Source organism: Yersinia artesiana, assembly GCF_902726545.1.
Taxonomy (GTDB): Bacteria; Pseudomonadota; Gammaproteobacteria; order Enterobacterales; family Enterobacteriaceae; genus Yersinia; species Yersinia artesiana.
The window spans coordinates 1-57,671 of the sequence record NZ_CACVAD010000030.1; the positions used below are offsets into that span (position 1 = coordinate 1).

Genomic DNA, 57,671 nt, shown 5'->3' on the forward strand with positions numbered 1-57,671 from the left:
ATCCTGTTTAGAGAATTGATTATAAACGAATTAGGATTTTTTTTATTGAAATGTAATTGGATTACTCAGTAAAAAAGCTAAAAAATAGCTAAAGTTATCTTTCCAAATGTAAATATATACGATTTTTCGACGCCTTCTGTAGGAAATGTAGAAGAGTTTCATGGTGCATTGCTTGATTTATTCCAGCATAAATATCAGAGAGATAGCCTCTGATTTGATAATATTTCGGCAGAATGGGAATAAAAAATGAATAGCAATACATTAAGAATCTTGCTATCTCGGTAAAGAGAGACATTGCGATTAGCATCAAAACAAAGCAAAAAACCCGCTTAGTTGCCTAAGCGGGTTTTTCTAATTTGGCTCCTCTGACTGGGATCGCCTTAGCCAATAACTGGCTAATAAGTAAGCTAGACCTGAATTTCCTTTCTGTCAAGACCGCTAAAATGACCACCCATCCTTGCCGTTTTACTTAAAGCAGGCTTATACGCTTCGCTTCATGTGTAGATTGTTCTTTGGTGAACTCTACTTATGAAGGATGGGAAGCTAGAGTGAGCATCAAAAAGTCCGCTCTGTGCTGTGAGTTCAACGGGTCGCTGCAACGCTATCCTTAACCAAGTGAGAACGCGATTTGTTTAATCGGGTCCTTAGTAAGCCGAAGCGCCTTACTAGCGAGCCTAACTCGCCAGTTGGAAAGATAATTAAGTGGGGTTGTTCCTGTCAATTGAGAGAACCGCCTGACAAAACCAGCACGTGACATTCCTCAGGTAAGCACCAGTTACGCGCAGGGTCACCATGGATTTCACTAAGCACTCGCATTATTCGGGGGTCGCGTAAAGCTCCCATCCACCCCTGATTTGATTCATCAGACTCATGCATCCAACTTCTTACACCCTCAATCATGATCAGATGCATCAAATGATCTGTCACGGCCGTCGAACCAGCTCTCTGGAATAGTTTTTCGTTACGGATGTAGTTCATCAGCCAGGTAAAAACCGAAGATTCATTGGAACCGGATTTTATGAAAATCACGGGCGGTAGCTCATTAAGCAATAAATCTGCAGAAGTCTTGTCGATCTCCATTTTTCCCGCGATAAGAAAAAGATAATCACCACCATAGTTGGCAATACTTTCGCGAAGGATGAACGGAGTGTCTTCAGATTCAGCAGTAACTTTCCCTGTCAACGTAGTCAGTGAAAAGCCAAGAGAGCGTGTCAGTATCACTCCATCACCTTCGCCCAGCTCATGCCATGCAGAGCTACCATCCGGCCGAAAGCGTGCTATTCCAACACTTACGTTTTTTGTTAAGCCTTGGTTTTATAATGATCACTTCGGTTTATGCTGAAAATAAGCCGGGTAAAAGAGAAGATGTTGATACCTATATTAATTTACCACTAACTTTAAGAAGCAGGGGTAGTTTCTTCATCGGTGGTGATAAAGTTGAGCAAACCAAAGCAGAACTGGGAAAGAAGCGCCCGGTAGACAGCATTACCGTTAATCAGATGTATGTAGAATACATGGTCGCTGCAGGTAAGGAGACGTCTCCGCCTATTGTTATGATCCATGGAGCAGGTCTGAGCGGGGAAAGTTGTGACACTACTCCAGATGGCAGAATGGGGTGGTGCGAGTATTTTGTGCGCAATCATTCCCCCGTATATGAGCCCTTTGCAATATCAGAAATGGCTGCGACTCAATGAAGCACGTCGCCTGATGTTCAGCGAGCGAATGAATGCCGCCAGCGCGGCTTTTCAGGTCGGCTACTAGAGCCCTTCGCAGTTCAGCCGTGAGTATACAAGTTTGTTTTGTGCTCCCCCGCGTAGTGATATCGAAGCGTTACGTCGGAAGTTGTTTGGCCAGAATATTGAGATGTAAAAGGGGTAACGCAGTCATGATACCTGCGATTTATTAAATTTGTTCATTACTGATATTTCTATTGCGTGGTTGTGTCGATGTCGTGGTTGTTGATACCGTTATTAAGTGTTAGGGAGAAAGTTTATTAATTAATTCATTGATGCTGGTTCGCCCAAAATGTTAATTATTCAGCTTTGATGTTGTTCATCCGGTGTATTACCTGGATGGTAACGCTGAATTATTCATATCCGGCTTGTGGTTTGGTGTGTTCAGGAAATAAATTCATTTTTTACGGCTGTATTTTTCTTAACTTAAGTATTTTCCATATCAGCACTTGCCATTGTATGAGGTATTTTATGAAAACGGTTGGTTATGCAGCACACTCTCGTGAAGCGAAACTGGTTCCTTATCATTTTGAACGTCGTGATTTACGTGAAAACGATGTTGTGATAGAAATTCTCTACTGCGGCGTGTGCCATTCAGACTTACACACGGTGAATGGTGACTGGGGCGCGCAACCTTACCCATTGGTTCCTGGCCACGAAATTGTCGGTATCGTGACGTCAGTCGGTCCGAGTGTCACCAAATATCATCAGGGTGACCATGTTGCCGTTGGCTGTATGGTAGATAGCTGTATGCACTGTGATCAATGCGAGCACGGTGAAGAACAGTTTTGCCGTCACGGAATGACGCCAACGTACGGCGCCCCAGACCGGATTAGCGGCGAAGTCACTCAGGGCGGCTACTCCAAACATATTATTGTGCGCGAAGAGTTTGTTCTGCGGATCCCGGAAAATATGGATTTGGCGAGAACCGCGCCGATTCTTTGCGCAGGTATCACCACATTCTCTCCGCTGCGTACCTGGAATGTCGGACCGGGAAGTCGTGTTGGTGTCATCGGTTTGGGCGGGTTAGGTCATATGGCCGTTAAGCTGGCCGTTGCGATGGGTGCCGATGTTACCGTCATCAGTCGTACCAACAGCAAAGAGAAAGAGGCCAAAGCGCTCGGTGCGAAAGGTATCCTGCCTTCTTCTGACCCGCAGGCACTACAAGCATCAGCGTGCGCATTCGATTTAATCATCGATACAGCACCCGTTAAGCATGATCTGAATATCTATACTCCGCTGTTAGATATTGATGGTTCACTAGTCATTGTCGGCCAAATTGGTCTGATGGATGAGCCGCTGACGATCCCGCTGGTTATGGGGCGCCGTCGGGTTGCTGGTTCGCTGATTGGGGGGATTGCCGAAACTCAGGAGGTACTGGATTTTTGCGCAGAGCATAATGTCTATCCTGAATGCGAAATGATCAATATTGATCAAATCAACGATGCTTTCGCGCGTCTTGCGCAGGGCGATATGGCGCATCGTTTTGTTATTGATATGGCATCATTGAACGCCGGGTAATCTGCCGTTCAGTGGCGATAGCACGATCCTATCGCCGCTGATATATAAACCGGCTACCAGCAATAGCGCTGCACGATTTATGAAATTTACTCATTATTCTATTCTGATAACAGCTATTAATAAGCTGTATTATTCGGTTAAGAATAGGTGCTGGTGCCTAGGGGCGAGTGGTTTCTCATGTTTAATGATGCTAAAGCGCAACGTGTTTTATCCGGGATTTCACGATGGTTAGTGCTGATATTGATATCGGTATTTGCGCCTGTGGTAATCGCGAGCCATACACAGGTAAACCCGATGAAGTTAAAAATAATACTCCAGAACAAGACGCTTACGGCGACGTTGAATGATAGTCAAACCAGCCGTGAATTTGCCGCATTGCTGCCGCTGACATTACATCTGAAAGATTATGCCGCGGAGGAGAAAATAAGCGACTTGCCCGCTAGGCTGACGACCGCAGGCTCACCTGCAGGTACTGCAGCAAAAAAAGGCGATTTAACGATATATGCCCCATGGGGAAATCTGGCTATTTTCTATAAACCTCATGGCTATGTGACCGGTTTAATTAAGCTAGGGGAGTTAGATCAGCCGGATGCTTTGCCTGTACAACCTGATTCATACACTGCCAGATTTGAATTGCTGACTGATGAATAGTCACCAGAGCATGCTGTAACCGGCATCGCCATCATTCTAATTTACCAGAATCTTTTCACCATAATGCGTTAAATCCTTTTCTATTCCCGGTACTGGGTTAGCCGTTTCATGCACAACAGGAGAGTATGATGATCCGTTTCACATCTGTAGCAGCATCACTACTGTTATTCGCAGGTATGTCCGCGCACGGCGAAACCGCCACCTCAGCTCAAATGACGCTGTCGGAAACCGGCAGTCGCGCAACGATTGCCGAACCCGCTGACCACTTCACCGGCCATGCTTATATTGACCCTCTCTTTTCGCCGGTCGCACCACAAAGAACTGGGGCCGCCTATGTGACCTTTGTACCCGGTGCACGCTCTGACTGGCATACCCATCCATTGGGACAAACGCTGGTTATCACCTCCGGTACGGGCTGGGTTCAGGAGTGGGGCGGGGAACGAAAAACGGTGCACGCAGGAGATGTTATTCAATGTCCGCCAGGCGTTAAACACTGGCATGGCGCAACGGATAAAACCACGATGGTTCATCTCGCGATTCAGGAATCGAATGACCAGGGTGAAAACGTAAACTGGCTTGAAAAAGTCAGCGATGAACAATACCTGCGGTCGGGCGAAATGTAATGATCAACCAGAAATTGCTGGTCATTGTTTCTATCTTAATGATGAGTGGATGTGTTTCCCAGACCACGCAAAACAGGAATTCAAAAATGATACCAGAAGATGCGAAATACGCAGTAGCCGAAGCCGCACCAGCGATGGCGGCGTATTCTGAGCGATTTATCGATAAAGACCTTTGGAATCGCCCGGAATTATCGCGTCGCGACCGTAGTCTGGTGACGGTTACCGCGTTGATCAGTCGCAATGATACGGCTGAACTTCCTCATTATCTCAATGTGGCTCTGGATAGTGGCGTAAAGCCTGCCGAAATATCCGAGATGATTACCCATTTAGCTTTTTATGCCGGCTGGCCAAATGCTACCTCGGCAGCGTTGGTCACGCGTGATGTATTTGCTCAACGCCATATTGATACAGCGTCATTGCCGGGTGGGAAAGTGGATTTTCTGCCGTTGGATAAAGAGACGGAAAACAAACGTGCCACGCTGGTTGAGTCAAACTTTGGCAAGGTATCACCAGGTGTCGTGAAGTACACGACAGATGCACTGTTTCAGGATCTGTGGCTGAGACCTGGCCTGGCGCCACGGGACAGAAGTTTGGTGACGGTTAGTGCGCTGGTTACCGCCGGGCAAGTGGCTCAGGTTCCATATCATCTAAATCGGGCGATGGATAATGGTTTGACGCAGGTCCAGGCTTCTGAGGTGTTGACGCAACTTGCTTTTGTTGCGGGCTGGCCGAATATATTCTCTGCATTACCGGTATTTAAAGAAGTGTTTGCCGGTAGAAACGCTGTCTGACAATCAACAGATAACACAAAAAAGCCAGAACCCTGATGCAGGGGCTGGCTTTTTTGCTCTGTAAATCAAAATGATATGGTGTTATTTTCCTTCTCAGAGCATCTCGTCAGGGATGTTGGTAATGGCGTAGTGCATCAATAACGATCTGGAATGCCTTCGAGAGATTTCGATTTTCCGGGTAGTAGATATAATAGCCGTCCCAGTAAGGGCACCAGTCGTCCAGTACGCTAATCAGTTCACCGCGGGCAATGTACTTTTCAGCGATATCGCGGGGAACATGCGCCAGCCCGTATCCCTCCACGGCGGCCTGAAGATTCTGATAGATGCGGCCAAACACCAATTGACCGCTCACTTTGACATTCAGGCTTTTTCCCTCTTTTTCGAACTCCCAGACGTACAGATTGCCGTGGGTGGGAAATCGCAAATTAATACAGTTATGATCGATAAGATCGTTAGGGTGCTGCGGGCAGGGATATCGGGAAAAATAATCGGGAGAACCGACGACCGCAAAGCGAACGTCCGGACCGATACGCACTGAAATCATGCCATTGGATATTTGCTCTCCGAGGCGGGTTCCTGCATCAAACCGACCGGATACAATATCCGTCAAGGCATAGTCATCGATCAGCTCAATATTAATTTCAGGATATTCTTTCAGCAGCGGTTCAAGTTTTGGCCAAATGACAGAGCCGAGAGCGTAATCCGATGTGGAGATACGCACGGTTCCGGCTGCCTGGTTGTTGAGATCTTTTAGCGACTGCAATCGCCCCTGGATGCCATCGATATAGGGGCCGAGGTCATCCAGCATGGATTGCCCAATATCCGTCAGCGAAATACTTCGTGTGGTTCGGGTCAGAAGCTTCATCCCCAGTCGGGATTCAAGGGTGCGCATGCTGTGGCTCAAAGCCGACTGAGATACACCTAAATGAGCCGCCGCTTTGGTGAAACTCTTTTCACGCGCGACGACAATAAACGCCATCAAATCATTAAGGTTTTCTCTTGCCAATCTGCGTCCCTCATTGCTGAAAGAGAATAATGCCTTAGTGTATCGTAACTAACGCATAAATGGTGTGTATCAAGCGATGCATTTCACGGCGTTAACATTCTTTCAAAAGCCGCTTTTATTCTGTTCAGACCTTCGAGTAAACGCGATCTCGGACAAGCAAAATTTAGCCGGATAAAGTGCTCGCCTTCTTCCCCATAAATTGTGCCTTCGTTCACCCACAACTTTTCTTCTGCTTTAAGCAACGCAGTGATTTCTGCAGATGAACAAGAAAGGGCGCGGCAATCTATCCAGGCCAGATAGGTAGCCTCAAGTGGAATAACTGGGAAGGCGGGTAGGTGCTGATGAAAGAATGCTTTCAGACACTTGAAGTTATCATGGAGATACAGGTTCAGGGCATCCAGCCACGTTTCACCATGATTCCATGCGGCAATCAGCGCCTCGACTGCGAAAGGATTAATCTCGCAGACCTCATGGATGTTCAGGATCTTATCGATTTTCTGGCGTATGTCGTCATTTGCCGTATGAATAGCGGCAACCTGTAATCCGGCCAGGTTGAATGCCTTACTGGGGGACATACAGGTTATGGCATTTTGCATGAAACGTTCACTGACGGAGGCAAATGGCGTATAGCGAAATCCGGGTTGCACCAGATCGCTGTGTATTTCATCGGCGATCACAATGACGTTGTGTTGTAGGCAGGTCTCTCCGATGCGCAGTAACTCTTCTGGTTTCCATACCCGGCCGACAGGATTATGAGGATTACACAATAACAATAATCTTGTCTGCGGATCGGCCGCTTTCTGCTCCAGATCGTCGAAATTAATCGTGTAGGTATCACCCTGACGCCGCAGAGGGTTGGTGATTATCTCGCACCCCTGATTACGTACAGAGGAAAAAAAACAATTATAAACTGGCGTTTGGACGATAACTTTTTCACCGGGCTGCGTCAGTGCGCGTACCACAGCAGATAGCGCCGGTACCACACCGGTGGTGTAGAGCAGATGCTGTGGATTCAGGGTAAAGCCATGCCGGCGAGAAAACCAGTTAACGATAGCGGCATAAAAATCTGGCGGGACCTGGGTATAACCGAAAATCCCGTGCCTGGCGCGAGCTTCTAGGGCATTAATGACCGCAGGGGAGGTGCGGAAATCCATATCGGCAACCCACATTGGCAGCATATTATCTTCCGTGGCTGCATCCCATTTGATGGCATTTGTCCCGCGGCGGGTGATTAACGGGTCAAAATCATCGTTCATGATTGCGCCCCGGTATTCGTGGATACCACGATTTCGCAGAGCCCGGGGTCAATACAGTTCTCATCAATAATGATCTCTTCGATGCGCTCAGCGTTGATAAATCCTCCCCGTGGGTTTTTTACGCTCAGTATCGTTCCGCGAATATCCGCCTGCAGCGTACTGTACTCAAAGCAGAGATTGGTATCGACCATCGTGCAATTTTCCATTACCAGGTCGGTGGCATAGCAAAGGGGCTGTTCACCGGAAATGGTGCAGTTAACCAGACGCAGATTTTTGGAATGCCAGCCCAGATACTCGCCGTTGATCACCGAATCATAGACTGTGACATTTTCAGTATTCCAGAAGGCATCTTTTGAATCGAGATGGGCATTGCGAATAACAACGTTACGAGCATCCTGAAATGCATAGTTTCCTTGCAGTCGAAAACCATCAATGTCTATTTCTGTCCCATTCATAAACAGATAGTCGCCACCGTGGATCTCAACATGACGAAATTTAGCATGGTGACAATTCCAGCAGCATTCGGCGGCATTATCTATGCGCGTGTTTTCAAGATAAAAGTGGTTTACTTCGCGGAACATTTTCGGCGCATCAACCGTACAGTTAATCATCCGAAGATGACTGGAGTACCAAATCGCTGCACGTGAGTAGATGGTAAACTGGCAATCTTCAATCTCGGTATTTATATTATGCCAGAAAGGATATTTCCCCATAAATTCACAGTGTAATGCCTTAATATTTTCACTTTGCTTCAGTGCTGATTCTCCTGGGTAAAATTTGACATTTTCCAGGCTAATATTCCGGGAGGCAAACAGGGCGCGCTCACCTTCATAAAAAGTATTTCGGATAGTATTCATTGGTTCACTCTTTTCATGTGGATGGTGTCCTTCGCTGGAATAGAAGTGCAGATGAGTCCTCAGTGCGGTCTGATACGAGGACGGCTGGCGAGGTCTGGTATTTATCGAAGGCCTGCGGTTAACCTGCTGACGATCATAAAATGAGAGGCTTTAGAAAATAAATAGGCTAAAACGGTATTCAAATATGAGAAATTTTCATAAATATAACGGCATGAGAAGGAGAGGGACTGGCGGGTGACGTCCAAACTGGCTGTGTGGGAGAGCGCGACGAAGACAGAATAAATTATGAATTTTACTCATTACTTCATTTCGATTTATGAAGTTTTAACTCTCACCAGATTCAAGCACAATGGATGTACTCAATGTTAGATGATGTCATTAACATGGCGGAGGTATTCAACAGTGGAATATTCAGTATTAAGCAACAACCTTAAAATGCCGATGGCTGGTTTTGGTGTATTTCAGGTAACCGATAAAGAAGAATGCAAACAGTCAGTGTTGAGTGCTATTCGTGCTGGCTATCGTCTTATTGATACCGCCGCAGTGTACGGTAATGAAGATGCCGTGGGCGACGCCGTTCGTGAAGCCATTGCGTTAGGTCTGTGTCGCCGTGACGAGCTCTTTATTACCTCTAAACTGTGGGTGCAGGACATGGCCAGTTACGATATGGCCACAGCAGGAATTGAGACATCGTTAAAAAAATCAGGGTTGGGGTACTTTGACCTGTATTTACTGCATCAGGCTATGGGAGATTATTTCAGCGCCTGGCGTGCGTTGGAAGATGCTTACGACGCAGGAAAACTGAAAGCGATTGGGGTGTCCAATTTCTACGCTCATGTGCTAGTCAACTTCTGCGAAACGGTCAGAATCAAGCCGATGGTGAACCAGGTCGAATTGCATCCTTACTTTGCGCAACCTGCGGCACTTGAAACCATGAAGCAATATAACATTCAGCCCGAAGCCTGGGCGCCATTAGGCGGCGGCAGACATAAGCCATATGAAAGTGAAATGCTTCAGCGGATTGCCGATGCCCACAATAAAACGATTGCTCAGGTTGTGCTCCGCTGGAACGTGCAGCGTGGTGTCACCGTTATTCCTAAATCCACTCGCCAGCAACGTATTGAAGAGAACATTGCTATCTGGGATTTCACACTGACGGATACTGAAATGGCTGAAATCGATACCCTTGATTTAGGCTATGTTGGCGATGCGGTAAAACACTTTAACCCTGAATTTGTTCGCGGTTGCCTTGGCTTAAAAATCCATGATTGATCGTGGTATTCATTGATGTGTTTTCTGTCTACTGGCGCCAAGAAGGGTAGGCATAAATTTTAGGATTGCTTGCATACCTCACCCTTGCCTGGGGTGAGGTAGTTTAAAATATAACGAATGACTATGTCGGTTTATTTCTGTGAGTCGAACAGGGCGTGATCGGAGAGTAAACGATGTAGGTGAACTGAACGCCTGCGTTAAGCACTACTCACCAAATGCCAATCCGCCTTTGTTGCGCAGAAATACAGGGCTAACAGGGATCGATTCCTTACTGACGGTCATCTGTGCCGTCTGTTCGATATAGTCCCGAAAGTGTGGGGTCTGTCGGTGTAGCTGATAGTCAGGTTCACTGGCATATACCTCATAGAAATACCAGCGATAGATATTCTTCACGTCGGTGGCAGCATACATGGCAAGCACTCCCTGTTCAGCGTTGAGGGATGTCGCCATTTCTGGGAGAACGATATCTTTGAATGTCTCCTGAAACTCAGGCTTTACCTCGACAATCACCAGATTATTGATGGTGCGCTCATCTGGTATGACGTGCTTATCACCCAGAAATTGCGGCGTCAGGGTGATTTGCTGTTTCTGCGCAATGATATCAGGTGCGCTGGCAATAAATGCCTTGTAGGGCGCACCATCCAAATGGTGACGGTAAGCCTCTCTATTTTCATAGAGTTCGACCATATATGCCTGGTGTGCATTGTCCTTACGTTTCAGGGAATACATCGCCAGAGTACCTGCTTCCAGGTCAACGGAGGTCGAAATCGTGTGTCTGGCGATTCGATCATAGTTCAAACGCTGATCGGCTTTAACCTGGATCGCAAAAATATTCATCACGGGTTTGTCCCGTTCATCCATATCTTTGGCAGCAACAGAGCTGCTCATTAGTACACAGAATAAAAGCACAAAACTCTTTTTCACGGCGAACCTTTTTCATTGGTATCAAAAGATACGTTACGGCGAACTACTGTTTAAGACGCTCAATCAACTGACGCTGGTACTCCGGCAACTGGCTGCTGCTGGCCCCCTCAAAGACCAGCGGCGGCAGCCAGGTCATGCCGGCGTGCAGGGCGCTGGTTTTCATCGGTAAAAACACATCCGCAAGCGTCACACCGATCCTACCACCAGGGCCGTAAGTCGATGCACCACCCGCCGCCGTACTGACAACCATCATCTCTTTTCCTTGCCATAAACCGGGACCGACGCTTCCCCAGGTTTCGTTGAGCCAGGCTTTCATCATTGGCGTAATATTGAACCAGTGGGTCGGAAACATAAATACGATACGCGTGTGTTCGCGCATCATTTTTCGTTCTGTTTCACCATTAATATTTCGGGTGTCAAACCCATACAGTGTTTCAAGATTACGCACCGTCACGCCCTCGAGGCTTTCCGCTGCTTCCTGTAATCCTTTCGTTAAAACCGAACGCTCGGGATAGGGATGAGAGACAATAACGAGCGTTTTAATATCGGTTTTTTCGCGACTCTGGGCGTGGCTGACAGGGAGCAGACCAATAAACACAATGAGACAAAATTCGGCTGCCCTGCGTAAGTGTATCCAGTTCATATAACCTCCATCCTCTGGTGTGCAAATGTGCAAATGTGCAAGGTATGCGGGTTCTTTAGCGTGTCCACACCTGTTTTGTGTCTTTGGTTCGCAGAGTGTTTTGCGCCATGATCCCGGTCAGAGCATGCGGCTGGTAGCACGCTTCCAGATACTGGATATCCTCCGGACTCAGCTGCAGATCTACCGCATCTATCGCGCCGTCAATGTGCTGTTTTCGGGTCGCACCGACGACCGGCGAAGTCACTTTTGTCAGCAGCCATGCGAGAGAAACGGCTGTCATCGAAACCTGATATCGTTCGGCAAGTTCAGCAACACGATCAATGATCTTGCGATCCAGTTCTGCCGTTGCGTCGTACTTCCCTTTGGCATAATCATCCTCAGCGGCTCGTAGGGTTTGAGTCTCAGCCTGACGAGCAAGACGACCACTGGCCAGCGCGCTGTAGGGCGTCATCGCAATACCGTCTTCAGCACATAAGCCGAAAAGCTCCCGTTCATCTTCACGCATAATCAGGTTGTAGTGACTCTGTACGGAAACAAACGGAGTTAGTCCATGGAGTGCGGCAAGGGCGTTTGCTTTAGCCAACTGCCATGCATAGCAGTTTGATATACCAATGGCACGAATCTTACCGGCGCTAATGGCCTCATGCAGCGCTTCAAGCACCTCAATAACCGGCGTGTTGTAATCCCAGATGTGATAGATATAGAGATCGATATAGTCCATGCCGAGATTGCGCAGGCTCTGATTAAGCGACTGTGCAATGGCCTGTTTACCGCTGACGCCGTTAGCAATCTGTTCGGGCGTACGGGGTAGAAACTTAGTGGCGACTACCACGTCTTCACGTTTTGCCATGTCACGCAGCGCCTTGCCCACGTATCGTTCGCTGGAACCATTCTGATAGGCAATGGCGGTATCATAGAAATTGATGCCCCGCTCAAGACCATAGCGAATAATGTCGCGGCTTTCTGCTTCGCCCAACGTCCAGCGATGCTGGCCCGTCGACGGGTCACCAAACCCCATGCACCCCATACAAATACGGGATACCGTTAAGTCACTTTTACCAAGCCGGGTATATTGCATTGTCTTTTACTCCGTCTTATCAGGTTTAGGAATGTGCTTATGATTGCTCAAGCTGATGCAGGTTTTCCGCAACCATTGCGGGCACAAACTCCCGGATGTCATACGTCGCCAGGTCGGGGTAATAAGGATCCTCTACCAGGATCGCCATCAGGGCATCGCGACTTTCTGTGTTGGCCATAATGACCCCGGATCTTTCGCGGTCGATATAAGGCCCGACGACCACAAATGCACCGGTCGAGAAATGATGTTGGAACCACTGCATATGCCCGGGGAACAACGAATGATGCTGTTCTGGCGAGAGTGCATCACTGACCGTAATGGTGATGATAAACATTGTCTTTTACTCCTTAATCGGCCACATCCGGGTCAACAGATAAGGTACTCAGCATTGCGACCAGACGAGAGGCGTGGTGTTGAGCAAGGGCTTTCTGTTGGGCGATTTTAGCTGTATCCCTGTCGGCATAGCTGATACCGCAGGTATAAACCGGTTTTTGCCATTGCAGATTGCAAAGCCTGGCCGTGGTTTCGAAAGGGACGAGGTAATCTTCGACGTTGTGTTCAAAGAAGCCATCTGCTGAATACAGTGTCTGTGGCGCGCCTGTCGTGAATGACAGGATCAGTTTTTTACCGCCCAGCTTTGCCGTTGAACCATGGGCGAACCCATGAACAAAAACCTCGTCCAGCCAGCATTTCATGAGCCCAGGGAGCCCATACCAGGAAAAAGGGAACTGCCAGACAATCACATCTGCCTTCAACAGGCTTTCCTGCTCCGCGCTGATGTTGATTCTGCCGTCAGGATATAACCGGTCCAGCCGGCGTATTTCAGCGCCTGGCAGGGCAGTCGCCACCTCGTCCAGAATGGTGACATTCGCCACTGAGTGGTTCAGATCTGGATGCCCGGAAACGATCAAGATATTTTTCATTTTCAATGTGTTAATTAGCCGTTGTTAATCTTGAATTCAGTATAGGGCGACGATATTGTATTGTTTAGAGCAGTAATGCCTTAATCACTTTTAGCCTGTAGCTAATAATTGATTTTGCCTCATTCCAGGATATGTCCCTGAATCCTCACCTCCGAGGATAGCGTGATGATCTGACCACGCTTCCATGTGCGAAGGTATGGCAAGTGCCATTGACTTGATATATTTAGCCTGTAGTTAAAAATTGGCTGGCCATTGCTTAAGGATGAACCTATGAATAACGCCATTTATAATCAGATACGTATCTTTCAAAGCATTGCGCGTGAAGGCAGTATCTCGGCGGCGGCCAGGAGACTTGAAATTACTCCGCCATCGGTCAGCAATGCCCTCAAGCTTTTAGAACAGCACATCGGGCATCCTCTTTTCCTGCGCACTACCCGGCGCATTGAGCTGACAGAAACCGGACAACAGTTGCTGGAGCAAACCGCAGCGGCGGTGGATTCGCTGGAAAAATCGCTGGAAAGTATCCGCGATCAGAATCAGGAACCGTCGGGCCTGGTGCGGATTACGCTCTCACGCTTCGCCTATCTGTTGATTTTTAAGCCCGCGATGGCTGCATTTTGCCGTGAATACCCGGGTATTCAGCTTGAGGTTTCGGTCTACGATGGCACCGTGAACATCATCGACGACCGTTTTGATCTGGGGATCCGCTTTGGCGATATTCTGGAGGGCGGGGTGGTGGCGCGTCCTTTAATGAAACCGTTTCGTGAAGGACTGTATGCTTCAGCAGCCTATCTTGCCGAATATGGTATGCCTGCAGTGCCAGCCGATCTCCGTCAGCACCGGCTTATCGGCTATCGTTTCATCACCAATAACCGCATCCTCCCTCTGGTTCTGAATGACAATGGAGAACAACTGACCGTTGAAATGCCCGGCCAGCTTATCAGCAACGATATTGACGTCATGGCCGACGGTATCCGCAACGGGCTGGGGATTGGCCGCTTATTTGAACCCATTTACCGATTACAACCAGACAGGGAGACGTTCCTTCCCGTTATGGAGCGTTACTGGAAAACGTATCCGCCGGTTTATCTCTATTACCCGAAAAGCGCAGGCAAAACGAAAAGGGTGAAGGCTCTCATTGAATTTCTAATTGCTCATACAGAAGGTTCGAAAGAATAAGTGGCTTTCTCGTTTATATGCCAGGATCCACAGCGGGTATACTTATGCCATTATTCAGAGTCAAAAAAGAGTTTTTGCCTGACATGATCAATATTCCTTGCCTGCTTTGGGATTAATGAATTTTTTCTTTCAGCGATCGATCGCGGCATCCAGTCCCTGGGACAAAGGTGCCCCCTGAGTATCAATGGTTGAAAACTGAGTATCGATTTCCTTTAAATCGGTTTCACTCAACTCTAGGCTGGCTGCTGGTAAGTCGACATCCAGGTGTTCGATGGTGGTCCCTCTCGGGATGGAAACAATCCAGGACTTTTTAGCCAGCAGTTACCCTCACAGTAACTGCTAGAAGCTGATTTTGCTAACATCGCAATATCTAAATTTATGGAAAGCAGTTCATGGAAGCAAAATGATGAAGCATGAGCTATGGACAAACGAAGGTGGTTTAGATTTGTTTTGTCTTGCCGGTCCACGGGGAGACTCTGCTCGTAAAATGCTGGATCCAGACTACAGATTAGTGTGGACATGTGACGCAGATTCCCATCTTGAAGCAATGAACAAATATTACGCGTTCCATAACTGGGGAGAATATCAAACTGATTTTCCTGAACAGGACAGTAAGACTTACAAAGAAATGGGATGGGAGTAAAAGCACAACACCCATAACATAGTCGCTCAGTATTCTAATGTTTCCGTAATGTCCGTTCCTCGCTCATAGCGGTGACCTGCTCCCCGTTGATTCATACAGAATACTGTTGGCCATATCCGCTGCGTGCCAGAAACGGATGTTTGCAACATCTACAAAGTCAGGGGCTAATCAGACCAAGGAGGAAGCCTCATAGGATTTCGATCTCGCTATCTTGGAGCCAGCCAGCAGCAACCACGTTTCGCTTGACCAGTGCCGGCTGAGGTGTGTATACGACAATCGCTAAGCTATTTTCAGCACGACTACACGTTACGTAGAGAAGCCTGCGAGTACGAGCCAGTGCGTGATCCTTGCCATCACGCTCATTGTCTCGATCAGTTTTTGTTGGTTCTTTCACACCCAGCAATTTGTCGTAGCTGAACAAAAAACCGTCTGCCTCATCATCGTTGATGACAACCATAACTCGCGGGTACTCGAGTCCCTTTACACCTTGGTGCGTACCATAGGGTGAAAGGCCATCTGTATAAGTCGCAAAAGCTGCCAGCTCCGAAAATGGGCGCTCAAGAAATAGCTGATAGGCGTAATTGGTTATCGCGTTCGTATCTTCAAGATCGGGCGCCTCACCAGGAGATCCCAACACCATTGCCTCAACCAGATTTTCTGGGACATCAAGCAGTTGAGTTTGCAACAGAAGCGTTGCGACTTCGCTCAGTGTTGGATCGTTTCTTTCGAAAAGAGAGAACAGGGCGTGCGTCGCGTCTTCTACACGCTGCATGTGGGCCGATTGATCCACTGTTGATTGCATAGAATCCTTGCTGAGCAAGGAGGAGCGAGAGCGTACTGCTTCAAGCAGAAGGAAATGATCGTCCTTTGCGGTAAGGATGGGAAGAACGCCTTCGCTGAAAACGCGAAGTGCGGGCAGGGTTCCATCCAACAAGCCTGTTTGAAGGTGCTCAACCGCGTAGAGGGGCGTGAAAAGCTTCTCGAACCCCATCCGCCGTCCAGCCATCTTGTGTTCGAGAATCAAGGTCTTTCGGCCTTCAGGGCCGGTAGCCCATTCTCCGTCGTCGGTGATTGCAGCCATCGAATGAGCGATGCCTTCCTCAAGATTTGGTGCCTGATCTTGGTTTTGACTAATGCAGTACATGCGCACTACACCTTGAATGGCATCAGGCTTTGGGGTCTGCTGATGATTGTCTACGGTGCTTCGAATCACGTTGATAAGGTCTACCACTCTACGAGGACAGCGGCAATTAACGACCTTTTCAGGTTTCCGCCAGTCACCTGGTATTGCTTTATCAAGGTGCGTTACCCCATGGCCGTAAATTTGTTGCATGGTGTCGCCGAGTAGCCCCAGGCAGAAGCGTGTCTGCGCCAATTGCTGGACTTTCAGAAAAGCCTCCATTACTGGCGCGTGGGTGTCTTGGCTTTCGTCGATCAATACAACTGGGTAGCGGTCTACTAGAACATCTAACAAAGGGCGCTTGGGAGCGAATGCTGCGGTCAACTTGATGACCTCATCGTGATTGAGTGCTTGTCGTTCTCTGTTGTTACTTGTAGGGCTATAGATGAACTTGGTAATCTCGTCGAGAGTCTCAAGTCTGCGTATTTTGCTTTGTAGCTTCCGTCGGTTTGCTCGAGATGTTTTATTGTCGCCTCTCGAGCGTGCTAGCTCGCCCTCTATCTTCTCAATGTCCAGGGCAAGTTTGATCCTTAGCCACTCTCTGATCTCGTTGTCGAATCCTTGGATTAGGCGCCAGGCGAACGCGTGAATGGTTGAGACTTCCACGAGTGGATCAAACTCTAGCCTTCGAAGAATCTCCTCGCAGGCTGCGTTTGTATAGGTAATCACCGCAATGCGCCGCCCTTCGAACGTCAGGCGTTCTCGCTCGCGACTTTTGAGTTCGCGGATAGCCTCGACGAGTGAGTGGGTTTTTCCTGATCCCGCACCTGCGTAAAGAAAAAAACTTTTTGGATCTGCCAGATTCAGGCAAGCCTGCATAATGGTGTCGGCATCGGCGACAACTGCTTCGTTCATGACGTCACCTCTGCGCCCTCGGGCGGAATTACCAGAAGCTCTTTTTGCTTGCTTCGCAATTTGGACTCAAGCCAGTTGAGGCCTTCAAGGATGTACTCAGGAATTTCGAGGCTGGGAAAGTTTTTGTCGCCCAAAACGAGCAACACAAACTCTGCTTTCTTTCCTTCGCGTAATTCGTTGAAAAACCCTTCCCCTATGGCTTCTGATGTTTGCGCCTCATTCAAAACTTTTATGAAAGCCTTCATCAGACCAGTACCGTTTGTCTTTTCCGCAAAGTAACCAGCGTTGCTAAGCACAAAGCTGTCTTCAAAGGTATTTGGAAGAGCTTGTATTGCTTCACCAGTAGCGGGCAGGTGGGTGGAAATAGGAGTTTGATAGGCGATGCGTACCGAGTACAGGTCGTCGATTTTGTGCTCTTTTTGGTTCGCTGGTAACGCAAGCAGTTCATCCACTGTGCTGCCCAGATGCATCAGTTTCATCCAGCTCCGCAATGTCGGATTGTTCGTAATCTGATCTGAATTTCTTTGCACCGGTTTTGCAGCTTTATTAAGCCCTGCATCGAGGTCTGTAATAACTAGGGTGAGGATGCCAAGGGCGTCAATTAAAGGCCTTAATCGGTGTGCGTGACTGCCACCGATATCGAGGGTTGTGATGTAGCAGCGGTCAAGGAATGGAAACTTATTTCGCAAAAAATGCGGCAGCATCATTCGCTCTGCTGAACCCTCTACCAAGATGACGGCATCGGCGAAGAATATGTCTGCATGCTGTGCCCGCAGATACCTAGTTACGAATTCCTTCGTCTTTGTTCCCTCGCCGAACACGTTAGAGAGATTAGAGACCGTCGACACCGGTACACCGATACCATACATTCCGGCTGGAAGTCGCCTGAAATACCTAAGGTTCTGGTACTCCACTTCATGTGTTACATGGCTGGAGTGAGTGCTTACCAAAAGCTGAGTCTTCAGATTTGGGTAGCGTTCAAGCAAAGCGTCTCGGCATAGAACTTGATAGGCGTGCCGCACGAACACTTGCTGCACTTGAACATGAAGGTGGGCTTCAGGTTCTTCAATGAGCACGAGGTGGATGGGCTCGACACGGTCTATTACTTCCGTGCTGGCGGCTCTGGTTTTTCTCAGCCACTCGTCCCTGAAGCCCATCAGCCGGAAAATCATAGATATCAGGTTTTGATATCCCAACCCATTAGCGGTCTCTGGTAAATGAAGAGGAGGGGCTCCTGGAGTACCCTGGATTGAATCCAACTCAAAAAGGACGGCCGCTTCATGGTTCATGCCGTCAGTTGTTGCTAGGCGACTTGCGACTTTGATGCGTGGATCATTACGGCCGGGGTAGCCCAATCCCTCGACCTCTCTAATAGCAGGTTCGAAGCTGCTACCTAGCTTCGTATCGAATGCCGACTGGGCTGCTTCTATCGCCCGCAACGCTTCGAGGTCTGAAACATCTGGGCTGTCACCTGGGTCAAGGTGTCGGGAGTAATAAGATCTGAGTTGTTCCGAGAGTTTTTGAGCGCCGCTGGGTCTAGTGTGATCTCCTTGTTTGTCGTCCGAATGGTCGCCGAATCCCCGCTGTGCATTGATTTCATGTACTCGAATTAATCCACTGAGAGGATTGCTTTCCAAGGGCTGGGCAGTAGGGCTCAATTGCTGCATTTGCGCCATTCTAGTCGACTTGTCAGGCTTTTTAAGTTGTTGCGGATCTAGGCGGTACCAACGTATTTTGAATTTATCTCCCAGCCGACGGCTCAGGTAATCATGTAGGCTCTGCGGCCATAGCTTCAGCGGCCTACCGGGTGGATCTTCCTTCTCTAGAGCACCCTCAAGCTCTACAACCCTCATGCGCTCCTTACGATAGTCCGTGTACAGCGTATTCATATCATCAGGTTCAAGCAGAAAACGCATTCCCACTAGCCCCCCGCGCCACGCAAAGTTGGGTATGAGATCCCGGATGTAGTGGAACTCCCCTTGATCTGCCGACACCCAGATATCCAGACCAGGGAGCCAGTCAGCCCAGTCCTTGGCTGTAGGTATTTCAAAGTTTTCCGGCGCGTTCTCCCACACTTTACCAATCTCATCCAGCTTGGCGAGATGGCAAAGAGTCAGATCCTGGAGCCGAAAAGCTGAAGCCTTAGAAACCAAAAATCTCCGAAGTGCCAGCATGGCAGAGGATTTGCCGCTGTTGTTTGCACCTACAAGCAGCGTGGTCTCATTAGCGAAGTCAATTCGCACAGAAAGTAGTTTTCGGAAATTAGATATCTCTATGTGCTGGATGTACATGGGCCGTCCTTGAAAGCCTGAGTAATATCAATTTGCCATCAATAATATATGTTGTCGTCTATAGCAATCAAAAGAGATTAAAATGGAGACACTGCTCTAAACGTCAGCACCTCGCTCGCAGCGGCGCTTTAGTGCTATGCCCCGTCCAGGATATGCCAAATTGGACGTATAACGGTTCAAGAAAGGTGCCCATGTCTTTGTTGGTTGGGAGCCAATAGAAAATAACCCTGCAACTACGCCTTCCATCTCTGCATGTGATCCTGGACATAATATTGGGGGGCGGTGATGCGGAATCTCACTCTCTGAATGTTAACGTAGATGACATCATTCGATTTAAATCAGAGCATTAATGATGATGGTATACTCAGGACCTGAAGGAGTTCTTTAGATTTTTTTAGTAAACATGACACTCATTACTTCTGGTGAAAATCGGAATCCGATTGCGTGGGGTAATTACATCCTGGGATTGGGCTAGCACTACAGCCCCCTAACCGGGTTGTTTGCAACGGCTCATGTTTGTCAGAGTAACTATATTCCTGAACGTCTTGCTCCGAATTTATGGATTGCCTTGTAGAAAAGGACTGTTCTGGCGGAGTGCTTTGGAAGGCGTACACCTTAGTAGCACTGAGCCACAGTAAGGGCAGTAGGGTGCAGCGGGTGAGTATATTCATATATTCTCCAGACAAAAGTTACGTTCATTCTATGATATGCCTGATTGACTCAATAAAGCTTTAACGAAGAACGGTATATATAAGGCTAGGTATAGATCTCAACATACCGATAATCACCGGGAAATATTGTGCTCAGATTTTTCGTTAATGCTCATGGTCAGGTAACAAGGGGCGCTGCAGTAATGGCTTATGAACCTAATGAAAAATTTCGGCACGACACTTTTATCTTTTTTTTCATAATAAAACTTCCTTTTTTTGTTTTAATTGTCCTCCGGATGTTTCGAACATTGGATGCCCGTAACATCCGGAGGCTGCGGGTGCGGGCGGCAAAGAGCCCGTTAAGATGCACTGAATGAATGGCAAATCCCTTCAGGAATGAAGAAAATACGCAATCAATGCTGGGTATGCTTTGTGGACCACTTTACTGAAGTACTTTTCTATCTCAGAAGTAGGTTGTCCAGAAAGAGGAAACTGGCATCGCCAGTACCAATGCAGGAAGCATACTGGCTACCAAGAGAGTGTGCGGCGTAGCGTGACAGAGCGGTATCGAGGGTACCTTTAATTTCCAGCATTTCCTGCAACGCACCGTCAAGCTCTTTCAGTTTCTGGCCGTCTTTCATACGCCGGTGTCCGGCTTTTTCCAGACTGGCAAAAGGGCGGTAGCAGGCAGTCAGGAACAAGCGGTTACGGCGAAATGGGTTAGCCTCCAGCGAGGCATAATACAGACGGCTGACTTCATCAGCGTAAGGGTTGCCGGATAGGGCAAGGAAAGCGACGGAGGTCCAGACAGCAATGATGATGGTGATACCCGTGACAGCCAGTAGAGGCACCATCGGCACCCCCCATAGTGCCGCCGGACGTTTCATTGCCTTAAGCAGCTTTGCCATAGATAACCTCTCAGCTCATCAGCAGTGCGCCGATTTCACTGCCTCCACCAATCAGGATGCCGCCAATGATGATGTAGGCGCACTGGGACAGGCTTTCGCCTTTCCAGAGTGTCTTGTAACCTACCCAGATCACGGCCACGGTAATGGTGATGGCTGCCAGACCATTAAGGCCGGTGGCGACTTTTTCCATCACGGTATTTGCGCGTTGAAAGCCGTCGGCAAAAACCGGGGGTACAGAACAGACGATGAGTGCAAATGCGGAAACAGGACTGAAAGCGGCCTTAAGTATGCGGCAAAGTGTCATTATTCTTTCTCCTCACGGGGTGACAGGGAGAGGCTCCGGCGCAATGACGGCGTAGAGATCTTTTCGAGGGCAATTTTCTTCTGGCGGAATTTTGGGGGGATGCCACGAACCACGCCCTTCGGCCAGATCACGCAGGGACGTAACTGGTCACCTGCAGGCGTAGGCTTCAGGAACGGCGGGGATGTCAATTTATCCTCGTGGGTTCCGGGTACGGCATAGTGGGGAGCTGCAGCGTAACCAATCCGTTGCACATAGCTGGTTCCGGAAAAAACCGCTTCCGGCTGTTCTCCGGTACGGAAATTGCCGGAGTAGTAGCAGCTCAGTGCTCTTTTCAGCGAGCCGCCGCGTCGGTAACAGTCGTTGAGGATGTATTCGAAAACAGACAAATTGGTACAGGGATCAAGCAGGTCAGAGGCTGTCACACCGTAATGATGGAAATTGGTGCTGGTAATTTGCATCAGCCCCACAGAGTAACGGCGGCTCTGCGCCACAAGGCGACGTATGATTCGCTCTGCTCTTTCCCGGCTGGTGGGCTGATGAGAAATGATTTTAATGTGACCGAAGGTGCCTGAGCCCTTTGGGATAATTTCGGCGATCGCATAAGGGTTAAAATTGGACTCCACCCTTACGACGTCGAGTGCTGTGGACGGATGAATGCTGGTGGCACACTGCATGGCCACCGCCAGAAAGGCAGATGTGGAAAGCATAGTAGCCTCGGGAATGCGGGCAGCGTACATAGCTAAAGAACCATGCATGCTGAGGGAAACTTGAAGGGTTAAATGTGTGGTTTCGAGATTGTGAGCGCTTTGCGCCGGATTGCCGAAATCATAATAAAGTGTGTCATGAGATATTATCTACAGGGCTTTTGATTCGGATAAATGCTGCACTATTGTTTTGCGGTAGATGTTTGATTTCAGCGTATCTGTTGAAAATTCCAGATCGACAAAAATATGTCACTTGGTTTTATTTGGATAGTTCTCTAATCAAAATAATAATAAACGGGTCACGTCCCAATTCTGCATTCCGATTTCAACGGGTCAGCGAGAACATTCAGCGGCACACTGAATTAAGGTTGTGTGATAGCCTGATGTAAATTATTAAAGAACGGTGCTCGACCAGGCTGAATAAATGCCTAACTGTCAGGTCGATGAGCAGAAACACTATCAGGATGGATTTAATTAATATAAATTGGAATGATAAAGTGAAAATGAAATGCTAAGAGTTTTTCGGGGATGAATTTTAGTAGTGTAAGGGGGAGGGGGATATAATCGGTGATTGTGTTTTTACTAATAGTGAAATATAAAGACGTGCGGGGTTTTAATTCCCTGCACGCCTTACTGTTAACATTAGCGTTTACGTCGTTCAAGCATTTCCTGGCATTCTCTACACGTTGTTACTCCTGGCAGAGTGTGCCTCCGCTTTTCAGGAATTGGTCTACCGCAGAACTGACAGTGATACAGGGAAGGTGTTGCTGCTGGTTTGAAACGGCTTTGTTCAATCATTTCCTCCAGACGTTGCTCATTGAATTCCTGGTCGCGATCAACTTCGTCAGGCATATCATGTCCTCCTGTCTGTCCTTCCCTGCTCACAAAATGTGATTCGGTTACACACAACAGTGAGTGAGGGGGGATTGGGCTCTGAGGCTAACTCTTCGGTGATCTGCATCATGATGTTAATTGCTTCATTAGCATCAGGACTTTTCCCCTTTAACGCCTTCCATCGGCACCATATTGTGGCATCCATGGTTTCATCAGGAAGAGGTGAGCGTCCATACGGTACAGATATGCCCTGTAATCTGCGGTTGAAACAGACATCGTTGGAAGTAAGACCAAAATAATGCTTTAGTAATGCTATAGATCCACCTAACCGGATCGCCCGATTAATTTGCTGATGATTCTGGGTTTCAGTACGTGCTCTTTCCAGCTGTTTGCGTAAAATGTCATGGTGAATTTTTACTGTAATAAATGATGCGGGAGAGTAGCAGATGGTTAATAATGAATTAAAAGGTAACTGACTTATTTCGTTAATTTCTTCAAGAGTAAATCCAAGTGTTTCACCGTAAGATAAGTCACCATCCTTCAATGCATAAATTACATCCGTGAGTACGTAATAATTCAGCGAGGGAAACATAAGTTATCTCTCTTGTCTTAGCGGTTAGCTAATTTACGATTAATCCATTCGTCAATCTCCGACTCGAGCCAGGCTACGCTGGCTGGGCCGATTTTTATTGAGAGTGGGAAACGCTTGTCTTTCATATACAGATAGATTTGTGAACGTTTAAGACCTGTTTTTTGCTCGACCTGTCTGAGGCGTAATAATTGATGAGATGGCATTTGTTCCTCCAGGGGTTTATGGCATTGCTATCATAAAGGAACACAGAATGATGTTTAGATAAAGACAGTGAACCCGTATCACGAAATTATTCATCCGTAATACGGATCTCAGAGCTATATACACGAAGGATGTACTACTTTACCGTAGTTTTAAACGATAAAGGGGAGCCACGTTCTAGCGCCGTTTTTAGCGTATCACCGCTGAGATGATCGGTGATACCATCAGAGATTGCCCATTCCTCAAATATAGACAAGAGTTTGTAGGGTTGTTTCACCAGAGGGCGTATATCATCATTATGATAACAGGCTAGCCAGAACAGCCGGGATAAGGGCGTAGATATTCTCGTCGGAGATAACTTGGGGTTTTTGTCACTGGTTAGCTTTTCTATCAATCTCTCAATTTCAACACATTTGATAACGAAACAAGCATCTTGTGGCAAGTCATGCATTGGGAAGTAGCATGGATCCGCATAGTCCCGCTCTTCATTCCGCAAGGAAGACTCTTTTATTATAGAGGTGGTTTCATTCGATAAGTATTTTATCTTGCTCTGAATTTGTTCTTTCCATGATATTTTATTGAAAAGTAAGAAAAGTTCATTTCCACTCGTAACAGTGATGCCAAAATTAATGGTGTCAGGATTATCAATAGGTAGTGGCATGCTGAGCGAGTCTGCTAGATATCTTTATATGATAATGTATTCAAATCCAAATAGGTTTGTGTCCAAAATATTCCTGCGAGATGAAAAGTAATCACCTTCAGTAGATATGATAAGGTTCCTATTATTTTTGAAACAATGCTTATCAAGAAAGCAGAGTCTCTTGAGTTCTGAATTATCCAAAATAGATATTTTTACTTTTTCTCCATTTTTAGTTATTTTTCGTAATGTTACCGGAGACTGGAAGTAAATGGATAGATTTATTTGCCCATACAGTGCACAGCGATATATTGTACTTTCTGTAATTGAAGTGTCGAATGTCTCATTAATCACTTGCACAGCTTCGTGTATTGTTAACCAGTTTTTTGCCATAAGCTTGAGATTGCTATTCCAGGACATAAGTGATTTTCCTTCATTTATTTTCTTTGGCAATTATCTGATGCCATAAGTTAATTGATTGCTATCAATGTGAGAAATACCTCAGCGTTTATAGACATGCGAGGTTCAGAAAAATAAATTATCTTATTGATATTTCTTCTTATAGCTTGTAAGTGGTAGTCGCTAATGATGCAAGGGAAAGGGTCTTTATGGGCATATATCCTATCCGTTAATTTCAACCATGCTCTGTTGTCCAGAGTCAGAATACATCTAACTCTGGATACGTTTTCACCAGTGATAACTTATCCCTGTATCAAGTTTATCTGCACAGTCAATCCCGGCAGGGCTATTTCTGACGTTATTAAATTTATAATCTAAAAATATCTGCATATTTTTGTTGAAGTAGTAGCTAAAGCCTATTTCTTCATAATCCAGCACTCGGGTTCGTTGGCCAGCGATTGTTTGCGTCAGGTGAGTGTAACCAATGTTGGGTTGAAATTTGTCGGTCAGCATATATTTAGCCAGGGCTTCATAGCTGAAGGCGTTGGTATTATTGTTGCGAGGTTGGGGGTTGATAGCGTTATTACTCTGCGTGAAAACAGTGGCCAGATAAAGTTTTTGGCTCTGGTACTTGACCCCCTCTGCGAAAGTCCGAATATTTTTTTTGTAACCGGCATTTTGTTGCTGTGAAAATGTAGTCTCGGAAGATGACGCAGCAAAAAGTGCACTGAGCTTTGGCGTAAAGAACCAGGACAGGGAAGTACCAATACCATTGCCGTTCTGTTGTCTTAAAGCTCGATTTCCGTTGTTACTTTTGAATTGGTATTGCATTGCTAATTTCACTGTCTGTTGAAAGACCGAAAGATTTTTACGCCACGTCACAAGATTAAGGGCTCGGCCACGCATGAAGTTGTCAATGTAGTTATAAGACATTTCCCTGAATAAGGGAGAGCGGTCGGTTATTGAGGTTACGTCGTACAGTACCCCCCAGTTCCGGCCGATATCCAGGCTTCCCCAGTACGGGTTGTCTACGCCCAGAAACGCTAGCCGGGTTGCATTTCTGCTGGCATCTGATGCACTAACCGTATATTCCCAGTGAGCGTAGGTTTGCCAGTTGTGGGTAAGGTCATGCTTCCCAATCAATCCAAAATAGAGATAGCTACGATCGCCATCATCTTTGATGTTATTACTGGTAAAACGTCTCGCAATGATAGTGCCATAAAAATCGAGACTTTTACCGTCCTGGTTCAGAACGTTGACCGCAAAAGAGTACGGTGAGAAGAGTAGTGTGATTGATATAAAATAATAGCGTAGGTCATGCAATGTCATGATAAACATCCCTAAAGATGGCTCAGCATCTGAATGGTGGTAGGGTGGACAATTTACCGCGACATATGCTCATTGCTTAAATCCAATAGAATGAGATTATTATCGTTATGCTGAAACGTTTTGTTTGTGGCTAAAATAACTGATAATGCCATTAGAAATGGCGGATGCAATTTTGTTGCGGAATGCCGTTGTGCCTAATAATTTCTCCTCCTGTGGGTTGGTGATAAAAGAGGTTTCAACCAGGACAGATGGAATATAGGGTGATTTAAGTACTGCAAAAGCTGCCTGTTCTGTATGGTTTGAATGCATATGGTGGACTGGAGAAATGTGGTGAACTATATGTGATCCCAGTAAAAGACTTTCCCTGATGGTTTCAGTCTGTTCAAGATCGAAGATGATTTTGTCGAGATACTTGTCCCTGTGAATGATTTGTTTTCCAGCAATATTATCAGCAGCATTCTCACTTTTGGATAGATACCTTGCCATAGCGCTGCTGGCTCCCCGTGTTGAAAGTGCAAAAACGGAAGCTCCATGGGCTGCAGGACTTGCGAAACCATCGGCGTGAATGGACATAAATAGATCGGCTTTGTGTGCGTGAGCAATCTGTACGCGATCGTATAGTGGAATAAATGTGTCATCCGATCGCGTCTGGAGTGCATTAATACCGTGGCTATTGAGAATGGCTTTTATCTTAGAGGTAATATCCAGTACTACATGTTTTTCCAGCGATCCTTCACAACCCACTGCGCCGGAATCAATACCCCCGTGTCCAGGATCTAGCATTATCGTAAATTTCGTGCGCCCATTTGTTGGGAGGGAGGAATGCTTATGACTTAGCTGAGGTCGCATATGTGCATATGTCAGCGGTATAGCCAGTGTATTGGCTGCGAGGGCCGCTAAACCAGTAAGAATAAGTTTTCGCCGGGTAATGTTGGTGTTCAATGTTGACGCCTCATGCTGATTGATTTGTTATGTTATAACGTTATGGATTATTTGAGGTCGAGGACTTGAATGTTATTTTTTGTTGCTTCGGGTTACTTCATATTAATCATTGGAAAATCACGAGGCTCCCAATGTATTGATAAATTGGATTTTTAATACCCATCACTACCTCTCATCGCTTGAATCATGATGACATCTGGCGTCCAAGTATGATCGTAATCTGCAAGAGCACTGCTGATAAGCCCTTGGCCCATTTGTTTACTTTAAATCGTGAATTATCAAACAGGACAATGGACTCCTGCTGGAAACATATTGATATAGATCCTTTCAAAAGATAATTATTCTCATTGTCATTGGTTATGTTATAACGTAACAATTGAGAGTGTGCCGAGATTTAGAATGAGTCTATCCATTATTCGATGACTTATTCTGGGGAGGAATTATGTCAACTGAACATATCAAAGAAGAAAAACTCAACATTGGTGCTGTGCTGGCTGTATCACTTAGTACAGTGATTGCGATGCTGGACAGCACTATCGCAAATGTTGCCTTACCTGTTATTGGCAAAGATTTTGCCGTCTCAGAAGCTGCATCCATCATGATAATCAATGCTTACCAGTTTGCTGTGGTCGCTTCATTGCTGGTATTCGCTGCATTGGGAGGCAAAATAGGTAACAAACGTATTTTTATTCTTGGAGTGATTTTTTTTGCGCTTTCCTCGTTAGGATGTGCACTTTCTGAAACACTGATGATGCTGACGGCTTTTCGCGTCATTCAGGGCTTTGGGGCTGCGGCCATTCTAAGTGTGAATGCGGTGTTGATTAAAGAGATCTATCCTGCCCGGTTGTTAGGTCGTGGATTGGGGATTAATGTAATGGTGGTCTCTGTTTCCGCAGCGGCGGGCCCGTCAATTGCTTCAGCTATTATGTCAGTTGCGAACTGGAACTGGTTGTTTTCTATTAATGTACCGATCGCTTGTATTTCATTGCTGCTCTGTATTGTATCGTTCAAATCGACGCAACGTACCGAAAACCGGTTTGATAAAGCGGGTGCGTTGCTGGTTTTCCTGACGTTCGCTTCGTTTTCAACGATGATGCTGGGTCTGGCGAGGAACAACGTGTTAGACGTTATCCCAAGCTCGATTATTCTTGTCGTGCTGGCAATCACTTTGTATCTGAATCAAAAAAGAAAGATTACTGATGCTTTGATCCCGGTTGCGATATTTCGCAACAGGACATTTTCTCTGTCGTTATTAATGTCTTTGTTATCATATAGTACGCAGTTACTGGCATATGTCTCCTTACCATTTTATTTTCATAATGTATTAAACCGCAATGTCGTTGAAATTGGCATGCTGTTAACGGCATGGCCGCTGGCGACAATGTTGACGTCATTGGTCGCGGGTGAACTAATCAAAAAGTTCGAGCCCAACCTGGTAGCATTTACCGGACTATTACTACTTTTGATAGGCACTCTTTTAATGACATGGCTGCCCGTACAACCCTCGAATCTGCAGATCCTCTGGCGGATCGCTATTTGTGGTTTTGGTTTTGGACTATTCCAGTCCCCTAATAATTTTCTCATTATGACTTCGGTCCCACATGAAAATAGCGGTATTGCCAGCGGATTATTAGGCAGTTCACGTCTGATTGGGCAGATTATTGGTTCTGTGCTGGTGGCGTTTTTCTTTAATAACTTTGGGCGTAATGTAACAAATATTAGTCTTTTCGCCGGAGCATTGTTCTCATTTATGTCTCTGGCGGTGAGTTATCTCCGCTATAAATCTGCTTCTCATGACGTTGGTTTTGTTAAGAAAGTAATATAAGTCTTTCAATAAAATAATCATGTGATGCTATTAAATTACAATTCATTTAACTCATTGAGGTGCTAAGTATGCTTAATGGAAAAATATTATTCTCATTATTCATATCATCGATAATATTATTATCAACGGCAAGCTATGCCAATAGTAGTGAGGTGAGTAAGACGATAAATGACCAAAACATGAAAAACACTGAAGAAATACCCATAAAATTCAACCGTATTATTATCACCGGTAATTGCCCCTTTGGTGTAATTATGGCAAATGATTTGGCATATAAACATGTTGTGGGCGTAGGACCTTGGGCTTTTCTGCATTCAAACATGAAACTTCTCAAGGATATGAAGCCAGATATCGACCGTATCACTACTGACTTTATTAATAAAGACTATGTTGTAAATATGGAATCCTTACTAAATTTACAACCAGATATTATTTACTATTATGGTAAAAGTCAGAATGATAATCTGGAGCGGGCAGGGATCCCAACTATTAATCTTGATGCTGGTGGTGACACGAAATTTGAGCCAGTAGTAACGCAAACGTATTGGGAAAACGAATTTAACCAGACGCTTGGTTTACCTCACAGTCACAAATTTTCGGATGCATGGAAGAGAAGCCTCAATGAGGCAAAACCATATGCCGAGAAGATCAAATCACAACATATTCGGGCATTATATCTTGAGCAGAGTGATGGGAAAGAGCTCAAGGTGAGTGGGCCGAAAACATATGGTGATACCTATCTTAAGATGGCGGGGATGGAAAATGTAGCAAGTGATCTGGTGGTAAAAGGGGATGCTGGCAGGTACATTAATGTTTCAATGGAGCAAATAATTCAGTGGGATCCCGATGTTGTATTTGTGGTCTTTGGTAGCGCGAAGGATATTCTTAATAATAAAAATCCCGGGCAAGACTGGCATAATATTAAAGCATTCAAAGATGGGAAAATATTTTCTACACCCGTAGGGCTACATAATTGGGGAGGATTGTCTGCTGAGACTGCGCTATTACCATTGTTTATGATTAATAAATTTAACCCTGACTATATAACAGATGCAGAATTGAAAGTTGCAACGCGGTTACACTATAAAAAAGTGTTTGATTATGAAATTCCGGACGCGCTATTAACCGATGAGTTAAGACAGCGGTAATAAAGTAATCCGGCGCATGGGTTTTTATTTTTAAAGGTTAGTTATGCAGGAAAGAAAAAAATACCGAATGCTAATGTGGATTTCAATCGTATTGTTACTGATTGTGGCTATGATTTCTTTGTTCATAGGCCGCTATACATTATCTTTCCCCGAAATAATGACGGAGGTATTACATGATAATGGTCGCCGTTGTTTGAGCGCAGGATTCTCGGTTATATGCAATCTACGGTTGCCAAGGATTATTGCCGTCATGATGGTAGGGGCAGGGCTATCAGTAGCAGGCGTGACGTATCAAGCGGTGTTGCGAAATGCACTGGCTAGCCCGGATGTGCTCGGTACATCTTCCGCCGCAGCGTTCGGCGCAGCACTTGGGATACTGCTAGGTTTTCCACTACAACTCAGCGCTTTTTCCTCTTTCTTCTTTGGCATTGTCAGCCTTTTATGCGTGATGGGACTTTGCCATTTCAAGAAAAACAATGGGGAGCTCACGACTATCCTGTCGGGCATCATAGTGGCTTCGGTGTTTATGTCTTTTGTATCAATCATTAAATATGTTGCCGATCCACAGGACGAACTCCCGGCTATCGTCTTCTGGCTTATGGGGAGTTTCGCTTCTCTGGTCAAAGAGCAGGTTTATGGACTCATCCCGCTATACATCATTTGTTATCTGGTTATCTACAAACTTCGATGGAAAATCAATGTGTTGTCTTTGGGAAATGATGAGGCCAAAATTGCTGGAATGAACCCACAATTGTTGAATACAGTTTTGCTAATCACAGCCTCAATTTTGGTGGCAGCATCAGTCACCATCGCTGGCGTGGTGGGCTGGGTTGGTCTGGTTATCCCGCATCTGGTTAGAACGCTGGTCGGGTACAACCATAGCAAGCTGATCCCGGCTTCGGCTGTATGTGGTGCGTTGTTTTTATTGGTCATCGACAACATTGCCAGGACCCTGACTTACGCAGAGATCCCCATTGGAATACTTACTGCTCTGGTTGGTGCGCCTTTATTTGCTGTACTGTTCATCATGAGTAACCGATATGATCGAAGTGAATAATCTGACGTTCGCATTCAAAAAGAGTAAAACTGCCTTTAACAATATCAGCTTCTCCATTGATGAAGGTGAGGTACTGTGCGTATTAGGACCGAATGGTGTTGGCAAAACAACATTGCTTAAAACGGTTACCGGTCTGTATCAACCGGTTAGTGGCTCATGTCATATTGGCCGAGTGGGAAACCGGAAAGCTCGTATGGCGTATGTCCCGCAGGCCAAACGTGTTCACTTTTCTTACAATGTACTCGATTTCATCTCCTTTGGGTGCCCATTACGGGGCGGAATGCTGGCATCTCCTGGGGCGAGGGATATCGAAAAAGCGGGGCAAATATTGTCGGAACTTGGTGCATCATATCTTGCAACCAAAGATGTTAACCAGATCAGTGGTGGTGAGCTACAGATGTGTTATATCGCGAAGGCGCTGGTCTCAGAGCCGGACATCCTTGTGCTTGATGAACCTGAATCAAATCTTGATTTTAATAATCAGTCTCTCATTATCAATTGGTTGTACACGTTGTCGCGGGAGAAAAATGTTACTATTATCCTGAATACGCACTTCATCAATCATGCAAATAACATTGCAGATAAATGTCTGCTAATGGGCAAAGATAGTTACTGTTTTGGGACTACACAGAGTGTCTTGCAAGAGCCTCTCCTCGCCGATTATTTCCACGTTCCCGTTAAACGCTGTCATTTTGAACACAAAGGAATACAGAAAGAATCATTTATTGTTGCATTGTGAAAGGTAGCCAATGTCTCGGTGAGAACGAGAAATGGGCGATTATGATTTAAGCCCTGTCGAACTGTACGAAGCTACTGGCATTAAAAATTATAATATGTCGTTCTGAGTGAATAACCCGTGTGCGCCAAGTGAATCTACGACACAGCGTTTTTCCTTTTTGCTGGAGAAAACAAAAAACCGCATCAGTCTGCACTGATACGGCTTTGATTTGTCAGGAGGACTAAATCACTAGCCAGTTTGAAGCGTCGTTTTTCCTCTCCCCAGTATGTAGGGCGGTACATAGGATTTGCGGCAAGTATCCAGATAATCCGACCACCACTGCATCATTGCCTTTCTTGCTTCCAGATGCTCTGCTCTGTGAATATATGCCTGGCGTACGGAGTTACGTTCCTGGTGGCTCATTTGCCGTTCAACAGCATCCTGTGACCATATACTGGATTCCATAAGGGCACTGCATGCCATTGTCCTGAAACCGTGACCACAGATTTCCATTTTCGTGTCCCAGCCCATCAGGCGTAGCGCCTTGTTCACCGTATTTTCACACATGGGTTTATACGGATTATGGTCCCCGGGGAACACGAGTGCATTATCTCCTGAGATATCCTTAATCTTTTTCAAGATCGCGATCGACTGTTGTGAGAGGGGTACGATATGAGGCCTGCGCATTTTGGCACCACGACCAGAGTAACGCACTCCTTCAATAGTTTCGCGCGTGGCGGGTATTGTCCAGACCTGGTTTCCGAAATCAATTTCATGCCAGCGGGCAAAACGCAATTCACTCGAGCGAATGAACAGATGCAGTGTTAGCAGGATGGCAAGGCGAGTGAGTTCACGGCACTGCTGAAAACTCTCAATGCTCTCAAGCAGTTCAGGAAGACGCTCCAGTGGTAGAGCGGGGTAGTGTCGTTTTACTGGTGGAGCCGTCACGCCGTCAAGGTTTGCTGCCGGATTAAAATCGATTAATCCATGATGTACGGCGTAGCGCATGATATTCCGGAGATACTGCCGTGTACGGGATGCAACCTCCAGTAGCCCCTTTTCCTCAATTCCTTTTAATAAAGTGATGAAGTGTCGGGGTTTCAGTTCTGAAACTGACATTGTGCCAATGACTGGGAAGATATGATTACTCATGCTAGCCAGCAGACGGTCGGCTGTATTTTGTGACCATTTTTTATTGCTCTTGTGCCATTCAAGTGCAACGTTTCTAAACACTTTCTTTGGCATGCGAGAACTGCGTTCGGCTGCTCGCTGCTCTGCTGGATTGATGTTCAGTACCAGCATTTTGCGAATACCTTCACGTTGACTACGGGCGTCTGAGAGGGAGATGACTGGGTAGGCACCGAGTGCAATGCGGGATTCTTTACCTTTAATACGGTACTTGAGATACCAGTGACGTGAACCGCTTGGTTTGACCAAGAGATACAGACCGTGGGAATCGGAAATTTTAAAGGGTTTATCAGATGGTTTGAGACTGCGGATTTTGGTGTCGGTAAGAGACATATGGGGTCACTCCATAATAGAACGAACCGGACCCCAGATTTGACCACCAATTTTTCCCGATGCGGAGGATAAAATCAAAATGCATCAGGAGAAGTTTTCACGCTAAGCTGTTGTATTAAAACCATACAGGCATTAATGAAGCTGCACGAAAACAAGAATTTGGCTCCTCTGACTGGACTCGAACCAGTGACATACGGATTAACAGTCCGCCGTTCTACCGACTGAACTACAGAGGAATCGTGTGAACGGGGCGAATAATAGCGGGGTATGATGAACATGTCAAAGGGGGAAACAGTAAAAGTAGATTGTTTGCTTACAGTTTGTGCAACTTGTTGAGATTTTTGGCTTTTCGTTCAACATTTATCCGCAAGAAAGGGTTTGATAGCCGGGAAAATGGCGGGCAGTTGTGTGAGAACTCTGCCCGCCAGGGCGCTTATTGTGGCGCATCCGTTAGGACAAACATGCCATACGGGTGAATTTGCAGATAATAGCTATCGCCAGGAGCGGGTTGTAATTGCGTGGCATTGACTTGTAATAGCAATGATTGGCCCTGCCAATTGACTAATACTTCATATTGCGGCCCCATATAAGCCACTTTATTGATAGTACAGCGCTGGCTTGGGTCACCTTGCTGGCTTAACGTAATGGCTTCTGGCCTGACACCGACCGTAGCTTGCTGATATCCATCAGCAAATCCTTGTGGGCGCGGAATGTGATAACCAAAAATTTCAACGCTATCACTGTTGATTCGTGCAGGGAATACGTTGGCATCACCCATAAAACTGGCCATAAAGTGAGAAGCAGGATGGCGGTATAGCTCCTGTGGCGCACCAATTTGCATGATTTTGCCTTTATTCATCACCAAAACGGTATCAGAGACGGCAAAAGCCTCGCTTTGATCGTGCGTAACATACAGCGAAGTAATATTAAACTGCTGCTGCAATTCACGAATTTTATCGCGCATACTGCGGCGCAGGTTAGCATCCAGGTTACTGAGCGGCTCATCAAACAGTAGCACTTTGGGTTTCAGGATAAGGGCCCGCGCCAGTGCCACACGTTGCTGTTGACCACCAGAAATCTGATCGACAAAACGATCAGCAAACCCGTCTAAATCCACCAGCACCAGCGCTTCTTTCACCCACTCGCGAATTTCATCTTTCGGCCGCCCTAGCATTTTCAAGCCATAACCAATGTTCTCGCCCAGTGACATATGTGGGAACAGGGCATAGGACTGAAACACCATACAGATATCCCGCTGCTGGATAGATCTGTCAGTGACATCTTCACCATCGATAAAAATTTGCCCGCCAGTGGGTTTTTCCAGCCCAGCGACCAACCGTAATACGGTGGTTTTACCACAGCCAGATGGCCCCAGCAGCGTGACCATTTCGCCTTTGGGGATAGCCAGATTTAAATCATCAATAACGGTATTGGTACCAAAACGCTTGGTGACATGTTTGAGTTCGACAAAATGCTTTTTATCAGACCCATGATTTTTATCAGATTCATAGCTTTCGTTAGTCATTATGTTAAGCCTTATCAGTGCGCCGTTATTCAGCATTACTGGCTTTCGAGCGGGCAATACGCGCTTCGCCAACCAGGTAATCAAACAGGAAGATGATGGCAAGCATCACCACAATCAGAATGGAACCATAGGCAATCGCGATGCCGTATTCGCCATCTTCTACCCGGTTAAGGATGTAAGAGGTGGCGACTCGGGTGTCGGGCGTTACCAGGAAAACAATGGCACTGACGGTGGTCATCGCCCGCACAAAGCTATAAATCAGCGCCGAGAGAATCGCCGGGCGCAGTAATGGCAGCAAAATGTAAATCACGGTACGTAGCGAACCGGCCCGCAAGCTGAGTGAAGCCTCATCCAGCGATTTATCAAGTTGGCCCAGACCGGCTATCCCGGCGCGTATCCCGACGGGCACATTGCGCATCACCATTGAGATAATGACGATAGCTGCCGTACCGGTCAGGTACACCGGCGCACTGTTAAAGGCCAGAATATAGGAGACACCCGCCACAGTTCCGGGGACGGCGAAACAGAGCATGGTGCTGAATTCGATGGTTTTTTTACCACGGAATTGCTGACGTACCACGATATAGGCAATCAGCAGACCAAAGGCGGCGGTGATAGGGGCGGCAATACCGGCGTACAACAGCGTATCGAGCAGCGAAGGCCATGCGCCATCACTGAAACCTTGCCCAAATAACTGGTTGAAGTTATTTAGCGTCAGGGTGTAATCGACTCCCCAGTTGACGGTGAAACTGCCATAGAAAATGCTGCCGTACAGCAATACGTTAAAGGCAATCCACACATACAGCATGGCTGTTGTGCCCCAGACTAATGAGACCGGCAAGGGCTGAACATCACCGCGCGAAGATTTACCGGAGATGGTGACGTAGGAGCGTTTGCCTATCCACATATACTGAATACAGAAGATAAACAGCGAGAACATCAGTAGGATGACACCCAGTGTCGACGCCGCCGGATAGTCAAGTTGTGCGCCGGTAATATAGAAGTAGATTTGCGTGGCGAGCACGTCAAAGTTCCCGCCTAACACCAGTGGGTTACTGAAATCAGCCAGTGATTGCACGATGACTATCAAGAATGAGTTCGCCAGGGCCGGTTTCAATAGCGGCAGAAATACCTGCATAAAGGTCTGCCAACGGCTGGCCCGCAAGGTATAAGAGGCTTCTTCCAGCGACGGGTGAATCGTTTTTATCGCCCCATCGAGGATCATAAATGACATCGGCGTAAAGGCCAGCACTTGCGCCAACCAGATACCGGTAAAACCATACAGCCAGTTAGTATTTGTCAGCCCAAACCAGGTGACCATTAACTCAGTGACATAGCCGGAGCGGCCCATCATCAAGGTGACACCCAATCCGACCACAAAAGGCGGGGTGACAATCGGCAAAATCGAGAAAATTCGCCCCAGCAATGCTGAGCGTTTAGCAATTCGCGTGGTGTATATGGCTAACACCATGCCAAAGAAGGTACAGCCGATACCGACCGCAACCGACAGCACAAACGAATTCCAGATAACTTGCAGAATATGCGCCTGTCCAAGGATCGCCATAAATTGCCAGGGCGCAAAAGCCCCATTTTCATCAGTAAACACCGGGATGAAAATAGCGATACTGGGAAACAGAATAAACACGGTGATCAGGGCAATAATGGTGACCAGCGAACCGAGAACAAAACGATCGCCCCCCAGCCATTCCAGGCGAGCGAGCGCCAGTGTGATGACGGCTCCCAGGGCAATAAACAAGCCAATCGTGGCAAAACCCAGCCCGCGTTGCAGCCAGGCCGAAGTGATGACCACGAATAGAGCGCAGAATAGGGCGAAACCGGCGTCAAATAGATGCCGGGTGCGGTGTTCGCGCCCTTGGGGGGAAAGCGGTCGGAAAAGCAGCACTAATGGCAAGGCAAACCATAATGTACTGATGTTCAGACTGGACCAGCCATAGGCGGCCAGTAGCTCAGAACGGCTGGCCTCAAGCAGACCATAATCCAGACTGAACGCGGGTAATAAGGCAAAAGCAGCCACGGCAAAGGCCAACCAATAGAAAATGGCATCCCGTGTCTGCGGGAGCCGCAGAGCATGTGAGTGAGTCATGGTGTTCCCCAGATCTAACCTGCGCCCTTGACGCGACAGCGCGGTGCTGCCACGCCAAGGGCTTGGTTATAGAAAGCGATAAGTTATTTTATGGTTCGCTTATTGTGTGGGCTGCTATTTGCCCATCTTGACGTCATTAACCCATTTGGTGATCAGCTTCTTACGCATCTCGGTAGCACCGTAAGTGTCCATGTCGTAATTAATCAGTTTCAGATCATCAAGTTTGAGTGAGTTAGGGGAGGTCGCCGCAGTGGTATTGGTCAGGATCTGATAGGACTGACCTTTCTGCCATGCTAACTCTTGCGCGTCTTTTGACAGCACCCAGTCAACGAATAACTTGGCGTTATCCAGATTACGCGCACCTTTCAGAATGCTGACACCACCAATTTCATAGCCAGAACCTTCGCAAGGCGAAATCAGTTTCAGAGGCGCACCTTTCTCTTTTTCCAGTGAGTAATCGTGCAGGAAACCAATACCAATGGTCGTTTCGCCGCGTGCAGCGTTACGCGCTGGGGCGATGCCGGATTTGGTGTATTGCGACACGTTGGCATTGAGTTTTTTCAGGTAATCGAACGCCGCATCTTCACCCCATAATTGAGAGAAAGTGGCCAGCGCGGTGTAGGCAGTGCCCGAGCTTTGCGGGTCGGCAATCTGGATTTCACCTTTGTAGATAGGGTTGGTCAGGTCTTTCCAGCATTTAGGTTCTGGCAGACCTTTCTCTTTCAGGCGGTCAGTATTCACGCCCAGCCCTAAAATACCGATATATACCGCAGAGGAGTAGTTACCTTTGCGTTTGGCCGGATCACGGAATTGCGGCATGATTTGCGCCAAATTCGGTGAGGCGTAAGGATAAAGTAAATCCATTTCACCGGCCTGAGATTGCGGGTCCAGAGTACCGCCATACCAGACATCGGCCTGTGGGTTCTTTTTCTCTGCGTCCACTTTAGCGAGTGTGCTGCCGGAGCCATTGCGAATAAAGCTGGTTTTGACATCGTATTTTTCGCCGAACGCTTTGGCTTCTTCTTCACACATGGCATTGGTGGCGCTGCAATAAATAACCAAACGCCCTTCCGCCTGGACGACGGTGGTAAAAGCGCTCAGTGCGAGGCCTGCGGCTACCAGTGCTGAGAGAGGTAAGAGTTTCATAACATTATCCTTTTTATCCTTTTATGCGCCCATCACTGGGGCATAAAGGATGGTTGTTGTAGGTAGAGGTATGACTTACTTGGTTAACGTCCTTTTTTACTTAACGCATTTTTTATTTAACGTACTGCTTTCAATCGATTAATGCCGGTCATTAACAGCGGCATTAATAACAACCCAACGCATGCCGACGCCAGTGTGAGCAGAGCAAAAAAACCTTGCCAGCCATAGTGTTGCAACACTTGCGCCAGCGGCCATCCCGCCAGTGCCGCACCGAGATAAGCAAATAATCCAAGAAACCCGGTGACCGTACCGGCAGCATCTTTATGGGTATATTCGGTGGCTGCCAGGCCAATGAGCATCTGTGGTCCAAAAACAAAAAAACCAATGCTAAAAAATGTCACGGACAGTAGCGGGTAGTTATGTACCGGTGCCAGCCACAGGGCGGTCATCGTCAGAAACAGCCCCAATGCGAACAACAAAATCATCGGCGCGCGCTGACCGCGAAATAACAAATCTGATCCCCAACCGGCAAACAGCGCCCCAAATAACCCACCTAACTCAAATAGCGATAAGGTGGCATTGGCGCTGAGCAAATTGACGCCATGACTCTCCGCTAACCAAATATTGCCCCAGTCATTGAGGGCGATGCGGATCAGATAGACCAGCACATAAGAAACCCCTAATAACCAGATGGTGCGGTTGCGCAAAATGGCATCGCGAAAAATACGCCCCATCGGCATGGGGGGGCTTTGCTGCTCTTGCCACTGATCCTGTGGATCTCGCCGCCATTGGCCGATGGTCGGTAAACCTTGCTGTTGCGGCTTGTCGCATAATTGCCAGCACAACCAAAGACCTAACACGATACCAATAGCTCCAGGCACTAACAGTGCGGCCTGCCAGCCGTAATGCGAGGCCAGAAAGGCCGATAACAGCGGCACCGCCGCGCCGCCAATACTGATGGAGGTATTCCAACATCCCCACCAGGTTCCGCGCTCATTGCGCGAATACCAGGTACTCAGCAATTTGGCACAAGGCGGCCATCCCCACCCTTGAAAGAAACCATTTAACGTCCAGACCACCAACAAGGCGGGCAGGGAGTGGCACAGGGTAAACACCACATTCAGTATCCCGGTCATCATCAAACCGATGCCCATGATCCAGCGTGCCTGGGTGCGGTCGCTGACAATGCCGGACACAAATTTTGAGCCGCCGTAGGCCAGATAGAACAGGGTACCCAGCAAACCGATATCTCCTTTATCCAACCCCAATTCCAGTTGCATCACTGGCATGGCGTAGTTGACACTTTTACGTGTCAGATAAAAGGCGGCATAGCCCATCACCATGGCGACCATCAGGCGCGGTCGCCAGTAGCGGTAACGCGCATTCACCTGCTCCGGCGTCAAAGGCTCAAGGGGTAAAGTCTTTGACGACAATGGCGATGCTGACATGGATTCCTCCGGTAATTGTGTTGAGTGTAAGGAAGGAAAAAGTAAAAGAGATGAGACAAGGTTGTAGACGCTTAGGAATAATGCTTAGTTATGAAGGTTTTTGATCCCGTTCTGTGGGCGGGTTCACAGAGTCGTTAGTGCGGATATGGGTTGGCAGGTTAACCACCACGCGGGTTCCTAAGCGGCGTTGCAGTAGCCAGTCACCACCCAATGCCCGCACCCGCTCTTCAATCCCGCGTAGACCAAATCCCCCGCCTTGCGGTTGCACGGAGATCCCCATGCCGTCATCGCGCACTTCCAGGGTGATGATATTGTCGGTCAGGCGCAAACTGACCTGAATATTGCTAGCATTAGCGTGTTTATTAATGTTGTTGAGCAGTTCTTGCACCAGCCGATACAGCGTAAATACCACCACATCCTCACCGGGTGTCGCGGGCAGGGCATAATCCAATTGGAAATGAATCCCTTGCTCGGCGAAAGCAAACTCTTCCGCTAAATGGTGTAGGGCTTGATCCAGAGGCATTTCATCCAGCACCGGTGGGCGCAATTGGCGTAGCAGTTGGCGGGTGGTTTGATGGATTCGTTGCGATAAACTGCTGATTTGATTAGCCGCAGATTGAGCCGCTGGCGAGGGCGCGCAGCGGTTGACCAGCATGGCCTGAATTTGAATGGCGGTGATATTCTGGCCGATTTCATCGTGCAATTCACGGGCAATTTCTTTGCGCACATCTTCCTCGGTGCGCACTAACCGTTTCATTAATTTACGCCGGGTTTGTAACTCTTGCTCCAATTGATGGCGATAGCGGTGCAGATGTTGAGCTAACTGCTGTTGGCGGCTAATGGCAATCCCCAGTGTCAGCCCTAACAGTGCCTGAGTGGAGAGGAACAATTCCAGTTCCGCCAAATCATGGAATGCACCACTGGCCTGGCGGGTCACGGTAATCATCAGGCTGCCTAACACTGCCGCCAACACCCCGCCTTGCCAGCCAAATTTATACGCCATAAAGACATTGGGTAGAAAGACAAAAATCAGCAGTAGCCGCTCCATATTGGGAGCAATGGCTATTTGCACACAAACCCCAATGGCAAAAATCAGCGAGCACCAAATTAGCAGTGAGGTGCGCAGCGGTGGGTCGGGCATCTGCTGCGAGAACAAGTTGCGGATATGCTGCTGTTTTAAATATTCATAGATTAGATAGGTGAACGGCACTAACAGAATGCCGCCGGTAAAAGTGGCAAGCAGTGTCTGGGTTAACGGCACAGGCAGCCAGAAGCCCAGTATCAGCCCATGCAACATACTGTTACCGGTGACGGCGGCGAGCAACAGTAATAACCGCTGCCAGTAAAGAGTGTAATGGTGCCAAAAACGCTGGGTCAGTTCGGCGGGCAGTAAACTGAGGAACGGTGACAGCATAATCAACACTGTAGGCTGCAACTGTTCACTGTGCAGCCACCACAAGGCGGCACACTCGGTCAGCAGCAACACTGACCAATAGCGGCGCGGCAGCAATATCATTAATGCCAGCCGCAGGCCTTGTGGCAGTAATAGAACGGCATGTAAACCATCATCACTCAGATAAAAACTGATAGTCCACAGCGCCAGCCAACTCAGTGAGAAAAAAATGACCAAAAACAGCGATAGCCCCACTGAGCGCAGTTGCCACATGTCAGTTTCCAGCCAGCAACTGATGTTGCAGTGCAAAATGCACCAGCTCGACGGTGGTTTCGCAATTCAGTTTACCCAGAATATTGGCGCGATGAACATGGACGGTTTTGTGACTGAGTGACAATTGTTCGGCAATGGATTTGACGCTGATCCCATTGATCAGTAACTGGAAAATCTCTTTCTCGCGTGGCGTCAAAATCGCCAGTTGTTGCGGCTGCTGTGGCATATGGCGCAGGGCGCGCAAGGCATCGGCGCACAGATAGAGGCCGCCACCATGCACGGTTCGTAGCGCTTGCACCAATTCATCCGGGCCACAGCGCTTAGTCAGGTAGCCACTGGCACCAGCATCCATGGCACTTTGCACAAATGCGGTGGTGTCATAAATGCTCAAAATAATGGCGCGGAAATGCGGCATGTTTTGGCGCAGGCGCTTGAGCAGGCTTAGCCCGCTTTCATCCGGCATCGAAATATCCATAACAGCAACATGTACATCGGTGTTGGGTAGATTGGCCCAAGCCTCTGCCGCCGAACCATACTCACCAATAATACGAATATCTTTTTCCAGCGATAACAACTGGGCAAAACCCGAGCGGACAACAATATGGTCATCTATCAACGCGACATTAATCATGATTTTTCATTATTGCGGAACATATGCTTGCATGATGCTGATCAATTATTAGCGTAGCAATAATTGTTATCAGAAATGTAAGAGGCTTAACAGATGTGGGCAAAATCTGGTGGTGAAATAGGCAGTTTCCGGTGAAAAACGCAGCGCTCCACAGGATGGATGTGGAGCGCGAAGGTGTAGTGTGAGCGGAACTCAGTGCTGGTTACAGCGCTTTTTTACTGCGGTAGATGCGCTGTGGTCGGCCCACTTTGCCATAAATAATCTCTGCTTGTAGCGCTTGATTTGTTGCACAGAATTCCAGATAACGACGGGCCGTGGTACGGCTCAATCCGAGCATCTGGGCAACGTTCTCCGCCGTGTATTCCTCGGCATTATCACTAAATAATGTCTGGATTTTATCCAGTGTCATTTGGTCGATACCCAGTGGTAAAGCCACTTTTTGCTCGCCACGAGCATAGGTATTGTACATTTCATCAATCTGGCGCTGATTGACCTTGGTGCCATCTTGCAAGACTTGATGACGATGGCTGTAGCGGGCCAGCGATTGTTCCAACCGTTCGTAAGCCACTGGTTTTATCAGATAATCAAAAACCCCATAGCGGATAGCTTCAGAGACAGTTTCACTGTCGCTGGCTGCGGTGACAAAAATAATACCGCCAGAGAACCCCTGTAAGGTCAGTTCGCGTAATAATTCTAAACCACTGCCATCGGGTAGATAGTTATCCAGCAGAATTAAATCAGGATGAAAGCGAGCCACCATGCTGCGGGCTTGCTGCAAATTGCCCGCCAGCCACACCTCATGGCAGTGGCTGCTTTGCTTGATAAATTCGGCATGCATTTCTGCCAGTGGTGTTTCATCTTCAACCACTAAAATATTAAGACATTCCATGGGATCTCCCTGTCTTTGAGATCAATGCGTCTTCGGAATAAAGACGGTAAATAAGGTGCCGCACGGCGGATTCTCTTCTATTGTGATGGTGCCACCACTTTGCTGAACATAGGTGGCTACCAAATACAGCCCAATACCATGTTCATCTGAATTTTTGGAACTGATACCTCGTTCGAACAGGCTATCTTGCAACTGTGGCTCGATGCCGCAGCCATGATCGGCAACTTCCAAAATCACATTTTCACCTTCATCAGACAGGTAAATTTCAATTTGTTTATCGCCGTCAGGATTTTTTAGGCTGGCCTCAAAGGCATTATCGAGCAGGTTTCCCATGATAGCGGCCAGTTCATTTTCGCCGATATTGGCAGGCAACTGACTTAACTGGCAGCCGGGGACAAAATTCAAATTCAGCCCCAACTCTTTGGCCCGATGGTATTTACCAAATAATAATGCGGCAATCTGCCGGTTATTGAATGCGGTACGCAGCATATCAATCAGCGCCTGATGGGAGGAAGACTCGGTTTTCACCATCTCCAGCGCCCGGTCAAACTCTTTCATTTGCAACAGCCCACTCAGGGTTGACATCCAATTCAGATGCTCATGCCGCACCGTGCGCAGGTTCTCGACATATTGCTTAATCTGGCTGAGTTGGGCGCTGAGAGTATGAATATCATCCTGACTGCGAAAACTCACCACCCAACCTTGAAATGCACCATCTTCCGACCAAATACCCGCCCGGTTGGCGATGGCATTCAAGCCATTAAAGGTACAGAGTTCATCCTGGCGATTTTCACCACTTTGATCGAGAAAGAAGTGGTCAGGGGAGACGACTTCACTGACTTTACGACCAATCAATTGCTGTGGTGTGGCTGAGATATTCAGCATTTTACGCGCATTTTGATTGATTGCAGTGATCCTTCCCTCAGGATCAACCGCGAGTAACCCTTCGAATACGGCACCGAACAAGGCTTCTTGTTGGCGCAGCACTCGCGCTATTTCTTTGGGTTCCATTCCCATCATCTGGCGGCGGATATGATGAGCAAACAGCCATGACAGTAGCAATAATAAGCCGAGTACCAGGATAAAAGAGTGGGTCAGTGGCAGCAGATAAATCAGCCGCCAGTGGTCTATTTTGCTGATCAGATACCCCAGAGAGACGACACCAATGATTTTTCCCTGCTCATCGCGGATGGGCGTTTTGGCGCGCATGGCTTCCCCCATGGAACCTTTGCCAAAAATAATATAACTCTCGCCCCTTTCCAGTGCGCCGGGTTTGGTCCATTGCATTGGGTGACCAATCATCTCCGGATTGGGGTGATACAGACGAATGGATTGAGTGTCACCAATGACCAGGTAATCAAGGTCGGAAGTGCTCCCGAGTCGGCTGACGATTTGGGCTAGTTGTGCCTTATCGCGGTGCTTCACGGCATTGACGACGGAATCCATCGACGCAATAATTTTTGCCTGATTCATCGCTGTTTTGCTGACTTGATCGAGTAGATATTGCTCAAAATTATGGCTGAGAAAGCGATCCAGCGCGCCTACCAGCAGAATAGAGACGGTCAACAGCAGCAGAAATATCCGCAATGGAAAGGCCATGTTTTGCAACCGGCCCCATATTCGGCCACGCCATTTTAATTTGCCTGATAGGGAAACATCGGCAGAGGGGATCGACACATTACTCACCTTATTTAACATATGGGCTATGTACTGGCGTTAACATAAGTTAATTTAAGAAATAATTAAATAGCTAAGAGAAATAAAAATATATATTAATAATTAAGAAAATTAAAACCATTAAATAACTTATATTTACTCTCTTATATGTGAAATAGGTCAATTAACCGCGCTATTTTTATGTTTAGCATGTGCTCATAAATTAATTAAAATTAAAAACAAGCCTAGGTTAATTTATTTTATCTTGTTGTTTTTATGTGAAATATTTATTTAAAGGTGGCTTTATAATTTATTTCACTGTGGGTAAAACAACTTGTTTTTTATTTGTTATGTAAACGTTATGGCAGAGAGTGAATTATGGATACGGTATTTAAGCGAATTAATCGGTCAGACCATCAGCAGATTGCAGAAATAACACGCTTCTTGCGTGAAAATGATCTGAATATAGATACCACTGTTGAGGTTTTTATTACCGTAAGCCGTAATGACAAGCTGGTGGCCTGTGGCGGTATTGCCGGTAATATTATCAAATGCGTGGCCATCAGTGAGCAGGTGAGAGGTGAGGGGCTGGCGCTGACGCTAGCTACTGAGCTGGTCAATCTGGCCTATGAGCGCCATCACAGCCATCTATTTATTTATACCAAAACTAAAAACGAGAGCTTATTTAAAGCCTGTGGATTTTATCCTATAGCGAGTGTCCCTGGCATTGTGGTGTTGATGGAAAATAGCGACTGCCGTTTGCAGCGCTATGCCAAACAATTGAGTCAATTACGTCAGCCAGGGCAGAAAATTGGCAGCATCGTCATGAATGCCAACCCATTTACTCGCGGGCATCAATATTTGGTGCGGCAGGCCGCCGCGCAGTGTGATTGGCTACACCTGTTTTTGGTGAAAGAAGATAATTCGCGTTTTCCCTATGAAGACCGGCTGCAATTAGTGCTCGAAGGCACCCAAGATATTGCCAATCTTACGGTGCATCCCGGTTCGGAATATATGATCTCCCGTGCCACTTTCCCTTGTTATTTTATTAAAGATCAAGGCGTGGCAGATGACTGCTATACCGAAATCGACCTAAAAATATTCCGCCAATATTTGGCTCCGGCACTGGGTGTTACCCACCGCTTTGTCGGGACTGAGCCGTTTTGTACTGTGACCGCTAAATATAACCGCGACATGAGCTTTTGGCTGGAGACGCCGTTATTGCCTTATCCGCCGATTTCGCTGGTGGAAATTGAACGTCTTAAATATCACAACACCGCTATTTCCGCCTCATGGGTGCGCAAACTATTGGCACAGGGGGATAGCGAAACCATTCGCAAGTTAGTTCCTCCCGCTACCTGCCATTACCTACAGCGCTTGTTGTCACAACGCGCGCAAAAAGCGGCCAGCACAGAGAAAAGCTCAGCATTAGCAAAGAGTTCAGCCCCGTTTTAACTGACTAAAGAGAGCTGATTAAAGCAGGGCGCAAAGATAGGGACTGATACCTAAGTCAGAAACCACGAATTTGAAGACAAGTTAATCAGGTGAAACATGAAAATTATTAGAGAGGCCGTCGCCGGAACGTTGGAATCGAGCGACGTTATGGTGCGCATCGCACCATTAAATCCACCCGAAATAGATCTGCAAATCCACAGCAGTGTGGACAAGCAGTTTGGTGAAGCCATTCGCTACAGCGTACTGGCGTTGCTGGAACAGTATCGGGTAACCGGAGTGCAACTGATTATTGACGATAAAGGCGCACTGGATTGCGTGTTACAGGCACGGCTGGAAACCGCGCTGCTGAGAGCCTGCGATGAAAAAATTCTGCCATGGAGAGCGCATTGATGAAACCCGAAATGAAAAACAGAATGCGCCGCAGCATGTTATTTGTTCCCGGTGCCAATGCCGCCATGGTCAGTAATGCCTTTATTTATCAATCTGATGCGCTGATGTTTGACCTGGAAGATTCCGTCATTCTGCGCGAAAAAGATGCGGCTCGTCGCCTGGTCTATCACGCCTTGCAGCACCCGCTTTATCAGGATGTGGAAACCATAGTGCGAGTCAATGCATTGGACTCGGCTTATGGTCTGGCTGACTTGGAGGCGGTGGTGCGTGGTGGCGCGGATATCGTGCGTTTGCCGAAAACCGATAATGCGAAAGATGTCGAAGATATGGCGCGTGAAATCAGCCGTATCGAATCGGAATGTGGTCGTGAAGTGGGCAGCACCGGCTTGCTGGCTGCTATTGAATCAGCACAGGGCATCACTCAAGCGCTGGCTATTGCGCAGGCATCGCCGCGTTTAATGGGGATTGCGCTGGGAGCTGAAGATTATGTCCGCAACTTGCGCACTGAGCGCTCTCCCGAAGGGATTGAGCTGCTGTTTGCTCGCTGTTCAATATTGCAGGCCGCCCGTGCGGTAGGGATTCAGGCTTTTGACACCGTGTATTCCGATGCCAATAACGAAGCGGGTTTTTTGCAGGAAGCCGCGCTTATCAAACAACTGGGTTTTGATGGCAAGTCATTGATAAACCCACGCCAAATCGAACTGTTACACAACCTCTATGCGCCGACCGAGAAAGAAGTCCGCCATGCCCAGGCAGTGGTTGATGTTGCTGCAGCGGCAGAAGCCGAAGGGCGCGGTGTGGTTTCTCTGAACGGCAAGATGGTGGACAGCCCGGTGATTGAACGGGCGCGGTTGGTTTTGCAACGTGCGGTCAGCGGCCTGCGTGAGGAATAAGAGATGAATAGGCAACAACGAGTAGAAAGTTTAAGCCACAGTCAGGATAACGGCCCGGTATATCGCCCGTATCAGAACACTTCTAAAGCGAATTTACAGGCGCAGAAGCCACGCAATATCAAGATGTGTGATTCATTGGAAAATGTGATTCGCCGTAGCGGGTTGCAAGATGGCATGACCATTTCTTTCCACCATGCTTTCCGTGCCGGAGATTTGACCTTAAATCTGGTGATGAATGCGATTGCCGCCATGGGCTTCAAAAATTTGCGTCTGGCCTCCAGCTCTTTGAGCGACTGCCATTCGCCTCTGGTGGAGCATATCCGCAATGGTGTGGTCAGCGAAATCTACACCTCGGGTCTGCGCGGGCCGCTGGCGGAGGAGATATCGCGCGGATTATTAGCCAAACCGGTACAGATTCATTCCCACGGCGGCCGCGTTAATTTGATTGAGTCCGGCGAGCTGACCATCGATGTCGCTTTTATCGGGGTGCCGGCTTGCGATGAATTCGGTAATACCAATGGTTTTAGCGGCGCTGCCTGTTGTGGCTCATTGGGCTATGCGCGAGTGGATGCTGAATATGCCGGTTGTGTGGTGTTGCTAACGGAAGCTCTGGTGGCTTATCCGCATCATCCGGCGAGTATTGCTCAGGATCAGGTTGATTTGATTGTGCAGGTTGAGCAAGTGGGCGATGCCGACAAGATTGGCGCTGATACCACCAGAATGACCTCCAATCCCCGCGAATTACTCATTGCCCGCCGTGCTGCCGAAGTGATTGCCGGTTCGGGCTATTTTGTCGATGGTTTCTCTTTGCAGACCGGCACTGGCGGGGCATCGCTGGCGGTAACACGTTTTCTTGAAGACAAAATGTTGCGCCGCAATATCACTGCCGCTTTTGCACTGGGTGGCATCACCTCAACCATGGTGGATTTGCACGAAAAAGGGCTGATTACCAAGCTGCTGGATGTGCAAAGTTTTGACAAACAGGCCGCCTCTTCGCTGGCCCGTAACCCACGTCATATCGAAATCAGTGCTAATCAATACGCTAATTTTAGCTCGAAAGGGGCATCCGTCGATCGGCTGGATGTGGTGGTGCTCAGCGCGCTGGAAATTGACACCGGTTTTAATGTCAACGTGTTGACCGGTTCTGATGGTGTGCTGCGCGGCGCTTCCGGCGGCCATTGCGACACCGCGGTTGCCGCTCGACTGTCAATCATTGTCGCGCCATTAGTCCGTGGCCGTATTCCAACCCTGGTCAAGGACGTGACCACTTGCGTCACGCCGGGTTCCAGTGTCGATATTTTAGTGACCGATCACGGTATCGCGGTAAATCCAGCACGGCCAGAACTGGCCGAACGTTTGCAGCAAGCGGGTTTGCCGGTAGTCACCATCGACTGGCTCTATCAGCGTGCGCTGATTCTGACCGGTGAACCACAACCGATCAAATTTACTGATCGGGTGGTGGCGGTGGTGCGCTATCGCGATGGTTCCGTGATTGATGTTGTTCATCAGATACAGGAGTAGACGATGAATACACTTTCCCCCGCATTAGCCGCTAACCGGCCAATCAGTTTGCCGGAATTGCTGACCAGTCGTGAGTCGCGTCAGAGCCGGCAACAGGCCTGGTTGTCGCGTCATCAAGTTACGTTGATTTCATTGACTCTGGTGGCTCCGGGAGCAATCAAAGATAACCCATTGACTCGTAAGCTGTTTGCGCTGGCGTGGCAGGCCATTACCACCTTGAGCCAGCAGCAATGTTGGCCAGTGTTGCAGCAAGAGGTGTTTCCGCTGCCGACCGGCTGTGAGGGCTTGATAGCGGTTGATTTGCCCGCCGAACAAGTGAAAGACGCCGCATTGTTGCTGGAGCTAAAGCACCCGCAGGGCAGGTTATGGGATATCGATGTGCTGGATGTTTCAGGGCGAATTTTGTCACGCCGTGATGTGGGCTTAGCGCCACGCCGCTGCTTGCTGTGCCATCGTCCAGCTAATGTGTGCGCCCGGGCACAGACGCATACCATTGACGAATTATTGGCCCAGATGGAGTTGATGCTCAATGCTACCTCTGCAACGCACTGACGAGATGGCGGTTTCATCGACTGCCTTTTGGGCAAGGGATGATTTCAGCAAAAAGTTCGGCGCATTGGCTTATCAGGCGATGTTAGCTGAAGTCAATCTGACACCGAAACCCGGCCTGGTGGATTGCGTGAACTGTGGCGCGCATCAGGACATGACGCTGCAAGATTTTTATCACAGTGCTGATGCTATTGCGCCGTGGCTGCCCCGTTTTATTGAACAGGGTATGCGTTATAGCCATTTGCAGGGGCAGGCAGCGCTTAACAGCTTGCGGCCGTTAGGGTTGGCTTGCGAAAACAGCATGTTTCAGGCGACCAATGGCGTCAACACCCATAAAGGCAGCGTTTTTTCTCTGGGGCTGATTTGCTGCGCACTTGGGCGGTTAAGGGCGCGAGCACAATCAATCAGCGCCGAAGCAGTGTGTCAGGAGGCCGCCAGCTTATGCCGTGGGCTGATTGAGCGCGAACTACGTCAATCGAATCCACAACAAACCGCCGGGCAGCGCCTGTTTTATCAATATGGCCTGACGGGCGCGCGGGGTGAGGCTGAATCCGGCTTTGCCACGGTGTTAACCCATGCTTTACCCGCGTACCGGCGCTTATTAGCTGACGGGGCGCAACCTGACCATGCCTTATTGCACACTTTGCTGATTTTGATGTCCGTCAATCGCGATACCAATGTGGTTTCTCGTGGCGGTATGGCGGGTTTGCAATGGTTACAACAACAGGCAACAGAACTTTTGGCCTCACTCTCGGCGGCAGGGATGAATGATCCTCTCAGCCTGCGGCGAGTGTGCATGTTTGACGCCCAATGTATCGCCCGCAACCTTAGCCCTGGCGGCAGTGCTGACCTGCTGATCCTGACCTGGTTTCTGGCGCAATTCCCTCATCACCTCCCTCACAAAAATAAGAACGTTGTTATTGGACCAGTAACAGCTATCGGCCCGGTAACAGCTATAGGAGTCTCTCTATGTTGAAGTCGCAAGAGAAATTATGGAAAGCGCTCGCGCCTTTTGTGGTGCTGGCCGTTCTGCTGTTGATCCCAACCCCGGAAGGTATGCCACCACAAGCCTGGCGCTATTTTGCGATTTTTGTCGCCATGATTGTCGGTATGATTTTAGAGCCAATTCCTGCCACGGCGATCAGTTTTATCGCGGTGACAATTTGCGTGCTAAGTTCTGACTGGGTGCTATTTAGTGCCGCCGAAGTGGCGGATGCCAGCTTCAACGGCGGTAAAGAGTCATTGAAATGGGGGCTGGCAGGGTTCTCCAGCACTACTGTCTGGCTGGTGTTCGGGGCATTTATTTTTGCGCTCGGCTATGAAGCCACTGGCCTTGGCCGCCGTATTGCGTTGTTCATGGTGAAATTCATGGGCAAGCGCACACTGACCCTGGGTTATGCCATTGTTATTATTGATATTCTGTTGGCACCCTTTACGCCATCGAATACTGCCCGTACCGGCGGCACCGTATTCCCGGTAGTGAAAAACCTGCCGCCGCTGTTTGACTCTTATCCCCATGACCCGTCGTCACGGCGCATCGGTGGTTATCTGATGTGGATGATGGTGATTGGTACTAGCATCAGTTCCTCCATGTTTGTTACCGGCGCGGCACCTAACGTATTGGGTATTGAGTTTGTCAATAAAATAGCCGGTGTTCATATCGGCTGGATGCAGTGGTTCCTGGCATTCCTGCCGGTTGGGTTGATTTTACTGATTGTCGCGCCGTGGCTCTCCTATGTGCTGTATAAACCCGGTGTTACCAAAAGTGATGAAGTGGCGACCTGGGCACAAACAGCACTGAATGAAATGGGTGGCCTGACTCGCAAAGAGATTACCCTGATTGGCTTGGTGCTTCTGAGTCTGTGTTTGTGGGTGTTTGGCAGTCAGTTCATTGATGCCACGGCCGTTGGTTTGCTGGCGGTATCGTTGATGCTGGCGCTGCATGTGGTGTCGTGGAAAGATATCACCAAATATTCCAGCGCCTGGAATACATTGGTGAATCTGGCGACCTTGGTGGTGATGGCAAATGGCCTGACTCGCTCTGGTTTTATTGATTGGTTTGCCAATACCATGAGCACTCACCTTGATGGCTTCTCACCGAATATGACAGTGGTGGCATTGGTGCTGGTGTTCTATTTCTCTCATTACCTGTTCGCGAGTTTGTCTGCTCATACCGCCACCATGTTGCCGGTGATTTTAGCTGTCGGCAAGGGCTTGAGTGGCGTGCCAATGGAGCATTTATCCATGCTGTTGGTGTTATCCATCGGGATCATGGGGGTGTTGACGCCGTATGCTACCGGGCCGGGTGTGATTATCTATGGCTGCGGCTATGTGAAATCTAAAGATTACTGGCGTTTGGGTGGGATCATGGGGGTGTTCTACATCAGCATGCTGTTGCTGGTGGGGTGGCCAATCATGAGTCTATGGTATTGATTTTTCAGACCAGTAAGTGAAGGGGCGACCGTACCTAGGGGCACTCCGACGGCTCACGCCGTTACGGCCCCAATGGTACGTTTCCCCTTCATTTGGATTAATTATTTCAAAAAACCATCTTGATACTGATGTGTCGGGCCTGTCAGCGGCCCGACTTACTTGTGTAAGATGATGAGTTGATTGGTTAGCCGGTATAAACGCCAAAGACTCTGGGTAGCCACAGGGATATTTCCGGAATATAAGTGACCAGCATTAACACCAGGAATAGCGCGCCGTAGAACGGTAACATCGCTTTTACCACTTGCTCGATTTTCTGTTTACTTACCGCACTGGCCACAAACAGCACCGATCCCACGGGAGGGGTAATCAGGCCAATCCCCAGATTAATCAGCATAATCATGCCGAAATGCACCGGATCGATACCCAATGAATTGGTGACCGGCATTAAGACCGGCGTCAATATCAAAATCAGTGGTGCCATATCCATCAACGTGCCAATCAGCAACAGCATGATATTGATACACATCAGAATGACGTATTTATTATCAGAAACCGAGGTAAAGAACTCAGTGATACGCTCGGGCAATTGCATGTAGGTCATGATAGCGCCAAAACTGGCAGCAAAACCGATTAAAATCATCACGATAGTGACGGTTTTTACCGTGCGGTACATCAACTTGGGTAGCTCTGACCATTTGTAATCACGATAGATAAACATAGTGACGAAAAACGACCATAAACAAGCAATTGCGGCGGATTCAGTGGCAGTAAATATCCCGGAAAGTATCCCTCCCATGATGATGACGACGGTCATCAGCCCCCATAAGGTATCAACAAAGATTTTCAGCGCCTGGCGGAATGGCACCCGCTCCCCTTTGGGGTAACCTCGTTTATAAGCAAAGCCCACACACATTAGCATCAGGGTGAAACTGAGCAGCAGGCCCGGCAGGATCCCGGCAATAAACAGTGCAGCAATAGAAACCGTACCGCCGGTTGCCAGCGAATAAATAACCGAGTTATGGCTAGGGGGTGTCAATATGGCCTGAACCGAACCACTGGCGGTGACGGCAGCCGCAAAATCACGCGGATAACCTTTTTTATCCATTTCGGGGATCATCACGGAGCCAATTGAAGCCGTGTCTGCCACTGATGACCCTGAAATTGCGCCGAAGAAAGTTGAGGCCACAATATTGACCAGTGACAGACCACCACGGATAAACCCAACGAAAATATAGGCAAAACTCACCAGTCGCCGCGCTATTCCTCCTTCGGCCATAATGGCGCCCGCCAGAATAAAGAACGGGATCGCTAACAATGAGAATTTGTTTACGCCGCTGGTAATTTGGATCATGACCGCCTCCAGTGGCAAATCAATCCAAAATGCGCCAGCAATTGCACTTAATCCGACGGCATAAGCCACCGGCACGCCAATAGCCAACAAAATTGCCAGGGTAAAAACTAAAATAAATGCATCCATAAGGCAAAGTTCCCCAAATTATGAGTTGCCGATCATGACTACCGGGCGGTGGGTCTGTGAGCCGAAGAACAGGCGCTCGATAATAAACAGCAGGGTAATAGCGGAGCCGATAGGCAGAGGAATATAGGTTTGCCCGGCAGTCAATAATGGGAATTCAGCCACCGGTTGTGACCAAAGTTCGCTGCATAAAGTGTAGCTGTAAGCCAGAATAAACAGACTTATCAATATCATCAGCAAATCCACCAATATCAGACAGATTTTTTTACCAGCTTCAGAGAGTCGGTCGGTGACCATACTGACGGCAATATGTGAACCGGAGCGGTAACTGGCGGCAGCGCCAATAAAAGTAAATGTCACCATGCATAAAATAGCCACGGGTTCTGGCCAGGATAAGCCATCATTTTGTACATATCGGGCGAATATCCCCATGGGAATAACCGCAACCATAATAATTAAAGCAATACCAGCTACCCAGATTGACAGGCGATATAAAGCATCCATCGTTGATAGATAATAGCGAGCCATAGCGGAGACCTCAGATTACCCTTCGTCCTTGGCGCTGTAGCGGTGTTAGTCGCCTGACTACAACGCCAATGATTCTGGGTATATATCGATGGTATTAAGTCATTAATACCGCCAAAAGAATATTATTGGACAGCACTGATTTGCTGCATGAGGTCTTGGTAATCTTTGCCAAACTCATCACGTACTGGCTGCGTGGCTTGGTAATAAGCGTCATGATCGATTTCATGATATTGCACGCCGCCAGCTTTCATTTTGTCATGAGATTGCTGCACATAGGCTTGCCACAATACACGCTGTTCCGCCTGGGCTTCTTTTGCCAGTTTCAGAATGGTTTGTTGATCTTCGGGAGATAATTTATCCCACTTGGTTTTAGAATAAAGGAACAATTCAGGAATAATAAAATGGCCGCTCAAAGTATAGTTTTTGACTACCGGCAGATAGTTATGAGCAACAAATGTTGGCTCATTATTTTCAGTGCCATCAATCACGCCAGTTTGCATCCCACTGAACACTTCACTGACGCCCATGCTGAGCGAGTTAGCACCCATGGCTTTCAGTGTGGCTAATGCAATCGGGCTACCTTGTACCCGGATTTTCATGCCTTTCAGATCTTCCGGTTTAATAACCGGTTGTTTGGTTATCAGATTACGGGTACCCGCATCCATCCAACCGAGGAAGACCAATTTTGAGTTCTTATTGTTAGTAATTTTATCGCCAATTTCCTGACCAATTTTTCCATCAAGCACTTTATGTAAATGATCTTCATCGCGGAACATATAGGGCAGAGTAAAGACACTGATCTCCGGTAAAATAGAGGCAACAGGGGTCATGGAAACACGAATAATATCAATTGCTCCCATTTGGGCCTGTTCTATCATTTGTTTTTCATCACCCAAGACCCCGCCTGGGAATGTTTTAATTTCCAACCGCCCGTCGGTCGCCGTTTTTAGTTTGTCACCCATATTTTTAACCGCAACAACATTAGGGTAATCTTTAGGGTGAACATCAGCCGCTTTAATTTGTTGAGCAGCAGCTATTTGGCTAAATAAAATGGCAGAAATAGCCAGACAGAGTGTTGGTAGTGGCTTAGGAAATTTCATTCAGTGGTCTCCAGAAGTCATTAAAACAATAAATTAAAAGGCGATATTTCTCATCGTGGAATAGTTATATAAAAGGGCTTTCCTTTATCCCCAGGGTATTCAACCTAGCTGTTTACATTTGCTTTTAAATTGACCATTGTCACAGAAAAAGAAACGACAGGAACTGTGTTTCAATAATTGTGAAGTTGCATTTCATGGTAGGGTAACCCCCACAAAATGCGTGGTAAAAGAGAGGATTTATCGGGCTATAAATGTGGCACAACTTGAAGTGACTAACGTTTTAGTTCAAATGGCGGGGTTCTGATATTGTGGCAAGCGAGGTTAACTACTACTATAAAACGCTATAAATCAACATAAATAGGATAACGCGTGACCTCGGTATTTATCCGTAATTTTACTTTTGCCGCACTTCCAGCCGCCGGTTTGAATGACCAACCCCTGTTTCATGGGCTTTTGGCTAAATGTGATTTTGATGTGAATGAATATCGGGATGAGCTATTTGCCGTGTACGGCATTGCGTTTCCTGGCAGTTTGCAAAAAGCCGTAGCTAAACGGCGTGCTGAATATCTGGCAGGACGCTTTGTTGCCAGACAGGTATTGAATATGCTGGAGGCTCGCGATTATCCATTGGCAAATGGTATTGACCGCGCCCCACTGTGGCCGGCCGGTTTGATTGGTAGTATCAGCCATAATAACCAACGCGCTTTGTGCACAGCACAAATAATCACACCCACCGGTGGGCCTACAGAAGCCAGTTCCCGCCGGCACGGTCTTGGTTTGGATATTGAAAGCATCATTGCTGATGAAAGAGCCGCTAACTTATGGCCAGGTATTCTCAGTGAAGAAGAGTATCACTGTTTTCAGGATGGCCCATTACCTTTTAACCAATTGCTGACATTAGCTTTTTCCGCTAAAGAGAGTTTATTTAAAGCCGTCTACCCGCAACTTGGGCGTTATTTTGATTTTCTTGAAGCGAAACTGCTGAGTTATTCATTGGACACCGGGCGTTTTGAATTACAGTTATTACGCGAACTAAGTGAAGACTTCCCCGTAGGCCGTTGTTTTACCGGATGTTTCACATTAAATAACAGTGATGTGCAGACATTTATTGCTTATTAATCATGATGTTATTACTTTTGTCATTATTTTTAATATTTTTAAGTTGGAAAGTTCAATGGGAATAGGCTAGATATTTAGCTATCTAAAATATTTATTGATAGGACATCATGAAATATATAGTGCTATTTATTTTCATCTTATGCGTAGCTTATGTGCATTTTCGCGGAAAAGTTCGTTATAAATTCTGGCGTCAACTCTCAGACCATTCGACATTTGTTTCACCAATCAATGCCTTTATGTATTTATTCTCGCGGGTTCCCACCACGCCTTATTTAAAACAGGACTTGTTCCCCGAACTGGCCATACTGCGAGATAACTGGTTAAAAATTAGGGAGGAAGGTAAGGCATTAATGGATATCCAGCAAATCAAAGCATCGGATAAATATAATGATGCCGGTTTTAATTCTTTCTTTAAAACGGGTTGGAAGCGTTTTTATTTGAAATGGTATGAAGATAACCACCCATCGGCAATGACATTATGCCCTTACACCACCACCTTATTGAAAGGGCTACCGTCGGTGAAAGCGGCGATGTTTGCTGAGTTACCGGACGGCAGCCGTTTACCTCGCCACCGCGACCCTTATGCGGGTTCCTTACGTTATCACCTTGGTTTAATCACACCGAATGATGATCGCTGCTTTATTGATGTAGATGGAACTATATATAGCTGGCGTGACGGTGAAGGAATATTGTTTGATGAAACTTATATTCATTATGCTGAAAACCAAAGTGGGCAGAATCGACTTATCTTGTTTTGTGATATTGAACGCCCGATGCGTTATCGTTGGGCGCAATGGGTTAATCATTGGTTGGGACGCAATTTGATGAGTGCTGCGACAGCACCCAATGAAGAAGGGGATAGGACTGGCGGAGTCAATCGAGCGTTTAAATATATTTATGCGGTACGTAAGGTAGGTAAGCGCCTGAAAACCTGGAATCGTAGAATTTATTATCTGATCAAATGGATATTATTTGGTGGTATTGCTGCGCTGATTTTTTATGCGCTGTAGCATCAGGCGAGCAAAAAGCGATCAAATAGCAAAAAGTCCGCTTATTTTTCTTCAAGCGGGCTTTTCTCATTAACATCTGATATTTCCCACCTTTTAGTCCTCCAATCGTGTTTGTTGGCCTGGATGCAGGCAAAATTTCATGCCGTGGGCCGTCAAACTTCAAATGCAAATTTTTATTCCAAAATAAATTATTTTTGAAATAAAATAGTTAACCAGGTCACAAAAAAGATAACTTTCTGTATCCCTTCCTCATTAAAAACCCATAAGTTGAAGTAGATAAATCACTTATTTTTTTATTTAATATCAAAATGATAGTTGTTTCTGTGGTAATCAAGCCCGCTGTTAGCTATGTTTTTACTCACACAGAAGTGAAATCAAGATATCATATTGTGATCGATATAGAATTTTAATTTCAATATGAATGATATGTTATGTCACAGTTAAGTTATTCAGATGTTGCTGCAAGTGGTCTGGCGAACAGGTTAAAAATCGAAAATGTAAAAGGGGCGTGCTAAACAGAAAAACACATCATAAATAATATAACGTCACACTCTGTAACAAGGTTTATTTGGCTTCAATAACTGCATTTATCTAATTAATAAATCAGAGTGCCAAAAAGTTTTTTTTCACTTTCTCTTTTGAAAGTGCGGGGACGTTTTTTTTAAAAAACCTTTTTGACATTAAATGGATACTCAAATAAAAGGTAAGGATATGTCGTTAATGATGAATCTCAACGCACAACAGAGAAAACGATTACATCAAATAACATTAGTCGCTACCTTTGGTGGCTTGCTGTTTGGTTACGACACGGGTGTTATTAATGGTGCATTTTCGTCATTGAAAGAAAATATGGCACTGACACCGACGACAGTCGGTCTGGTCATGAGTGTGCTTTTGGTCGGTGCCGCCATTGGGAGTATCTTGGGCGGAAAACTGGCT

Annotated in this window: 54 protein-coding genes, 1 tRNA gene and 2 pseudogenes (1 of these 57 running past the window's edge); 23 read left to right on the forward strand and 34 right to left on the reverse strand. The window is 47.3% G+C overall.

Going from position 1 to position 57,671, the window contains the following annotated elements; genetic code table 11:
• Positions 1-607: 607 nt before the first annotated feature.
• Positions 608-757, reverse strand: coding sequence for a helix-turn-helix domain-containing protein (locus tag HU019_RS20520; protein WP_227739292.1), 150 nt, complete (start codon positions 755-757; stop codon positions 608-610).
• A complete protein-coding gene (locus HU019_RS11755) occupies positions 718-1,281 on the reverse strand; it encodes a cupin domain-containing protein (RefSeq protein WP_174847378.1) in 564 nt (187 codons plus the stop codon). Before HU019_RS11755 ends, HU019_RS20520 begins: the two co-directional genes overlap by 40 nt.
• Positions 1,282-1,319: 38 nt before the next feature.
• On the opposite strand from HU019_RS11755, the gene HU019_RS11760 reads away from it, so the two are divergent.
• The 6 genes and pseudogenes from HU019_RS11760 (at position 1,320) to HU019_RS11780 (ending at position 5,319) form a co-directional block, all read left to right on the forward strand.
• On the forward strand, positions 1,320-1,694 hold the full coding sequence (locus HU019_RS11760) for an alpha/beta hydrolase family protein (protein WP_174847277.1): 375 nt from the start codon (positions 1,320-1,322) through the stop codon (positions 1,692-1,694).
• Positions 1,654-1,869, forward strand: a pseudogene (locus tag HU019_RS20290) (helix-turn-helix domain-containing protein); the annotation flags it as partial. The gene HU019_RS11760 and the pseudogene HU019_RS20290, both read left to right, overlap by 41 nt.
• Before the next feature lie 335 nt (positions 1,870-2,204).
• Complete coding sequence (locus HU019_RS11765; protein WP_174847276.1) at positions 2,205-3,254, forward strand: NAD(P)-dependent alcohol dehydrogenase; 1,050 nt, start codon at positions 2,205-2,207, stop codon at positions 3,252-3,254.
• A gap of 294 nt (positions 3,255-3,548) precedes the next feature.
• Positions 3,549-3,905: a cyclophilin-like fold protein gene (locus tag HU019_RS11770; RefSeq protein WP_174847275.1), complete on the forward strand. Its 357-nt coding sequence runs from the start codon at positions 3,549-3,551 to the stop codon at positions 3,903-3,905.
• Between the two features lie 128 nt (positions 3,906-4,033).
• Positions 4,034-4,528 carry a (R)-mandelonitrile lyase gene (locus tag HU019_RS11775; protein WP_174847377.1) on the forward strand — a complete coding sequence of 165 codons (495 nt, stop codon included), beginning with the start codon at positions 4,034-4,036 and terminating at the stop codon, positions 4,526-4,528.
• Positions 4,528-5,319: a carboxymuconolactone decarboxylase family protein gene (locus HU019_RS11780; protein ID WP_174847274.1), complete on the forward strand. Its 792-nt coding sequence runs from the start codon at positions 4,528-4,530 to the stop codon at positions 5,317-5,319. The genes HU019_RS11775 and HU019_RS11780 overlap by 1 nt, the downstream gene beginning before the upstream one ends.
• A gap of 106 nt (positions 5,320-5,425) precedes the next feature.
• Here the strand turns inward: HU019_RS11780 and HU019_RS11785 are convergent, their stop codons facing one another.
• The 3 genes from HU019_RS11785 to HU019_RS11795 all read right to left on the reverse strand — a co-directional run bounded on the left by HU019_RS11785 (position 5,426) and on the right by HU019_RS11795 (position 8,438).
• On the reverse strand, positions 5,426-6,325 hold the full coding sequence (locus HU019_RS11785) for a LysR family transcriptional regulator (RefSeq protein WP_174847273.1): 900 nt from the start codon (positions 6,323-6,325) through the stop codon (positions 5,426-5,428).
• Between the two features lie 83 nt (positions 6,326-6,408).
• The gene (locus HU019_RS11790) at positions 6,409-7,581 is read right to left on the reverse strand and encodes a MalY/PatB family protein (RefSeq protein ID WP_174847272.1); all 1,173 of its coding nucleotides are present in this window, start codon (positions 7,579-7,581) and stop codon (positions 6,409-6,411) included.
• Positions 7,578-8,438 carry a DUF3737 family protein gene (locus HU019_RS11795; RefSeq protein WP_174847271.1) on the reverse strand — a complete coding sequence of 287 codons (861 nt, stop codon included), beginning with the start codon at positions 8,436-8,438 and terminating at the stop codon, positions 7,578-7,580. Before HU019_RS11795 ends, HU019_RS11790 begins: the two co-directional genes overlap by 4 nt.
• Positions 8,439-8,840: 402 nt before the next feature.
• Here HU019_RS11795 and HU019_RS11800 point away from each other — a divergent pair, with 402 nt between their 5' ends.
• The gene (locus HU019_RS11800) at positions 8,841-9,710 is read left to right on the forward strand and encodes an aldo/keto reductase (protein ID WP_174847270.1); all 870 of its coding nucleotides are present in this window, start codon (positions 8,841-8,843) and stop codon (positions 9,708-9,710) included.
• A 204-nt stretch (positions 9,711-9,914) separates the two neighbouring features.
• Here HU019_RS11800 and HU019_RS11805 read toward each other — a convergent pair whose 3' ends face one another.
• The 5 genes from HU019_RS11805 to HU019_RS11825 are packed head-to-tail and all read right to left on the reverse strand — an operon-like array spanning position 9,915 to position 13,278.
• Positions 9,915-10,634, reverse strand: a complete 720-nt coding sequence (locus HU019_RS11805) for a putative quinol monooxygenase (RefSeq protein ID WP_227739288.1) — start codon at positions 10,632-10,634, stop codon at positions 9,915-9,917.
• Positions 10,635-10,677: 43 nt separating this feature from the next.
• Entirely contained in the window at positions 10,678-11,277 is a 600-nt protein-coding gene (locus HU019_RS11810; protein ID WP_174847269.1) for an NAD(P)H-dependent oxidoreductase, read from the reverse strand.
• 55 nt (positions 11,278-11,332) lie between these two features.
• Positions 11,333-12,355, reverse strand: coding sequence for an aldo/keto reductase (locus tag HU019_RS11815; protein WP_174847268.1), 1,023 nt, complete (start codon positions 12,353-12,355; stop codon positions 11,333-11,335).
• A 37-nt stretch (positions 12,356-12,392) separates the two neighbouring features.
• Positions 12,393-12,689, reverse strand: coding sequence for a YciI family protein (locus HU019_RS11820; protein ID WP_174847267.1), 297 nt, complete (start codon positions 12,687-12,689; stop codon positions 12,393-12,395).
• Positions 12,690-12,702: 13 nt separating this feature from the next.
• Positions 12,703-13,278 (reverse strand): NAD(P)H-dependent oxidoreductase, encoded by a 576-nt coding sequence (locus tag HU019_RS11825; protein ID WP_174847375.1) that lies wholly within the window; start codon positions 13,276-13,278, stop codon positions 12,703-12,705.
• Positions 13,279-13,548: 270 nt separating this feature from the next.
• Between HU019_RS11825 and HU019_RS11830 the strand changes: the two genes are divergently transcribed.
• Both HU019_RS11830 and HU019_RS11835 read left to right on the forward strand, forming a co-directional pair.
• A complete protein-coding gene (locus tag HU019_RS11830) occupies positions 13,549-14,457 on the forward strand; it encodes a LysR family transcriptional regulator (protein ID WP_174847266.1) in 909 nt (302 codons plus the stop codon).
• Positions 14,458-14,860: 403 nt separating this feature from the next.
• Entirely contained in the window at positions 14,861-15,100 is a 240-nt protein-coding gene (locus HU019_RS11835) for a hypothetical protein (RefSeq protein WP_227739286.1), read from the forward strand.
• A 187-nt stretch (positions 15,101-15,287) separates the two neighbouring features.
• On the opposite strand, the gene HU019_RS11840 is transcribed toward HU019_RS11835, so the two are convergent.
• From HU019_RS11840 to amiA, 11 genes and pseudogenes are all read right to left on the reverse strand, one after another.
• Entirely contained in the window at positions 15,288-17,135 is a 1,848-nt protein-coding gene (locus HU019_RS11840) for a UvrD-helicase domain-containing protein (protein WP_174847265.1), read from the reverse strand.
• A complete protein-coding gene (locus tag HU019_RS11845) occupies positions 17,132-19,426 on the reverse strand; it encodes an AAA family ATPase (protein ID WP_174847264.1) in 2,295 nt (764 codons plus the stop codon). The genes HU019_RS11840 and HU019_RS11845 overlap by 4 nt, the downstream gene beginning before the upstream one ends.
• 1,177 nt (positions 19,427-20,603) lie before the next feature.
• A pseudogene (locus HU019_RS11850) lies at positions 20,604-20,984 on the reverse strand (VirB3 family type IV secretion system protein); the annotation flags it as partial.
• A 10-nt stretch (positions 20,985-20,994) separates the two neighbouring features.
• Complete coding sequence (locus HU019_RS11855; RefSeq protein WP_048216043.1) at positions 20,995-21,288, reverse strand: TrbC/VirB2 family protein; 294 nt, start codon at positions 21,286-21,288, stop codon at positions 20,995-20,997.
• Positions 21,288-21,995: a lytic transglycosylase domain-containing protein gene (locus tag HU019_RS11860; RefSeq protein WP_174847373.1), complete on the reverse strand. Its 708-nt coding sequence runs from the start codon at positions 21,993-21,995 to the stop codon at positions 21,288-21,290. Before HU019_RS11860 ends, HU019_RS11855 begins: the two co-directional genes overlap by 1 nt.
• A gap of 639 nt (positions 21,996-22,634) precedes the next feature.
• Entirely contained in the window at positions 22,635-22,844 is a 210-nt protein-coding gene (locus tag HU019_RS11865; RefSeq protein ID WP_122079782.1) for a TraR/DksA family transcriptional regulator, read from the reverse strand.
• A 1-nt stretch (position 22,845) separates the two neighbouring features.
• On the reverse strand, positions 22,846-23,418 hold the full coding sequence (locus HU019_RS11870; protein WP_174847263.1) for a DUF2857 domain-containing protein: 573 nt from the start codon (positions 23,416-23,418) through the stop codon (positions 22,846-22,848).
• 17 nt (positions 23,419-23,435) lie between these two features.
• Positions 23,436-23,621 carry an AlpA family transcriptional regulator gene (locus HU019_RS11875; RefSeq protein ID WP_057067591.1) on the reverse strand — a complete coding sequence of 62 codons (186 nt, stop codon included), beginning with the start codon at positions 23,619-23,621 and terminating at the stop codon, positions 23,436-23,438.
• A 134-nt stretch (positions 23,622-23,755) separates the two neighbouring features.
• Positions 23,756-24,280, reverse strand: a complete 525-nt coding sequence (locus tag HU019_RS20450; RefSeq protein WP_320407009.1) for a hypothetical protein — start codon at positions 24,278-24,280, stop codon at positions 23,756-23,758.
• A gap of 663 nt (positions 24,281-24,943) precedes the next feature.
• Positions 24,944-25,984, reverse strand: coding sequence for a porin (locus HU019_RS11885; RefSeq protein ID WP_174847262.1), 1,041 nt, complete (start codon positions 25,982-25,984; stop codon positions 24,944-24,946).
• A gap of 105 nt (positions 25,985-26,089) precedes the next feature.
• Positions 26,090-26,926 (reverse strand): N-acetylmuramoyl-L-alanine amidase AmiA, encoded by an 837-nt coding sequence (gene amiA / locus HU019_RS11890; protein ID WP_174847261.1) that lies wholly within the window; start codon positions 26,924-26,926, stop codon positions 26,090-26,092.
• A 442-nt stretch (positions 26,927-27,368) separates the two neighbouring features.
• Between amiA and HU019_RS11895 the strand changes: the two genes are divergently transcribed.
• The 4 genes from HU019_RS11895 to HU019_RS11910 all read left to right on the forward strand — a co-directional run bounded on the left by HU019_RS11895 (position 27,369) and on the right by HU019_RS11910 (position 31,695).
• Positions 27,369-28,751 (forward strand): MFS transporter, encoded by a 1,383-nt coding sequence (locus tag HU019_RS11895; protein WP_172408803.1) that lies wholly within the window; start codon positions 27,369-27,371, stop codon positions 28,749-28,751.
• A 68-nt stretch (positions 28,752-28,819) separates the two neighbouring features.
• Positions 28,820-29,899 carry an ABC transporter substrate-binding protein gene (locus tag HU019_RS11900; protein ID WP_227739284.1) on the forward strand — a complete coding sequence of 360 codons (1,080 nt, stop codon included), beginning with the start codon at positions 28,820-28,822 and terminating at the stop codon, positions 29,897-29,899.
• Positions 29,900-29,942: 43 nt separating this feature from the next.
• Entirely contained in the window at positions 29,943-30,956 is a 1,014-nt protein-coding gene (locus tag HU019_RS11905; RefSeq protein WP_174847260.1) for a FecCD family ABC transporter permease, read from the forward strand.
• Positions 30,940-31,695 (forward strand): ABC transporter ATP-binding protein, encoded by a 756-nt coding sequence (locus tag HU019_RS11910; RefSeq protein WP_174847259.1) that lies wholly within the window; start codon positions 30,940-30,942, stop codon positions 31,693-31,695. Before HU019_RS11905 ends, HU019_RS11910 begins: the two co-directional genes overlap by 17 nt.
• Positions 31,696-31,923: 228 nt before the next feature.
• Here the strand turns inward: HU019_RS11910 and HU019_RS11915 are convergent, their stop codons facing one another.
• The 10 genes from HU019_RS11915 to dpiB form a co-directional block, all read right to left on the reverse strand.
• Positions 31,924-33,195, reverse strand: a complete 1,272-nt coding sequence (locus HU019_RS11915; protein WP_174847258.1) for a tyrosine-type recombinase/integrase — start codon at positions 33,193-33,195, stop codon at positions 31,924-31,926.
• A 160-nt stretch (positions 33,196-33,355) separates the two neighbouring features.
• Positions 33,356-33,431 (reverse strand) — tRNA-Asn (locus HU019_RS11920).
• A 197-nt stretch (positions 33,432-33,628) separates the two neighbouring features.
• Complete coding sequence (gene fbpC, locus HU019_RS11925) at positions 33,629-34,720, reverse strand: ferric ABC transporter ATP-binding protein (protein ID WP_174847257.1); 1,092 nt, start codon at positions 34,718-34,720, stop codon at positions 33,629-33,631.
• Positions 34,721-34,745: 25 nt separating this feature from the next.
• On the reverse strand, positions 34,746-36,824 hold the full coding sequence (locus HU019_RS11930; RefSeq protein ID WP_174847256.1) for an ABC transporter permease: 2,079 nt from the start codon (positions 36,822-36,824) through the stop codon (positions 34,746-34,748).
• A 114-nt stretch (positions 36,825-36,938) separates the two neighbouring features.
• Positions 36,939-37,970, reverse strand: coding sequence for an ABC transporter substrate-binding protein (locus tag HU019_RS11935; RefSeq protein ID WP_174847255.1), 1,032 nt, complete (start codon positions 37,968-37,970; stop codon positions 36,939-36,941).
• A 116-nt stretch (positions 37,971-38,086) separates the two neighbouring features.
• Complete coding sequence (uhpC, locus tag HU019_RS11940; protein WP_174847254.1) at positions 38,087-39,418, reverse strand: MFS transporter family glucose-6-phosphate receptor UhpC; 1,332 nt, start codon at positions 39,416-39,418, stop codon at positions 38,087-38,089.
• An 88-nt stretch (positions 39,419-39,506) separates the two neighbouring features.
• Positions 39,507-41,084: an MASE1 domain-containing sensor histidine kinase gene (locus HU019_RS11945; RefSeq protein WP_174847253.1), complete on the reverse strand. Its 1,578-nt coding sequence runs from the start codon at positions 41,082-41,084 to the stop codon at positions 39,507-39,509.
• 1 nt (position 41,085) lies between these two features.
• On the reverse strand, positions 41,086-41,715 hold the full coding sequence (locus HU019_RS11950) for a response regulator transcription factor (RefSeq protein WP_174847252.1): 630 nt from the start codon (positions 41,713-41,715) through the stop codon (positions 41,086-41,088).
• A 202-nt stretch (positions 41,716-41,917) separates the two neighbouring features.
• Positions 41,918-42,604 carry a two-component response regulator DpiA gene (gene dpiA / locus HU019_RS11955; RefSeq protein ID WP_174847251.1) on the reverse strand — a complete coding sequence of 229 codons (687 nt, stop codon included), beginning with the start codon at positions 42,602-42,604 and terminating at the stop codon, positions 41,918-41,920.
• A gap of 21 nt (positions 42,605-42,625) precedes the next feature.
• Complete coding sequence (dpiB, locus tag HU019_RS11960; RefSeq protein WP_174847250.1) at positions 42,626-44,302, reverse strand: sensor histidine kinase DpiB; 1,677 nt, start codon at positions 44,300-44,302, stop codon at positions 42,626-42,628.
• 336 nt (positions 44,303-44,638) lie between these two features.
• Between dpiB and citC the strand changes: the two genes are divergently transcribed.
• The 7 genes from citC to HU019_RS11995 all read left to right on the forward strand — a co-directional run bounded on the left by citC (position 44,639) and on the right by HU019_RS11995 (position 51,501).
• Positions 44,639-45,715 (forward strand): [citrate (pro-3S)-lyase] ligase, encoded by a 1,077-nt coding sequence (citC, locus tag HU019_RS11965; protein ID WP_174847249.1) that lies wholly within the window; start codon positions 44,639-44,641, stop codon positions 45,713-45,715.
• 96 nt (positions 45,716-45,811) lie between these two features.
• Complete coding sequence (gene citD, locus HU019_RS11970; protein ID WP_025377851.1) at positions 45,812-46,105, forward strand: citrate lyase acyl carrier protein; 294 nt, start codon at positions 45,812-45,814, stop codon at positions 46,103-46,105.
• Positions 46,105-46,998 (forward strand): aldolase/citrate lyase family protein, encoded by an 894-nt coding sequence (locus tag HU019_RS11975; protein ID WP_174847248.1) that lies wholly within the window; start codon positions 46,105-46,107, stop codon positions 46,996-46,998. Before citD ends, HU019_RS11975 begins: the two co-directional genes overlap by 1 nt.
• A 3-nt stretch (positions 46,999-47,001) precedes the next feature.
• Complete coding sequence (citF, locus tag HU019_RS11980) at positions 47,002-48,519, forward strand: citrate lyase subunit alpha (protein ID WP_174847247.1); 1,518 nt, start codon at positions 47,002-47,004, stop codon at positions 48,517-48,519.
• 3 nt (positions 48,520-48,522) lie between these two features.
• Positions 48,523-49,071: a citrate lyase holo-[acyl-carrier protein] synthase gene (gene citX, locus HU019_RS11985; protein ID WP_174847246.1), complete on the forward strand. Its 549-nt coding sequence runs from the start codon at positions 48,523-48,525 to the stop codon at positions 49,069-49,071.
• Positions 49,049-50,044: a triphosphoribosyl-dephospho-CoA synthase CitG gene (gene citG, locus HU019_RS11990; protein ID WP_174847245.1), complete on the forward strand. Its 996-nt coding sequence runs from the start codon at positions 49,049-49,051 to the stop codon at positions 50,042-50,044. Before citX ends, citG begins: the two co-directional genes overlap by 23 nt.
• Positions 50,038-51,501, forward strand: a complete 1,464-nt coding sequence (locus HU019_RS11995) for an anion permease (protein ID WP_174847244.1) — start codon at positions 50,038-50,040, stop codon at positions 51,499-51,501. Before citG ends, HU019_RS11995 begins: the two co-directional genes overlap by 7 nt.
• A gap of 184 nt (positions 51,502-51,685) precedes the next feature.
• Here HU019_RS11995 and HU019_RS12000 read toward each other — a convergent pair whose 3' ends face one another.
• From HU019_RS12000 to HU019_RS12010, 3 genes are all read right to left on the reverse strand, one after another.
• Positions 51,686-52,978 (reverse strand): TRAP transporter large permease, encoded by a 1,293-nt coding sequence (locus HU019_RS12000; RefSeq protein ID WP_145556402.1) that lies wholly within the window; start codon positions 52,976-52,978, stop codon positions 51,686-51,688.
• 18 nt (positions 52,979-52,996) lie between these two features.
• Positions 52,997-53,503 (reverse strand): TRAP transporter small permease, encoded by a 507-nt coding sequence (locus HU019_RS12005; RefSeq protein WP_174847243.1) that lies wholly within the window; start codon positions 53,501-53,503, stop codon positions 52,997-52,999.
• 122 nt (positions 53,504-53,625) lie between these two features.
• Positions 53,626-54,603 (reverse strand): TRAP transporter substrate-binding protein, encoded by a 978-nt coding sequence (locus tag HU019_RS12010; protein ID WP_174847242.1) that lies wholly within the window; start codon positions 54,601-54,603, stop codon positions 53,626-53,628.
• 369 nt (positions 54,604-54,972) lie between these two features.
• Here HU019_RS12010 and HU019_RS12015 point away from each other — a divergent pair, with 369 nt between their 5' ends.
• The 3 genes from HU019_RS12015 to HU019_RS12025 form a co-directional block, all read left to right on the forward strand.
• On the forward strand, positions 54,973-55,722 hold the full coding sequence (locus tag HU019_RS12015) for a 4'-phosphopantetheinyl transferase family protein (RefSeq protein ID WP_174847241.1): 750 nt from the start codon (positions 54,973-54,975) through the stop codon (positions 55,720-55,722).
• A 107-nt stretch (positions 55,723-55,829) separates the two neighbouring features.
• Positions 55,830-56,732: a lipid A hydroxylase LpxO gene (gene lpxO, locus HU019_RS12020; protein ID WP_174847240.1), complete on the forward strand. Its 903-nt coding sequence runs from the start codon at positions 55,830-55,832 to the stop codon at positions 56,730-56,732.
• Positions 56,733-57,443: 711 nt separating this feature from the next.
• Positions 57,444-57,671, forward strand: the 5' portion of a protein-coding gene (locus tag HU019_RS12025; RefSeq protein WP_174847239.1) for a sugar porter family MFS transporter. Its footprint extends 1,170 nt past the window's final position; the window shows 228 of its 1,398 coding nt (coding positions 1-228); the start codon lies at positions 57,444-57,446; its stop codon lies off the right edge, out of view.

Coding starts and splice junctions, on each gene's coding strand:
- HU019_RS11935 (WP_174847255.1), bottom strand. CDS start 37,970: ATGAAACTCTTACCTCTCTCAGCACTGGTAGCCGCAGGCCTCGCACTG.
- HU019_RS11915 (WP_174847258.1), bottom strand. CDS start 33,195: ATGTCTCTTACCGACACCAAAATCCGCAGTCTCAAACCATCTGATAAA.
- HU019_RS11860 (WP_174847373.1), bottom strand. CDS start 21,995: ATGCTTTCCACATCTGCCTTTCTGGCGGTGGCCATGCAGTGTGCCACC.
- HU019_RS11905 (WP_174847260.1), top strand. CDS start 29,943: ATGCAGGAAAGAAAAAAATACCGAATGCTAATGTGGATTTCAATCGTA.
- HU019_RS11885 (WP_174847262.1), bottom strand. CDS start 25,984: ATGACATTGCATGACCTACGCTATTATTTTATATCAATCACACTACTC.
- HU019_RS11780 (WP_174847274.1), top strand. CDS start 4,528: ATGATCAACCAGAAATTGCTGGTCATTGTTTCTATCTTAATGATGAGT.
- HU019_RS11895 (WP_172408803.1), top strand. CDS start 27,369: ATGTCAACTGAACATATCAAAGAAGAAAAACTCAACATTGGTGCTGTG.
- HU019_RS11830 (WP_174847266.1), top strand. CDS start 13,549: ATGAATAACGCCATTTATAATCAGATACGTATCTTTCAAAGCATTGCG.
- HU019_RS11995 (WP_174847244.1), top strand. CDS start 50,038: ATGTTGAAGTCGCAAGAGAAATTATGGAAAGCGCTCGCGCCTTTTGTG.
- uhpC (WP_174847254.1), bottom strand. CDS start 39,418: ATGTCAGCATCGCCATTGTCGTCAAAGACTTTACCCCTTGAGCCTTTG.
- HU019_RS11765 (WP_174847276.1), top strand. CDS start 2,205: ATGAAAACGGTTGGTTATGCAGCACACTCTCGTGAAGCGAAACTGGTT.
- HU019_RS11855 (WP_048216043.1), bottom strand. CDS start 21,288: ATGACACTTTGCCGCATACTTAAGGCCGCTTTCAGTCCTGTTTCCGCA.
- lpxO (WP_174847240.1), top strand. CDS start 55,830: ATGAAATATATAGTGCTATTTATTTTCATCTTATGCGTAGCTTATGTG.
- citG (WP_174847245.1), top strand. CDS start 49,049: ATGCTACCTCTGCAACGCACTGACGAGATGGCGGTTTCATCGACTGCC.
- HU019_RS11810 (WP_174847269.1), bottom strand. CDS start 11,277: ATGAACTGGATACACTTACGCAGGGCAGCCGAATTTTGTCTCATTGTG.
- HU019_RS11945 (WP_174847253.1), bottom strand. CDS start 41,084: ATGTGGCAACTGCGCTCAGTGGGGCTATCGCTGTTTTTGGTCATTTTT.
- HU019_RS11760 (WP_174847277.1), top strand. CDS start 1,320: ATGATCACTTCGGTTTATGCTGAAAATAAGCCGGGTAAAAGAGAAGAT.
- citD (WP_025377851.1), top strand. CDS start 45,812: ATGAAAATTATTAGAGAGGCCGTCGCCGGAACGTTGGAATCGAGCGAC.
- citX (WP_174847246.1), top strand. CDS start 48,523: ATGAATACACTTTCCCCCGCATTAGCCGCTAACCGGCCAATCAGTTTG.
- fbpC (WP_174847257.1), bottom strand. CDS start 34,720: ATGACTAACGAAAGCTATGAATCTGATAAAAATCATGGGTCTGATAAA.
- citF (WP_174847247.1), top strand. CDS start 47,002: ATGAATAGGCAACAACGAGTAGAAAGTTTAAGCCACAGTCAGGATAAC.
- HU019_RS11840 (WP_174847265.1), bottom strand. CDS start 17,135: ATGAACGAAGCAGTTGTCGCCGATGCCGACACCATTATGCAGGCTTGC.
- dpiB (WP_174847250.1), bottom strand. CDS start 44,302: ATGTTAAATAAGGTGAGTAATGTGTCGATCCCCTCTGCCGATGTTTCC.
- HU019_RS11770 (WP_174847275.1), top strand. CDS start 3,549: ATGAAGTTAAAAATAATACTCCAGAACAAGACGCTTACGGCGACGTTG.
- HU019_RS11845 (WP_174847264.1), bottom strand. CDS start 19,426: ATGTACATCCAGCACATAGAGATATCTAATTTCCGAAAACTACTTTCT.
- HU019_RS11900 (WP_227739284.1), top strand. CDS start 28,820: ATGCTTAATGGAAAAATATTATTCTCATTATTCATATCATCGATAATA.
- HU019_RS20520 (WP_227739292.1), bottom strand. CDS start 757: ATGTCACGTGCTGGTTTTGTCAGGCGGTTCTCTCAATTGACAGGAACA.
- HU019_RS11825 (WP_174847375.1), bottom strand. CDS start 13,278: ATGAAAAATATCTTGATCGTTTCCGGGCATCCAGATCTGAACCACTCA.
- HU019_RS12010 (WP_174847242.1), bottom strand. CDS start 54,603: ATGAAATTTCCTAAGCCACTACCAACACTCTGTCTGGCTATTTCTGCC.
- dpiA (WP_174847251.1), bottom strand. CDS start 42,604: ATGGAATGTCTTAATATTTTAGTGGTTGAAGATGAAACACCACTGGCA.
- HU019_RS11815 (WP_174847268.1), bottom strand. CDS start 12,355: ATGCAATATACCCGGCTTGGTAAAAGTGACTTAACGGTATCCCGTATT.
- HU019_RS11910 (WP_174847259.1), top strand. CDS start 30,940: ATGATCGAAGTGAATAATCTGACGTTCGCATTCAAAAAGAGTAAAACT.
- HU019_RS11975 (WP_174847248.1), top strand. CDS start 46,105: ATGAAACCCGAAATGAAAAACAGAATGCGCCGCAGCATGTTATTTGTT.
- HU019_RS11795 (WP_174847271.1), bottom strand. CDS start 8,438: ATGAATACTATCCGAAATACTTTTTATGAAGGTGAGCGCGCCCTGTTT.
- HU019_RS12000 (WP_145556402.1), bottom strand. CDS start 52,978: ATGGATGCATTTATTTTAGTTTTTACCCTGGCAATTTTGTTGGCTATT.
- HU019_RS11930 (WP_174847256.1), bottom strand. CDS start 36,824: ATGACTCACTCACATGCTCTGCGGCTCCCGCAGACACGGGATGCCATT.
- HU019_RS11870 (WP_174847263.1), bottom strand. CDS start 23,418: ATGTTTCCCTCGCTGAATTATTACGTACTCACGGATGTAATTTATGCA.
- HU019_RS11790 (WP_174847272.1), bottom strand. CDS start 7,581: ATGAACGATGATTTTGACCCGTTAATCACCCGCCGCGGGACAAATGCC.
- citC (WP_174847249.1), top strand. CDS start 44,639: ATGGATACGGTATTTAAGCGAATTAATCGGTCAGACCATCAGCAGATT.
- HU019_RS11835 (WP_227739286.1), top strand. CDS start 14,861: ATGATGAAGCATGAGCTATGGACAAACGAAGGTGGTTTAGATTTGTTT.
- HU019_RS11865 (WP_122079782.1), bottom strand. CDS start 22,844: ATGCCTGACGAAGTTGATCGCGACCAGGAATTCAATGAGCAACGTCTG.
- HU019_RS12005 (WP_174847243.1), bottom strand. CDS start 53,503: ATGGCTCGCTATTATCTATCAACGATGGATGCTTTATATCGCCTGTCA.
- HU019_RS11775 (WP_174847377.1), top strand. CDS start 4,034: ATGATCCGTTTCACATCTGTAGCAGCATCACTACTGTTATTCGCAGGT.
- HU019_RS11820 (WP_174847267.1), bottom strand. CDS start 12,689: ATGTTTATCATCACCATTACGGTCAGTGATGCACTCTCGCCAGAACAG.
- HU019_RS20450 (WP_320407009.1), bottom strand. CDS start 24,280: ATGCCACTACCTATTGATAATCCTGACACCATTAATTTTGGCATCACT.
- HU019_RS11875 (WP_057067591.1), bottom strand. CDS start 23,621: ATGCCATCTCATCAATTATTACGCCTCAGACAGGTCGAGCAAAAAACA.
- HU019_RS11950 (WP_174847252.1), bottom strand. CDS start 41,715: ATGATTAATGTCGCGTTGATAGATGACCATATTGTTGTCCGCTCGGGT.